Below are 55,477 nucleotides of genomic sequence, written 5' to 3'. Positions count from 1 at the left end.
TCGCCCTCACGCTGGACGGCAGCGTTGGGGATCAGTGGAGCGGCCGGGAGCGCCGGCAAGTCAACCGTGACTTCGGCCAATTCACCCACCGGTGGCAAAGGTTCTGGTTTGTTATCGAATGTCACCTTGGCAAGCGTTTCCTCGGTTACCGCGTCGGCCTTGGGTTCCACCCGCAACACGCGACCTTTCAAGGTCTGGCCACCACGCGAACGCAGGACGATACGAGCCGGCAGCCCCCCAGCCAGCCCCGATGCGCTGATCTGGTCGAAGCGCGCATTGATCCACAAACTCTTGGGGTCGATTACTTCCACCACGGCCTCGCCCGCGACGATGGTCGTGCCGGGATCGGCATCGCGCACAGCGACTACACCGTCGACCGGCGCGATCAGGCGCAGATTACTCCGCTGCGCGACGAGTCCTTCGAGGTCGGAGCGTGCCCGGGCAATATCTTCCCGAGCGGCGGATAGGGCGGCATCGGCGATCTGCAGTTCCTGCTGCTTGGTGGTGACGATTTCCTCGCTGATAAAGCGCACCGCTAACAATTGCTCGTAGCGGCGCGCTTGGGTTTGCGCGTAGGCTTGCCGGGCTTCTGCCTCGCGCAAAGCCGCTTCCGCACGCTTGAATGCCGACTCCTGTGAGCGCACCCGAGCATCGAGGTCGACCGGCTCCATCTCGCCGAGCACCTGTCCGGCCTTGACCTGGTCGCCTACATGCACCTCCAGGCGTTTGACGCGCCCGGCAAACGTCGGCCCGATCTTGTAGGTGTAGCGAGCCTCCACCGTGCCGATGCCGAACAGCGCCGGTGTGATAGCCCGTGATTCCACGCTTGACACCGTCACAGCGACCGGGGCGAGCGGCCCTGATCGCAGACCGACATAAATAAAAAGCACCAGCAAAGGAATGATGACGGCAAGCAGCGCCAGGGTGCGGCCTTGCAAGGGTAATTTTTTCATTGCGCATTCCTTATGCCACGTCGATAAATTGCAAAGACGCGCGGCGCATCGCGGTGCATACGGCCCACATCACCCGCCAACAGCGATTGCATGACCAAGCCCTGGATCGTGCCAATGAACAGCGTTGCCGCCGCCTCGTTGTCAAGCGAGGGAGACAACTCGCCGCTGGTCTTGCCTTTCTCGATGAGACGATGCAAACGTTCGCCGTAGCGCTGAATCAAGGTTTGCACCATGCGCTTGGCCGGTGTCGATTCGGCACGTTGAAGCTCACCAAACATCATTCTTGGCACACCTGGGTGCTCAGCAACGAATTCGATATGACTCATGAACATCGCCTCCATAGCTGCCAAGGGCGACTCGATTCCTTGTGCGGATCGATCGATTCTGGCTAATAGACGCTCTGCTACCCACTCCATGACCGCCTGCCAAATGGCTTCCTTGTTCGGGAAGTGCCGAAACAGCGCACCTTGGGTCAAGTTCATGTGTTTAGCGATAGCCGCAGTGGTTATCTCGCTTGGGTTTTGTGAACCGGCAAGCGCCACGACGGACTCGACAGTTACGGCACGACGCTCATCGGCCGGCAGATGCTTTGGATGGGTGTCCACGAGCACTCCTCGTAAGATAGTAATTGATTACTATCTTACCGCAAGAAGCAACTCACACAAGAACTAAGTCAAAACCTGACGTGCTCGTCAATATCTAGCATCTGCAATGGGCTTAACCCACACGCATCCACACCTCCCAGACGCGTACCACTGGCACAAACATTAGGCGTACATAGGGATTGGCAAGTTAGCAGGTAGTTGCAACCTGCTAGTACCTAACGAGGTGGCTATTAGGGGCGAGGCAGAATCATCAGCGCGGTGGGTCACAATCGCTGGAATTGGGTGTCAGCATCACTGGAATACACAACCAGCGTGGCCCCGCAGAGGAGGTGCCGCGATACCTTCGGGTTGGAAGATGCCGCTCGCCAATGACTGCTACTGGCCGAAGGCGGACTTCCGCGGACGGCAGCTCCCGGCCAGAAGCAGCCTTTAAACCTTTCCCGTTAGGCCAGTATGCTGCTCCACGCCACTGCGATGACAATCAACGCAACTAACTGTGCAGCGCTTCCCATGTCCTTGGCCTGCTTAGAAAGTGGATGCACCTCCAGAGATACCCGATCTACTGTCGCCTCAATTGCAGAGTTAATCAGCTCCACAATTAGTGCGAGCAGGAGCACGCAAACCAGTATCGCTCGCTCGACGCTGCTGACATCCAAAGCTATTGCCACAGGGATGAGCAGCGCATTGAGCAGCAATAGCTGGCGAAACGCCGCCTCGCCTCGAAAGGCCGCAATCAGGCCTGCAATCGAATAACCCAGAGCCCGCACGACACGGGTCAACCCTTTCTGTCCCTTGAGCGAGCGTGCATCTAGTTCGGCAGCTTCCAAATCATTCATTTGGCAGATCCCGCTTCATGGCAAGATTTAGCCAAAAGCCGGCCGTGCTCCTGTAGCAAGTGAATGCAATCAGGCTCCGGGATTGGCCCGCGATGGCGCCATAACTGGCTCAGGTCATGGCGCGCAGCATCCTTGCTTCGGAGACGTCGCCGACTCTTCTCCAGATCAAGGATTGCTGTTTCAACAACGGGAGGCTCGGTATTGCGTGGCGCGATTTTGACGAAGATATGCTTCGGGTAGCAGCAGCCGTGCTGCCAGCCTGCTCTGTGCAGGGATGCGAGCATTGAGGCGACTTGGTTCATAACCAATCCCCGCAATGACTGATCCGGTGTATGAGTGCCGTACCATTGCTCTAGGCTAATAAAGCCAGACAAGGCCTCCGTGACCAACAGGGCCTGCCATTGCCCTGCATGCATGCGAGCGGCCCCGTATACCAGTTTCGGCACACGAACACCCAGATGCGCAAAAGCCCTGTATGCCTTTATCTCGCGTAATACAGTGGGCTGCCCCAAGGGGTGCAATAGTGTTCGATAGGTATGTCCAGCCTGGCGTTTGCAATAGAGCTGTGGACGCGTGGGATCACGAGATTGCAACAGCAGCACACCGCTTTCACCCCCACGCCTCTTGTTTGTGGGCTCTACCCACACACCTTGGCTATGCCACCAGCGATCGAACTCGGTGCTCTGCGGGGCTGGTTGCGAATGGCTGATCAGAATGCCCATCGACTAATCCTCCAGCTTGCGCAGAACGTATGTACGCCACATGGCATAGCCCGGGAGGAAATCACGATGGCCAATGACTCTGAATCCTGCCGCTTTGAACTCTGCTTCGATCTCCTCGCGCCTGACCACAAAACGATTTTGGTTCTTTCCTTCCAGCCCCCTTGCAGCCCGGCGACGTTCAAGGCGCTGACGCCGCCAGGACTTGTAGTTTCCGTCTACCCAAAGGGAAATGATCACACTGTCGCGCGTGACCCGGTGAAACTCTCGCAGGATGGCCAAACGGTGTTCGGCTGCTTCGATGTGATGGAGGAGCCGAATGCAGAAGATGCAATCGACTGCGTTGGCTCCAAGGTCAATGTCGAATGCAGAGGTTTGGAACGTCTTGATGCGCGCCACTATTTCGGAGGGCTGCCCAGCACGGGCAGTGGCCAACATATCTGCCGAGTTATCTGCGGCCAGAATGACTCGATTCTTATTCTGCGCCAGCATTGGCCAGAAGCGCCCTGCACCACAGGGCAGGTCCAACAACAGATTGGGTTCACCCGCGAGTCGCAATGCCTGTCGAGCCACCTGCAGGTCACGCCAATGTGATAAACGTCGAGCCAGCCCATCCTGATGCTTGTTCAGATACTCAACGGAGTGCTGGTGATCATATTTGCGGGAAAATTCGAGCTCGATGGGGGTGTTTTTTGACATGGCCTGGCATCCTCCTGGGGAATGCCCGCCACCATAGAAGCGGGGCCATGATGGCCCCGTCAAAAGAATGTGAAAAAAGCGTCAAACGCGATTCTGCAACACAACCCTAAAGCAACTCCCACCAAGGGGCAGTTCCTTAACGCTGATAGTCCAACCTTGGTGTGAGCAGATTCGCTTAACCAAAGAGAGCCCCAACCCCAATCCCTCGCCTCGCGAGTGCTCACCGCGGACGAATGGTCGAAAAATTTGTTCGCGCTGATCCTCGGGAATGCCCGCCCCGCTGTCCTCTACGCGGAATGCGCCAGTTTCGACGACCAACCGGACATACCCAGTGTCCGTGTAATGCCAAGCATTACGTAGCAGATTTGCCAGCACAGTGCGGAGCAGGGTCGGATTGTAGGCTCCCGAATCCAGCCCTTCACTTTGACACTCAAAGACCAAGCCCTTTTCGTGCATCAGAGGTTCCCAGTGCCTGACTTGCTCGTCCGCAATTTGCTGAAGGCTGCAACTGGCCGCAAATACAGTGTCGTTGCTTCTGGCCAGCTGCAGAAAGGTCTGAACCAGATCTCGCATGTCTTCACTGGCTCGATTGACTCGAGCGAGCTGCTCACGCTGACGGGGTTCGAGAGGGGCTTGTTCAAGTAGCTCGCAAGAGGTGGCGATGACCATCAAGGGCGTACGCAGTTCGTGGCTTACGTCACTGGTGAAAAGCCTCTCCCGCTCAAGCGATTGGCGCAATTGGCCTAGGGTGCTGTCGAATGCTGCGGCCAGCTGCCCAACCTCATCGTCGGCATACTCTGGGGCCAGCGGTGGAGCCAGTGGATGCAGTTGTTCGCGATGGCGCACTTGCTGAGCCAGTCTGCTCACAGGGGTCATTACCCTCTTCGCCATCACCAACCCCAAGCCCCAGGCACCCACTACCGAAAGTAGAAAGCCGGCCAGCACCACACTGAATAGGGCCTTCTCGCGGGCCTCGAACTCATGTTGCTCCTGCACAAGCAGGTAGCGTTCGCCGTTGATGATTTGCGTATAGGCATAGAAAGCCTGGTCACCATCGACGATCTCAGAGAATCCAGTTTCTAGGTTGGCGTATTCATTTGGAATCGCGTACCCAGCGATGCTGGATGCATAGAAGCGCGTGCTGGAGTCCAGACGAGGCGAATGACCATTACCCAGGTCGTTCTGCAGGACTTCCTGAAGCTCGCGGTACATCCCTTCAGAAACCAGATGCTCTTCTATCAAATGCACAATAGCGACTATACCCAGAGCAAATACGCCGCTTACCAATGTTGTCATCAGTACGAAGGCCGCAACTATACGGCGCAGCAGTGGCTGCTTAGTGCGCATTGGTATCCTCCGCCAATCGATAACCCACTCCATGTTGGGTATGTAGCAGAGCTATAGGAAATGGCTTATCGATCACCTGACGCAACTGATGGATGTGGCTGCGCAAGCTATCGCTGTCTGGACAATTATCTCCCCAGAGTGCCTCTTCTAGTGACTCCCGGCGCACTACTGCAGGACTTCTCTGCATCAGTACCTCAAGCAGCTTCATGCCAAGCGGATTGAGCTTCAGTGGCTTTCCCGCCCGAGTTATGCTCAGGGTGTCGAGGTCATAGACCAGGTCAGCGACTTGCAGCAGGCGTTTACGTTTGCCATGCGCACGACGGAGGATGGCTTCTATACGAGCCACTAGCTCGGAAAGTGCAAAAGGTTTGATCAGATAATCGTCGGCCCCGGCGCGCAAACCATGCAGACGATCATCCAGAGCATCCCGTGCAGTCAGCATGAGGATGGGGGTGTCGCTTCGCGCCTCTTCTCGCAAGCGCCGGCAAAGCTGAAGCCCATCAATGCCAGGCAGCATGATATCCAGCACGATAAGGTCGAAGGGTTGGCTAGTGGCCAGATGCAATCCACTCAACCCATCTTGAGCGCAATCCACGGTGTACCCCTTGAGCTCAAGGTAATCCAGCACATTGGCCAGAATGTCCCGATTGTCTTCGATGACCAGAATGCGCATAGGCGATATCTCTACACATGAATTGACGCTTTTTTCACATACCGTTGACGTGCTTCTCACGCTCACACCAGCAGACTGCGGCCCGTTTACTCCAGCAGGATCATACGATGCCACAGCTTCGATACGCCCAACCGAGATATCTGAGTCTGCTCTTGGGGAGCTGGCTTTTGGTGTTCTTCATTACACGTAGCGTACTGCTATTGTCCCATTTGGCTGATGCAGATGTAGGCGCCTTGGATTTGCTGCGCCTATACGCCATCGGCTTGGTCTATGACCTGAGCTTCCTGCTTTATGCGGCATTGCCTCTGGCTCTTTATCTGCTGCTGTGCCCGAATCGCCTCTGGCGAAGCTTGGCCCACAGAGCCGCTCTCTATGCACTCACCAGCATCAGCCTGTTTGCCATGTTGTTCACTGCAGTGGCCGAATGGCTGTTCTGGGACGAGTTTGGTGTACGTTTCAACTTCATCGCGGTGGACTATCTGGTCTACTCCGAGGAAGTGATCAACAATATTCTTGAGTCCTACCCAATCTATCCGCTACTCGCACTGCTGGCCGTTCTGGCTATCGGCGTCACCGTCGCGCTCATGCGACCACTGGCTTCAGCGCTGAATGCGGAGCCACAGCCCAAGCCTAAAGCCCTATTATTCTTTGGCTCCCTTGCTCTGGCAGCTTGCACAGTCAGCCTGGTCATTGGCCAAGATTTTCCGCTTGGCATGGGGGGCAATGTTTACCAGCGAGAGCTCGCTAGTAACGGTCCCTTTCAGTTCTTCGCTGCCTTCCGCAATAACGAACTGGACTACCAGCAGTTCTACACAACCTTGCCCGAGCACGCCGTGGGCAGCCTGCTGCGCGATGAAGTGCGTGAAGCCAATGCCCGCTTTATTGGCAGCGACCCGCAGGACATTCGCCGGCTGATCGACAACCCAGGTCAGCCGAAGCCCCTGAACGTGGTGTTGGTGACCATCGAAAGCCTGAGTGCCAAATACCTCGGCAGCTTTGGTGATACGCGAGGTCTGACCCCGAACCTGGATGAGTTGCGCCAGCGCAGCCTGAGTTTCAGTAACTTCTACGCCACCGGTACACGCACCGACCGTGGCCTGGAGGCAATTACCTTATCCATACCGCCCACGCCGGGACGCTCCATCGTCAAACGCATCGGTCGTGAGTCTGGCTATGGCAGCCTGGGCCAGCAGTTCAATGCCCTCGGTTATGACAGCGTATTCATCTACGGCGGGCGCGGTTACTTCGACAACATGAATGCCTTCTTCGGTGGTAATGGCTACCGCATCGTCGATCAGAGCAGCGTGGCCGAAAGCGATATGGCGTTTAAGAACGCTTGGGGCATGTCCGATGAAGACATCTACCAGCAAACCCTCAAGGTCGCCGACGCTGACCATGCCCAAGGCAAACCCTTCTTCCTGCAACTGATGACCACCTCCAACCACCGGCCGTATACATACCCCGAAGGGCGTATCGACATCCCGTCTGGTGATGGCCGCGAAGGCGCTGTGAAGTACACCGACTACGCGATTGGCCAGTTCCTCCAGCAGGCCCAAGAGAAGCCCTGGTTCAACCAAACCGTATTCGTCTTCGTGGCGGATCACACAGCGGGCAGCGCCGGCCATGAAGACCTGCCCGTGGCCAACTATCACATCCCGTTGTTTATCTACGCCCCGGCACTGTTTGAGCCGCGTGAGTTCAGCGAGGTAGCTAGCCAGATCGACCTGGCACCGACCTTGTTGGGCCTGCTGAATGTCGACTACAGCTCAACCTTCTTTGGCCGCAACGTGCTGCGCGAAGACCGAGCACCTGGTCGCGCACTGATTGGTAATTACCAGCACCTGGGCCTGTTCGATGGCACCGACCTGGCCATTCTCAGCCCGCGTCGCGGCATGCGCCGGCACGACGACGCACTCGGGCGAAGCCATGAGTCTTCAAGCTCCATCAGCGACAGCTTACTGCGCCGTGATATCGCCTATTACCAGGGGGCCAGTCATGCCTTCCAGAAACGGCTGATTGCCTGGCATCCCACGTCCTTGCCGGACGAGGGGCTCAGCAAACGCTAATCCTGGCACTGCATAGACATTGTCCTTACTGGAGTTCAGTCATGGCTGAAACACCTACACCCAGCATCACCCGCTACTTTGATTTCCGTCTTGGCCTGGGGATTCCCATGGCGCTGATGGCGTTGCTCCTATTACTTGACCCCAGTGGCGTGGACTTCGCCCTGGAGCACCTGTTCTATGAGCCCGGGTTGGGGTTTGTAGGGCGGCATAATTTCTGGCTGGAAGACATCCTGCATGACCGCGCCAAACAAGCGGTGATTATTATTGGCGTACTGGCCATCGCAGGCTTTCTGCTAAGCCTGCTGCTAGTGAAATGGCGTGCTTGGCGTCGCCCGCTGGGCTATTTGGTGCTCTCGTTAGCCGTATCGACCAGCATCGTTACACCGTTGAAAAAGCTCACCGCCATGCAATGTCCATGGAGCCTGAGCGAATTCGGTGGAACAGAGGCCTTCAGCCCGCTGGTCGGTGAGCGTGCAGCAACAGACAACCCTGGCCGCTGCTGGCCGGGCGGCCATGCGTCGGCCGGCTTTTCATTGATTGCGTTGTTTTTTGCGCTACGTGATCGACGCCCGCGAACCGCCCGCATCGCGCTGGCGGTAGCCTTGGGGTTGGGCACGCTGTTTTCCATCGGGCGGATGATGCAGGGCGCGCATTTTCTCTCGCACAACCTATGGACGCTGTTGTTCGATTGGCTGATCTGCACGCTCTGCTACCGTTGGCTGCTGTATCGGCCCGCACCCTCAAGTGCTGCCGAACCGGTGCCGCAGGCAGTGCATCGCTTGCGCGAAGATGCAGCATGAACGGTTCTACAAGCATGCCGTTCGACTACTCAGCCAAGCCAGGTAAAAGCTTGTCTGCCTGGCCAGCGCTGATTGCCATGGGCCTCGTCGCAATCTTGTTAGGTGGCTGCCAAAGTACCCGCGAGCAGATGATGGCTGAGGGTTATCCAGCCCCCTTTATTGACGGTTTCGAGGCGGGTTGCAGCAGCGGCAGACAAGCTGCGGGAGCGCTCGAAAGCTTTCGCAAGGATGTGCCGCGCTATCTGCAACACCCCCAATACGCACAAGGTTGGGACGACGGGTTCCGCCAATGCAAAGAGGGCCTGGAAAGTGCCATTGAACTAGAACTGCGAGACAACGATAAGCGTGACCGCGACTGGCGGGATCATGTTGATCAAGCGATGGCTAAAGCGATGCGTGGAAGCTGAAACAGAGTACGACATTGTATTGGAGTCACTCACAGCTTTGGGTCGAAATTGGCCCGTTACGAACGACCGCTTTTGGCCGGTTGCTGCCTGTCGCGACCGGCAGCTTGGGGTCGACTTAGGCCGGTCGTCACTACGGCGTGTATTGGTCAAACCGCATGCAATCGAGTGGTCAATGCGAATGCAATTCGGTGGTCAAGTCAGTGCAATTTCGCACCTACCCTGCTGCCTGCAACAAGAACGCGCCGCGAGCCACTCAGGCTGCTTTCCAGTAGAGCCAGTTGGCAAGGCGGGTATGGCGCGACCTTCCCAGTCTTGTCGGCTGGCCGACAACGAGCGCAGCGAGGCGTCAGCAAGTAGCCCATCCAGCATTTGAAAAATGCGAGTAGCCCCAGCAAGGGAGTCGGTGGGCATACCTGCGTACCCGCCAGCGGCGGGCCGTCCACAGCCTTGGGCTGTGGGCGGGCAGGTTGTCCACGGGCGGACGCGCAGCGACCGGAGGGAGCGAAGGCTGTTTCCTCTTGCCCCTTCATCGCTGTTACGTTATCATAACGTAACACGTTACGATGTTGCGATGCAAAGGAGGCAGCCATGCAGCAGGTCGTCACTCAACAGGCGGTGGATGCCGCTGCTGATGCCATCATCGCCGCAGGCAGCAAGCCCACCTTCCGGCTGATCCAGCAGCGCGTCGGCGGGTCATTCACCACGCTCAAGCCGATGCTGGCCGACTGGGAGGCTCGACGCGAGAAAGGCGAAGAAGCTGCGGTAGAAGTGCCGGACGCCCTGCTGGCACGCGGGGCAGACCTCGTGCGCAGCATCTACGCCGAGGTTGCCCAGCAGGCGCGGGTGGAATCCGAGGCGGTGCGCAAGGACGCCGAGGCCCGCGTCAGCGCAATGAAGACCGAACTGGCCGAGGCGACCGAGGAAATCGCCCGGCTGGAGGCGCAGGACGCCGCCCGTGCCGAGGAGCTTGCCGCGTTGCGTGAGACGAACCGGGCACTGGAATTGAAGGCTGGCCGTCTGGAAGAGCGTGCGGAGCACGCAACGCGCATGGAGGTCGAACTGCGGGAAGCTCGTGCTGCACTCGCCAAAGCCGAGCAGCAGGTGATCGACTTGCAAGGCCAGCTTGCCACGGCTGGCGATGTTCAGCGGCAGCTTGCCAGCCTCGAAGAGCGACTGGCTGCGGCAGGCGTTGCGCCGAAGGGAGTCAAAAAGGGCCGGGGTGACTGATGCCGACCGCCGCCGAATATCAGAAACTGGCCGACGAGCTGCGGCAGCTTGGTGCGGTGTTCACTCAGGCTATCAATCTGGGCGACAAGGAGCTTGCCATGTGGGCAGCCGGGGCGCTGTCGAGTGCAGCAGCCCAGCCAGCCTGGTGGGCGCGTGAGGCTGCCGACAACGAAGCGGCGGCTGTTGCTGCCGCCGCTATCATGAAAGCCCAGCAGGGGTAGGCTTACTGCCCCTCCATGACTTCCTGCTCGATCCGCATCTGGAGCATCGAGATGTACGCCAGCAGCGTGATTTTTTCGACGAGATCAAATCGGTCGCAACAGATGACCAGTTCCTCGCGGCGGTACTCCCGTTGTCGTCGGCAACTGGATGGAATCAGCACGATCCTAGGCTCCGGCCTGCGCTTTCTGGGCGCGAACGGCAGCATTTCCAGAATCACGCCAGGGCAAGATCGCATCGCCTGGACAAACCTCTGACGCTCTTCTCGCTCTGTGCAGAGGCGCTGCATTACGTCAGGGTGCAGAAACACAAACATGTTGCTTCCCTCCACTGTTGGAGCTGCGCAACACGCCGCCGCGCTGCGCCCGATCATGTGCTGCCGCAGTCTGCTCGCGCTGTCGTGCGAGCTTCTGCGCCGTGTAAGTGGCCAGCAGGGCTTCCACCCGTTCCTTCTTGCGGTAAACCGCTTCGGCCATGTAATTGCCGACACCAACGGCATGGACGTAATCCGACCAGAGTGCCCGGCTGGATACCTTGGTGATGTTGTTGTTCCACTCTGCGTCGCCGAACCGGCGTCCTGCCTCGGTCAGCAGCATTTCTTGTGTGCTCATGGTGTCGTAACCGCCGATAGGTGCAGTCGGCAAAGCGCCGTAGCCATCCGTGTCAGATAGCCACTCGGCAGGCGACTTGCCCTCGGCAGCGGCCAGCGCCGCGTCTGCATTCGCCGCCGCGACCTGTGCTGGCTCGAACTTGACGTTCGGAGCCACGCCACCCGGAGGGACGTTGCCGAACAGGATCGCGTGCTGCTCCTTGGTGTCCTTGCCCAAAATCGGGTTCCGCCTGACACGATCCGCACAGGCGTCCAGAGTGAAGACCAGTTCCGTCCCATCGCCTCCCCCTCGTTCGCCGTGTTGGTTACGCCCATGACGGCGACGTAGCTGACGATCAGGCTGGCGACAACCAGCAGGCCGCTGTTGAATACCGAGAAGATTGAAGCCAGCACGGAAACTGAGGCATCAACGGTGTCCGGGTCTGCGCCGGTTGTCAGCTTCTCGATGACCGGGCCGAAGATCCACTCAAGGATTCCGACGCTGACATCAGTGCAAGCGCCTGCGGCGGAATCGCAGGGCGAAAAGGGCATGGATGGATCGGCGGCAGCCATAGTCATGCACCTCTTTCTTGTTTACGAAGCTCGCGAGCATCGAACTCGACCAAAAAGGTATGAAAAGTTGGCCACAGATGACGCTTATCGAACCAACCTTCGCCTTCGCCGCCCGTGGCGGGCCATTGACCTGTGCGCTTGCGCAATGTCTGCCGAATCAGCCACCGAGGGGCGAACAGTTTTCCCCCGTGCTCGAACAATTGGCTAATGGGAGCCGTGAGCGTGTGCACTCTGGTCTCTGACTCATCCCCCCATTGGCCTGCGCCTTTGAACGTCGCGGCAACGCGAATTTTCCGACTTTTGTCAGTCGGCCCCTTCCCCGCAGGACGAACACAGATCAGACCATCATCTGACGCTGCGATGCCATTGCACAGCATTCCAACAAATGAGTCCAAATCTTCGCGGCAACGCATAACGTAGCGACCCAAAGGCTTTGAACAACCTGCCTGAGTCCGGAACGCAAATACTTGGCCGCATGGCAGTACAAGCTGGTCATCCAGTTTGTTGCCAACCCGGATTTCAATATCTACAGCGACCCTTGGCCATGTGTCTGCAATCTCAACGTGAATACTGCGTGGCCTCTGAGTGATGGCTGTCATTGTTACGCTCCTTCCTGATAGCGGGTTTCCTGCATGGGCAGGGCTGCCGGGCCGAACTCCACGTCATCGTCTTCATCGTCGTCGCCAGTGGATTTGCGGCCCTTGCGGGCGGCGGCACGGGCGGCCAGTACCTCATCACCACGCGCCTTGTATTCAAGGAAGACTGAGCTAGGCCATGTCCCATCGCGTTCACGCTGATCGGCAATGACGAGCATTGCGCCAAGCACGAAGCCCGCATCTGCCTCCAGCAACCCGGCGATCTGGGCGAGACCACCGACCGCGAACTTGCGCTGATTCAGGTAGGTGCGCCGCGCGGCCTTCTGGGCCTTCCGCTGAGCCTCTTTCAGTTCTTCAAGCCGCTGCTGCTGTTTCGCCACTGCCGCTGCCAATGCGGCGATTTCGCGTTCGCGCTTCTCTGTCAGCTCGCTTGCCGGACGCCTTCCCCTGCCGCGCTTCTGTTCCTCTGCTTGCTGCACTTTTGCTCTGCTCCATTTGGCATGTCTCAAAGCGAAATGTCTGCTTGAAATGAAGCATAGTCAAGGGGTGATAAGCATGGTGGCAAAGCAACTTATCCATACTTTTTTCGTTCTCATACTACCTCTATGCAGCAGCAAAATCTTTTCAATCAACGGCTTAAAGATGCGCTAACACTTTGATTTAATATGGACTGTAGTCCATATCTTGATTCCAAAAAGTTTTCGCCACTCGTGGCGTGCGAGCAACTGCGGACGCGCCGCCAATCAGTTTTCAATCCGCAGGACATGCTGCCATTAAATGCCATTTATCGAGGACAAAAAGGAGCTTCGGCGTTATCATCTGTCTTGTGTCTCGTGTGTCCCGTGTGGGGCCAAGATGGTGGTGGTTTTCATCTGTTGCGGGAACCGCAACAGCGCAGTTACGCATCGCTGCGCGACGCCTGCGCAAGGGGGTGTGCCCCTTGACCCCCTTCAAGCTGCTTTCAATGGGGGAGGCGATGCCAACAGGTTTTCAATGGAGGTGGCGGCATGTATCGGCTGGAGCTGAACTACATATCCCGCGACGGCGGCAAGAAGGGCAAACAGCGGGATACCGCCAAACAAGGCCACGGCTTTTCGTCCACAGCCGCCGCTGCCTACCGCAGTGGCGGCATTGTCACGGACTACCGCACGGGTGAAGTGCACGACTACTCGCGCAAGCGCCGGATCGGCCACACGGAAATCGTTGTGCCACCCGGTGCGCCGTCCTGGGCGAGTCACCGAGAGGCACTATGGAATGCAGTCGAAGCCGCCGAGGCTCGGAAGGATGCGAGATTGGCACACGAGTTCATCGTGGCACTGCCGCATGGACTCACGAAGGAGCAGGAAATCGACATGGTGCGCGACCTTGCTCAAAGCGTGGCTGACCGGCACGGCTTGCCGGTTGACTGGGCAATCCACGGCGACGATCCGAAGACTTGGGATGGCTCCTTGAAGGCTCTTGTCGGCAGCCACGCGCATCTCCTCATGCCGCCACGCGCACTGACGCCAGACGGTTTTTCCAAGGTCAAAGGCAGAGACTTCACTGACCGGAAATTGGGGCCGAAGACGCTCCGTTACTGGCGCGAGCAATGGGCGCTGATCGGCAACAAGCATCTGGAACGGGCGGGATTGGAGGAGCGGTGGGATCACCGCACGCTGTCAGTGCAGCGCGAAGATGCACTGGAGCGAGGCGATCTAGCCACCGCCGAGGAATTAGACCGCCTGCCCGGCGTACACCTTGGCGCTGCGGCTACCGCGTTGGAGCGCCAGGGGATCGACACCTACTGGGGCAACCTGAACCGGATCATCCTTGCCCAGAATGCGGAGCGCAGGCTGGGGCACGAGAGCAAGCGCATTGAGGAGTCGATGGCGGTGCTGGAACGCCGTCTGGCGGAACTGCGGGCTGCGCAGGAGGCTGACGCCACTCAGCCGGAGCGCAGCGATGATGATCCCCGCTGGGCAACGTTTGAAAGCACCTTCATGGATGCCGCCCAGTTTGAGCACGGCCTTAGTTTGACTGGGCTAGCGGCTCCGTTGGCCGGACTCAAAGCCCGCTTCGCCGCGTACATGGATACCGCTGCGGAGCAAGGCATGACGCCGGAAATGTTCGCTCAAGCCTGCGCAAAAGGCATGGCCGAACAAGAGCGCCGGGCTATGCAGGAAGAAGCGGCGAGAGATACCGATCCCAAACTACCACAAGAGAACTCCCCCGATGCCGCCCCAACCCCATGATGCCATCGGCAAGGGTGGCAACAGTATGGAAAGACGGTGGCGGCATGGTGGCAATGATGACGGTAACAAGGTGGTGACATGGTGGAACGATGGTGGCGGGAAGTTGGTAAGACAGTGGCAACACTGTGGCGGCTGTGTGTGCGTATGGTGGTAATAGCGTGGCACTTCACCACAATGCAGCCACATTCACGCTACCATCCTTTGCCCCGCCGGGAGGGTTGCGCATGAGAATCTGGGCGTTCGACGAGAACCGGGCCAGTTTTGTAGAGGCTTCGCCGGAGCAGATGACCGCTGATCCGGCTGGGTGCTACATCATCCGGCGCGGTGATGATGTGTTCGTCACCGAGTACGGCCAGGAACGGCCCATGCCCGAGCGGCTGACCGTAGCCGGGGTGCCGTTCGACCGCGAGCAGTTCGAGGGCACCCATCCCTTGCCTCTGCGAGCAGAGATGGCGCGAGACGGGCAGTGGGCGCGGGAGCAGTTGCGGTTGCGTGATCAGGGCGAAGTAAGCCTGCCGCTGGAGCTGCCGATCTGGGTTACGAAAACACCGCTGTCCATCGAGGACATGAACGAGATAGCGGCGGCAGGCTGGGCGGGGAAGCTGGGCGACTCCGAGGGCAAGGCGTGATCCTGTCGCCCGTCTGCGGGCATTTGTTTGTGTTTCATCGTAGCCCTGCCGACTGTTCAGAAAACGGTGGTTTCTCAGGCATCCAAGCAGCGGCCATAAAGCCCGTGTGGAATCGTTCTTTATGTGTAAAAATATCCGTCTGTTTATCTACGCTTGGTAAAGGTATGGGAAAGCGTCTTGGTTATGCCCGCGTTTCAACGGATGACCAGCGGCTCGACCTACAACGGGATGCTTTGACCCGTGCCGGGTGTGCCGACATCTACGAAGAGAAGGTCAGCGGGAAGTCTGCTGATCGGCCTGCTCTGGATTACTGTCTTCGCGCCCTGAGTGCGGGAGACACGTTGGTGGTCTGGCGTCTGGATCGGTTAGGCCGTTCGCTCCCCGATCTGGTTCGCATCGTGGGGGAGTTGGAGCAGCGCGGTGTTGGCTTCGAGAGCGTCACGGAACGGATCGAAACTGGCAGTGCGACCGGGAAGCTGACTTTCCACTTGTTCTCGGCCTTGGCCGAGTTCGAGCGGAATCTGATTCGGGAGCGGACTCAAGCAGGCTTGGCTGCTGCTCGTGCTCGTGGTCGCAAGGGCGGGCGAAAGCCCGCGCTGGACGCCAAGCAAGTCCGTGAGATCAAGGCGCTTTTGCGTGATCCTGATATTCAGGTCGCCGACGTGGCGAAACGCTATGGCGTTTCACGCGCCACCATTTACAAGCACGTTGGTGCGGTGCGCCCAGAGCGCGGCGCATCGCCGATGATTTAGTGAGGTCGTCATTCATGGCATTTGCGCCAAGTGTTGCTCATAAGCCTGTTGCCGCTGCTGTATGCCCTGTCATGGCCGCGACCGAGGCGTTGGCAACAGAAGGGGGGCACGAGGCTCGAGGGGCTATTTTCACGCGCTCTGAGGTGGTCGATTTCATCCTCGACCTGGCTGGCTACACCGAGGATAAACCGCTGCACGAAAAGCGGCTTTTGGAACCGTCGTTCGGTGGTGGGGACTTCTTGCTACCGATCGTTCAGCGGCTGCTGAGTGCATGGCGAGCAGCAAGGCCCATTGGTACTGCGGTCGATGATTTGGGCGATGCCATCCGGGCAGTGGAGTTGCACCACGACACCTTCCGCAGCACCTACGCTGCCGTTGTCGCGCTGCTCAAGCGTGAGGGGCTGTCCGCGAATGCTGCGACGGCCTTGGCTGGCCGCTGGCTGTCGCAGGGTGACTTCCTGCTGGCCCCGCTGGAGGGTCAGTTCGATTTCGTGGTGGGCAATCCTCCCTACGTTCGACCTGAGCTGATTCCGGCCCCGTTGTTGGCCGAGTACCGCAGCCGCTATCAGACGATGTATGACCGGGCGGACATCTACATTCCCTTCATCGAGCGGTCGCTGACGGCATTGTCTGCTGGCGGCAATCTGGGCTTTATCTGCGCGGATCGCTGGATGAAGAACCGCTACGGTGGGCCACTGCGTAGCCTTGTTGCCGAACGGTTCCACCTGAAAGTCTATGTCGATATGGTGGATACACCGGCCTTCCATTCCGATGTGATCGCCTATCCGGCCATCACCATCATCAGCCGTGAGGGGGGCGGGGCGACGCGCATCGCACACCGCCCGTCCATAGACCGGGCCACGCTGACCACGCTGGCTGGTCTGCTGTCGGCACCGACACTTCCGAAGGATGCTGGCCCGGTGCGGGAACTCGCCCGTGTGACCAATGGTGCGGAGCCGTGGCTGCTGGAGTCTTCTGACCAGATGGCGCTTATTCGCCGTCTGGAGGGCGCGTTCCCACTGCTCGAGGAGGCTGGGTGCAAGGTTGGCATTGGTGTTGCGACCGGCGCTGACAAGGCATTCATCGGCGACTTCGAGTCGCTGAACGTCGAGCCTGATCGGAAGCTGCCGCTGGTGACAACCAAAGACATCATGACCGGCGAAGTGCAGTGGCGTGGTCAGGGGGTCATCAACCCCTTCGCTGAGTCTGGAGGGCTGGTCGATCTTGGCGAGTATCCGCGTCTGCGCCGCTACCTTGAGGCTCGCCGGGATGTGATTGCCGGTCGGCATTGCGCGAAGAAGGCTCCTGCCAACTGGTATCGCACGATTGACCGTATTACCCCGGCGCTGGCTGCGAGGCCCAAGCTGTTGATCCCTGACATCAAGGGTGAGTCGCACATTGTTTTCGAGGGCGGCGAGCTGTATCCAAGCCACAACCTCTACTACGTGACCTCAGACGACTGGGATTTGCGGGCCTTGCAGGCTGTGCTGCTGTCCGCTGTCTCTCGCCTGTTTGTGGCGACCTATTCAACGAAAATGCGGGGAGGATTCTTGCGCTTCCAAGCGCAATACCTGCGCCGCATTCGTATCCCACGCTGGGCCGATGTGCCTGAACCGCTACGCCGTGAGCTGGCTGAGGCAGCCATCAAGCGGGACGTGCAAGCCTGCAACCGGGCTGTGTTCAGGCTCTACGGGCTGAGCCACGAAGAACGATCTGCCCTTGGAGGCAATGGAGAATAAATGGCACTTGATCTTGTCGATTACGAACAGAAGGCCCGCGACGCCGTAAAGGCGTTTTGGGGCAACCGCGAAGCTGCACGGCAAAAGCAGATTGAGTCAGGCAAGGCCGACCAAGGTGAACGTGCTGGCGTCACTGGCGGCAAGAACATGGACGGGTTCTTGGCCTTGGTGCTCGACATCATCAAGGCTAACGGGCTGGCACATGCCGAGATTCACCAGAATCGAGCGATGCTGACCCTGCCAGGCTACTTCCGCCCGACGAAGCTGTGGGATTTGTTGGTGATCTACAAGGGGGAGCTGATTGCTGCCATCGAGCTGAAAAGCCAGGTAGGTCCCTCGTTCGGTAACAACTTTAACAATCGAACAGAGGAAGCTATCGGGACGGCCCATGATCTTTGGACGGCCTTTCGTGAAGAGGCGTTCGGCAAGCAGCCACGCCCTTTCGTCGGCTGGCTGATGATGGTCGAAGATGCGCCGGAGTCCCGCCGTCCCGTTCGGGACTCGTCGCCGCATTTCCCGGTCTTCGAGGAGTTCAAGGGGGCATCGTATCTCACGCGGTATGACTTGCTGTGTCAGCGATTGGTGCAGGAGCAGCTCTATACGACTGCTGCCGTCATCGCGGCAGAACGCAGTGCGGTGGATACCGGCAACTTCACGGAGCTGTCGTCGATGACCAGCCTCAAGACATTCGTGTCGGCTTTGGCTGGGCACATCGCCGCCGAGGCGGCACGACTGGGCTGATTGCCCGTTCTCGATCATTCGGGCTTGGAGGCCGGACGATGGTGACAACCACAACTGAGGCGCTTTCAGAGGTCTTGCGCGGGTATGGACGCGCTGATGAAACGGCATTGGCATCACTGCTGGAGGTCAGCGACTGGGAGCGCATAGCTCGTCAGGAGCTGGAGCGCCGGGCTACCCGAATTGTGCAGTCGCTCGATGACGGCACCCTTGAGGCCATAGCATCCGGTTCGCTCGATGTCCGGGCCGTCTGCCGCCAAGTGGCCGACGAGATCAAGCAGACCGCTTAGACGATGGCGCTGCCTTCTTTCGACAACGGGTGGCGCGAGGGCCAGAGCGTAAAGCCGCGCATCCTCGTGCTGGAGATCAAAGACAAGGATCGCCCGGATGACAAGGCATTGGGCTGGGTGCTTGTCGAGCGGGAGGAAACCTATCGGCGCGATCCTCGGGATGGGACGATCTACGAGGCGTCCATTCGGCTTTCCTACCAGCGCATCACAGCCAAGTTTTCGCACCGGGATGGTGGCAAAGGGCGATTTGATGGCAGCTACTCGCGCAACTTCAACTCTGTCTCGTTGACTTCCACCTCGATGTCGAAAGGGGCGGTATTCCTTGATTTGCCGGGGCTGGATGGCCAGCGAATCGGCACCTACTTGATGAATGAGATCGTCCAGTGGGTGCAGCAGTGGCCCGAGACGACCGTCAATAGCATCGAGCTGCTGGCCGGACAGGCGCATGGTGACAACAAGTCACGGCGCAACTGGTTTTATGAGCAGTTCGGTCTGGTCTTCGACTACACCGACCCCGAGCATCGCGAAGGCCGATCCCGACCCATGCTGGCCGGAGCGTTAGTCAAAGTCGAGACGTGGAAGCAGAACATCACCGAGCACCGGATGCTCGACTATCTGGCCGCAGTTCTTTACGCCGAGGAACGTGCCACATCGGAGTTGCAGGCCCGTGATCGAGCCTGTGCCCAACTCATTGCCGAGCAGAGACGGGCAGAAGCCCGGCCTGTGCGCTGGGCGTTGCAGCGGTTGTATATCCACTATGCCAGCACCGTGCTTGCCGGGCTTGTCCTGACGGCCCTTGTCGGTATGGCGTGGATCAAGATGGCGTAGGGGAGCTATGTCCGATCTGAGCGGAAGTGAGCGTCGCAAGCTGGAAAAGCTGCTTGGTATGGGTGGCGGCTATGTCCTGAACTTCTCTGACCGCACCTTCGGTGACTTCTTCGATGAGTACCGGGTCGAGATTGATGCCGAACGGTACAAGGCGCGGGGTACGTCCAAGGCCAATCGGATGCGTACCTTCTGGGATGTGGATGGCAATCATGTCGTGGGGCGGGTCATTGGCGGGCTGATCGAGTATGCGACCGATGAGCAGTGCTTTGGCGACAGCAATCCGCTGCTGATCGACGACTGCCGAAAGATTGCACAGCGTCTTCTCAGTGACCAGCCGGTGGCCGAGCTGGATGCGCTGACCGCCATCGCAGATGAGCGGGATTTCGAGGTGGTGGCAGAGCACGTCCGCGAAGCCATCGAGAAGAACCAGCCCGAGGGCGGGCTGGATCGACTGCATACCTTCGTCAACAAGTTCATCCGTGTAACGTGCGAGCCGCACGGCATCACGATCACTCGTGAAAAGCCGCTGCACAGTGTCTTTGGCGAGTATGTGAAGGCACTCCGGGAAGGGGGGCACCTTGAGTCGGCCATGACCGAGCGCATCTTGAAGTCCAGTATCTCGGTGTTGGAAGCCTTCAACGACGTGCGCAATAACAAGAGCCTTGCTCACGACAACCCGATCCTGAACTACGAGGAAAGCCTGCTGATCTTCAACCACGTCGCGGCGTCGATCCGCTTTATCAAGGCGCTGGAGATGAAGATCAAGGCTCAGGCCAAAGCAGCAGAGCGGCAGGCCGAGCGGTTTCCCTGGGATGAAGAAATCCCATTCTAGCGACCGTCACCCGCCATCTTGCTTGGCTTGGGAATGAAATCCGGCAGCGCCGCCATCCGCTCATACATCTCTTCCTGCTCGGCAGCCAGCATCGGATCATCGTAGGGGCTAGCAACAAGATCATCCGGCGTCGGCGTTTCGCTTTTCGACGGACGCCCTCGTGCTCGGCTTGGCCTTGGGTGCCCTGCCTTCTCCAGCGCCTTTGCCAGCACGTCCAGCGCATCCCAAATCCGCTCAGGCCGGACTGGCTCCACTCCAGCAGCCAGTGCTTTTGCCGCCCACCCCATGTGCTCGGCAGCGTGCAGCAAGTGACTTTTCTGCTTGTACTCAGCGAGCTGCTGGTCTCTCTCGGCCATCCATTCCCTGAACTCTTCACGCTCGGCGTCAGTCAGGATGGCGTCAATGTCAGGTGGCAGTGACGTTGCCCAGCGATCCACAGTCCCTAGCACAATCTGCTTGGAACGCTTTTTCTCACGGTCATAGGCGTAGCGTAGCAGGGAGATTGATTTTCCCTGTCGTGTGTTTCCGCTTTTATCGCGGTAAGTTTGCACACGTATATGCATCGAAATTGCGCTTCTCTATATGCGGATTTTTTAGATGATAGTCCTGGCGAAAGACTTGGGGGAAGCCTTTTCGCTACTTCACCAGCTTGATGCCGTTGAACTCAGGCATTTCACGCAAGAAAAGTCGGAAGTCCTCAGCATCCCCCGCCGTAACTGGTATTTTTCCTTCTGAAAACACCACCTTCTCTTCGTCAGGATCGGTCAGCATCTGAAAGCCCAGCTTGACGATGGCGGCGGCTGTGCCCCAATGCAGCTTCTTCGCATCGGCTTCCAGCATGGCGAACATCACGCAGCGCATGGCTGTCGTCACATTGCGCTCATCCACATCCCAGTCATTGCGCGTATTAAACGGGATTCCGAACATGGAAAGCGTGTTGGCAATGCTTTTCGCCGTCCGCCGTTTCCGCAGCCGCACGATGTCCGCTTGTTCGCCCTTGATGACGCGGGCCAGCGCATCGGCGTCATTGGACAGCTCTTCCAGGGCGAGCAGGCGGGTTGAAAGCGGGATGGTCTGGCTGTAGTTGAAGTCCAGGCTGGCGGCGTCCTTCGCATCAAGACGACCCAGCGCAGCCCGCAGCCGACGCGCATCGGACGCGGCCTTTTCAAGCGCCCGGATACGCGATGTATCGGGCGGGGTATCGGTGATGCTCCAGCCATTTGCCAGCCACTGGAAAAACAGCTTTTTGTGGTCATGTGGCAGTTTCTTAACTGACTCACAGCGCAGGATGTCCTTCACCAGTGCGAAGCGGAACTGACGCCGCTCATTAGCCTTTGTCATTGGCAGCCTCCCGCTTCCATATTTCGAGCTTGTCCGCCCACGCCTGCATCATGCCCCGCCGCTCTTCGAGGTAGGTGGCATGGTTATAGGTGCGGCGTACCGAGTTGGGTTCCGCATGGGCAAGCTGCGCTTCGATGGCGTCGGCGCGATAGCCTATTTCATTCAGCCGGGTGCTGCCCGTGGTTCTGGTGCCGTGCGGGCTGTAGGTGCCGCTCCAGCCCAGCACCTTGAGCGCCTGCCGGATCGAATGCACCGACATCGGCCTGTTGCGGTCATCCCTGCCGGGAAATAGGTGCGTCCGCTCGCCGCTGATGGCGTGCAGGCGGCGCAGCATATCCACGGCTTGCGTCGGCAGCGGCACCAAATGCTCGCGGCGGGCTTTCATGCGCCGGGCTGGGATCGTCCAAAGCGCGGCATCGAGATCGAATTCAGCCCATTCCGCTTCTGCCGCTTCGCTGGGACGCGCCAGTGTCCACCACATCAACTGGATGCAGAAGTTCACCTGATAGCCGCAGCGGTGGTTGTCGAAGTCGTTGAGCAGCTTGCCAATCTGTGCGGTAGTCAGCGCCGTCTTGTGTTGCGTCTTGTTGGCGGGCAACGCCTTGCGGACGGGCCAGACGGGATCGTTGTCTGCCCGCAAGGTGGCAACTGCCAGCTCGAAGACACCGGACATGGTGCGCTTGGCTTCCGCAGCGACAGTCGGCGCACCGCGTTTCACGGTCTTGGTAAGGATGTCGAGAACGTGCGCAGGGGTGATGTCGCGCACTGGTAGCTTGCCAATGCTGGGGAAGACCACCCGCTCCAGCATGTCCAGACGGCGCTTCTTGGTGATGTCCTCCCAGTCCCGCAGGGCCAGCCATTCCTTGGCAACAGCCTCGAAGGTGTTGGCGGAATCCTGTTCGCGCTTCAGGCGCTCAAGCTGCCGATTCTGAACTGGATTGATGCCCTGCTTGACCAGCTTTCGCGCTTCCTCGCACTTGTCCCGCGCTTCGGCAAGGCTGACGGCGGGGTAGTCGCCCAGCGCGAACCACGACCCCTTGCCGCCCAGCTTGAAGCGGTAGCGCCAAGCCTTCACCCCATTGGGCTTCACTTCAAGGTAAAGGCCGCGAAGGTCATTCAGGCGGTAGAGCTGCTCCTTCGGTTTGGCAGCACGGCAGTGAGCATCTGTAAGCATGGTGTCACGGGGTCGGCAAGAAGGGGTGATGGATGGATCATATACACCTTATTTTGCTAGGTCTAATTTTCGTATACACCTACGTAGTCACTTTCCGCGGGCAAGGCCGGGCAATCTCATGCAACCCATTGAAACGAAAAACCCCGGATTTTCCGGGGTTATGTCGCTGCTTCAGGGCTTCAAAGTAATCTTGTGAAATCCTGAGAAATGGCTTGTTTGGGTCAGACGTTGAAGCGGAAGTGCATGACGTCGCCATCCTTGACGATGTAGTCCTTGCCTTCCAGGCGCCACTTGCCGGCTTCCTTGGCACCAGCTTCACCCTTGTACAGGATGAAGTCGTCATAGGCGATGACTTCGGCGCGGATGAAGCCTTTCTCGAAATCGGTATGGATGACCGCGGCCGCTTGCGGTGCGGTAGCGCCGACACGCACGGTCCAGGCGCGCACTTCCTTCACACCTGCGGTGAAGTAGGTTTGCAGGTTGAGCAGCTGATAGCCGGCGCGGATCACCCGGTTCAGGCCGGGTTCGCTCATGCCCATGGTTTCCAGGAACATCTGCATTTCTTCCGCATCGTCCAGTTCGGCGATCTCGGCCTCGATCTTGTTGCACACCGGCACGACGATGGCGCCTTCTTCCTCGGCGATGGCTCGCACCACGTCAAGGTGCGGGTTGTTCTCGAAACCGTCCTCGGCGACGTTGGCGATGTACATCACCGGTTTGGTGGTGAGCAGGTGGAAGGTCTTGGCCAGGCGCTTTTCTTCGTCACCGAGGTTTTTCAGCAGGCTGCGTGCCGGCTTGCCCTCGGTGAAGTGAGGAATGAGTTTTTCCAGCAGATTTTTCTGTGCCACGGCGTCCTTGTCGCCGCCCTTGGCGGTACGTGCGACCTTCTGCAGCTGCTTCTCGCAGCTGTCGAGGTCGGCCATGATCAGCTCCAGGTCGATGATCTCGATATCGCGCTTGGGGTCGACGCTGTTGGCGACATGGATCACGTTGTCGTCTTCGAAGCAGCGCACCACATGGGCGATGGCATCGGTTTCGCGGATATTGGCCAGGAACTTGTTGCCCAGGCCTTCACCTTTCGATGCGCCCGCCACCAGACCGGCGATGTCGACGAATTCCATGGTGGTGGGGATCACGCGCTCGGGCTTGACGATCTCCGCCAGGGCGTCCAGGCGCGGGTCGGGCATCGGTACGATGCCGCTGTTCGGCTCGATAGTGCAGAAGGGGAAGTTCTCCGCGGCGATGCCGGATTTGGTCAGGGCGTTGAACAGGGTGGACTTGCCGACGTTGGGCAGGCCGACGATGCCGCAGTTGAATCCCATGGTGTATCCCTCGCGGAGCTGAATTGGGTGAAAGGTGATCAGGCCTTGCGGCTGTGCAACTGTTGCATGGCGCGGGTCCAGTTGCCGTCGAGCATATCGCCGAGGCTGTCCAGGGCGAAGTCGATGCTCTTGTCGAGCAGTTCCTGCTCGCTGCGTGGCGCGCGACCCAGTACGTAGCCGGAAACCTGGCTGGCATGGCCGGGATGACCAATGCCCAGGCGCAGACGGTAGAAACCGTTCTGGTTGGCGTTCTGCGCAATGATGTCGCGCAGCCCGTTGTGCCCGCCATGGCCGCCGCCCTGTTTGAGCTTGGCGACGCCGGGGGGCATGTCGAGTTCATCGTGGGCGACCAAGATGGCTTCGATGGGAATGCGGAAGAAGTTCGCCAGCGCCGCCACCGCCTGACCGCTGCGGTTCATATAGGTGGTGGGAATCAATAAGCGAACGTCGCGGCCCTGGTGACTGAATTTGCCGACCAGGCCGAAGTACTTCTTGTCGAGAGACAGGCTGACGCGTTGCTGCTCGGCCAGGCGCTCAACGAAAAGAGCCCCTGCGTTATGCCGGGTCTGGTCGTATTCGGGGCCTGGATTACCCAGGCCGACGATCAGTTGGATGGCAGTCACGACAGGGGCCCTTTGTCAGGAAGCGGGGCGCGTATTACTCGGCGCCTTCTTCCTTCACGCGGGAGGCGTGGATGTTGCTGACTGCCAGGTTGTTGCCGTGGGCCAGGGCCACCAGCTCAACGCCTTTCGGCAGCTTCAGGTCGGACAGGTGCAGGGTCTGGCCTACTTCAACGGCAGCCATGTCGACTTCGATGAACTCCGGCAGGTCCTGCGGCTGGCAGGCTACTTCGACTTCCACGATGGTGTGGGAGATTTCGCCGCCTTGCTGCTTGACACCAACCGAGCTGGCTTCGTTGATGAAGTGCAGCGGTACGTGGGCGGTCAGTTTCTGGCCGGCAACGACGCGAACGAAGTCAGCATGTACCACATAGCCTTTGGCCGGGTGACGTTGCAGGGCTTTGATCAGTACGCTTTCCTGGGTGCCGGCAACGTTCAGGCTCAGCACGTGGCTGAAGGCTGCTTCGTTTTCCAGCAGCTTGGCCAGTTCTTTGGCCAGCAGGCTGATCGATTGCGGGGCCTTGTCGCCGCCGTAGACGACAGCAGGCACCATGGCGACGTTACGACGCAGGCGGCGGCTCGCACCTTTCCCCAGGTCGGAACGCACTTCGGCATTCAGGGCAAATTCAACAGTCATGGCATTCTCCAAAATATCCCTTCTCGGTACACGGCTTGCGACCAGCGTGTTCCGGGGCGGGCAAAAAGCCTCGCCAGGTGGCGGGGCAGGGTACGTCAGGCGATGTCCGCTTAGCGGAACATCGCACTGATCGATTCTTCATTGCTGATGCGGCGCACCGCTTCAGCGACTACCGGGGCAATGTCCAGCTGGCGAATGCGCGAGCAGGCCTGGGCCGCGGCAGACAGCGGGATGGTGTTGGTCACCACCAGCTCGTCGAGTACGGAGTTCTCAATATTCTCAATGGCGCGGCCGGACAGCACCGGGTGAGTGGCGTAGGCGTAGACCTTGGCGGCACCGCGCTCCTTGAGCGCCTTGGCGGCATGGCACAGGGTGCCGGCGGTATCGACCATGTCGTCGACCAGAATGCAGGTGCGGCCTTCGACATCACCGATGATGTGCATCACTTCGGAGTGGTTGGCCTTCTCGCGACGTTTGTCGATGATCGCCAGGTCGACACCCAGGCTCTTGGCCACGGCGCGCGCACGCACCACACCGCCGATGTCCGGGGAAACGATCATCAGGTTGTCGAAGCGCTGGTCTTCAATATCGTCGACCAGTACCGGCGAGCCGTATATGTTGTCGACGGGAATATCGAAGAAGCCTTGGATCTGGTCGGCGTGCAAGTCAACGGTGAGCACGCGGTCGATGCCGACCACGGTCAGCATGTCGGCCACTACCTTGGCGCTGATGGCTACGCGTGCCGAACGCGGACGGCGATCCTGGCGGGCATAACCGAAATAGGGAACCACGGCCGTGATGCGGCTGGCGGAGGAGCGGCGGAAGGCGTCGGCCATCACCACCAGTTCCATCAGGTTGTCGTTGGTCGGCGCGCAGGTAGGCTGAATGATGAAGACATCCTTGCCGCGCACGTTTTCCAGGATTTCTGCACTCACCTCGCCATCGGAGAATTTGCCAACGGCTGCTTCACCAAGGGGGATGTGCAATTGACGAACGACGCGGCGCGCCAGATCGGGGTTGGAGTTCCCCGTGAAAACCATCATCTTGGACACGCGCAGTACCTGCCAGCTGAGGGTGGGCCTTACAAACCAAAAGCCGTTCCAAGACGCTGCCTTGGCAGATCTCGAAACAGCTTTTGCGGAATATGGCAGGGGCGGCTGGATTCGAACCAACGCATGGCAGGATCAAAACCTGCTGCCTTACCGCTTGGCGACGCCCCTGTATGGTGTTGCTCTGTGCTGACGGGTGGTTGATGGCAGGGGCGGCTGGATTCGAACCAACGCATGGCAGGATCAAAACCTGCTGCCTTACCGCTTGGCGACGCCCCTGTGTCGTACAACCCGTTTTGCATCACTTCTTGGCCAGTACCTGGAGCTTGCGGTGCAACATGGAGATGTTGCGCCCCTGAGCTACAAAGCTCGGCAGAGTGGCTGGAAGTTGGCGGCGGACTTTATCAGCTTCGTCGCGGCTTGGGAAGCTCCCAAACACACAAGATCCAGTGCCGGTGAGTTTTGCTGGGACAAATTTGTTCAGCAAGATCAGCGCGTTACGCACTTCGACGTAGCGCTTCTCGACCACCGGCTGGCAGTCGTTATGACCGCCCCCTGCAAGAAGGCTGCGAACTTTAATGGCCGGCGTATTGCGTGTCAACTCGGGGTCGTTGAAAACTTCTGCTGTGCTGACAAAGACTTGCGGCACGGCAACGAGGAACCACGGCTCGCTCAGTTGGACCGGCTGCAGACGTTCGCCGACGCCTTCGGCAAAGGCCGCATGGCCGCGCACGAAGACGGGCACATCAGCGCCCAGGCGCAGCCCCAGTTCGGCCAGGGTGTCCTCATCCAGTCGGGTCTGCCAGAGATGGTCGAGTCCCAGTAGGGTGGTGGCGGCATCCGAGCTGCCGCCGCCGATACCGCCGCCCATGGGCAGTTGCTTGTCCAGCCAGATATCGGCGCCCAGCCGGCAACCGCTGTGTGCCTGGAGCAGGCGTGCGGCGCGGACGATCAGGTTGCTCTCGTGATCCACCCCATCGATCGGTGTATGCAGCTGTATTTTGCCGTCCTGGCGCGGGATGAAACTCAGTTGGTCGGCATAGTCGAGAAACTGAAACAGGGTCTGCAGTTCGTGGTAGCCGTCGGCACGACGCCCGGTGATGTGCAGAAACAAATTGAGCTTGGCCGGTGCCGGCAGTTGCAGGGCATCGCCAGGAGGGGTGTGCGGCATGGTCAGTGTCCGAGCTGGCGGGCTTGCCAGTCCTTGATCACCAGGATGATCTGCAGCTCGCCACGCTGCGCCTTGAGGCGTTGCGGCAGGCTGAAGCCGTGCTGGTCGCGGTAGTCGAGAAATTGCAGTTGCCAGCCATCCTGCTGCAGGGCGGCCAGGCGGCTGTCGCTGTCCAGGGTCAGCTGGCTACGGCTGCCGGGGGCGGGCAGGCCGCGAATCCACCAGTGCAACTGGCTGACCGGCAGTTGCCAGCCGAGTTGCTCGCCGAGCAGGGCCTGGGCCGACTCGCCCTGATAGCGGCCCTGGTTGGCGATCTCCAGATTGACTGCGCCATCGCGTCCGGTCAGGCGCGCGGCGCCGCGGCCGAGCGGCCCGGACAGGCGTATGTCGAAATAGTCCTGGCGTTGCAGCCAGAACAGCGTGCCGCTACCGGAGTCCTGCGGGGCGCGGATGCCCAGCTTGCCGCTGATCTGCCAGCCATCGATCTGGCTGGTCTGGGTCTTGTGTACTTGCCAGGCCTGGGCGTTGCCCTGGCCCTGGAGCACCTCGCGCGGGGTGAACGTCGAGCAGCCGGAGGCGAGCAGCAGAGTGACTGCCAGCAGGGTATTCAGGCGCATGTCAGGGGTGTTCCTCGCCGGTCAGGCGCAGCAGGGTTTCGCGCAGGATAGGGCTGTCCGGCTGCGCGTCGAGGGCCTGGCGCCAGACCTGGCGTGCTTCGCGTTGCTTGCCGCGCAGCCAGAGTACTTCGCCGAGGTGGGCGGCCACCTCGTGGTCGGGGAAGGCGGCGAAGGCCTGGCGCAGGTACTGTTCGGCTTGCTGCAGGTTGCCCAGGCGGTAATGCACCCAGCCCAGGCTGTCGAGGATGGCCGGGTCCTGCGGGTTGATCTGGTGGGCCAGTTCGATCAGTTGCAAGGCTTCGTCGTAGCGTTCGGTGCGATCGGCCAGCGTGTAGCCCAGCGCGTTGAGGGCCATGGCGTTGTCGGGCTCCTGGCTGAGGATGAAGCGCAGGTCGGCTTCCAGCTGCACCAGATCATCACGCTGCTCGGCGAGCATGGCGCGGGTGTACAGCAGGTTGAGGTCGTCCGGGTACTGGCGCAGCGCCTGTTCGATCAATTGCCAGGCAGCCTCGCCACGCTGTGCTTCGGCGAGTGTCTCGGCTTCCAGCAGGTACAGTGCCACGGCCTGTTCGGCTTGTTGCTGGCGGGCCTGCTGCAACAGGCTGGACAGCTCGGCGAAGCGTTGGCTGTCAGCGAGTAGCTGGGCGATGCGTGCCTGGGCGGGCAGGTAGTCACTGCCCTGGCCGACCTGGGTGTAGGCCTGCAGGGCTTCCTCGGGCTCGTTCTGCTGTTCGTAGAGGCGGCCGAGGTGGAAGTGCGCGGCGTCGACGTGCACCTGGCGCAACAGCAGCTCGCCAAGGTGCTGGTGGGCGCGTTCCCAGTCACGGTTCTCCAGGCTGATCAGCGCCAGCGACAGGCGCAGGTCATCATCCTCGGGGAAGCGCTGCAACAGTTCGGCAAATGCCTCGCCAGCCGCCTGCAGGTCTTCCTGTTGCAGCAGCAGGCGTGCTTCGGCCAGGCGCAGGCGCTTGTCGGTCGGGTGCTGGCCAATGCCCTGGCGTAGGCGCTTGAGGGCCTGCTCGTGGCGACCGAGGTCCTGCAGCAGACGTGCCTGCAGGAGAATGGCGCTGGCCTGGCTGGCCTGGGGCAGGCGCTGCAGTTGTTGCAGGGCCTCCTCGTTGCGGCCGTCCTGGTAGAGCAGTAATGCCTGGCCGAACAGCAGTTGCTGATTGTCCGGATAGCGCTCCAGCAGGCGCTGGAAACCATCCAGCAGGCCGGCACGGGTGCGCTCGTCGGTATCCGCGGCAGCCAGGGCCAGGAAGTCGAAATGCGTGTCGCCCTTTTGCTGGAGTACCCGCTCCATGACCTGCATGGCCTGCTCGTGCTGGCCGGCGCGAGCCAGCTGGATAGCTGCATTGCGCTGGGCATCCAGGCTGTCCGGGGCACTTTTCGCCCACAGTTGTGCGCTTTCCAGGCTTGCTGGGCCGTCATCAAGGTATTCGGCGATGCGGAAGGCGCGTTCGGCAACTCCGGCATCGCCGGTGGCGCGGGCCTGCGTCAGGTAGTTGTCGAGGGCTAGGTCGAAACGGTTGCGCTGGCCGGCCAGTTCGGCGGCGAGCAGGCTGAACAGCGTGTCCTGACTGAATGACGCGTACTGCTTGGGCGGCAAGCTGGGTGTCTGTTGCGCCGTGGTGGTCTGCTCGGCTGGCGGTTCGCCCAGGGGCAGCTGCTGGCAACCGCTGAGCAGGCCCAGGCCTAGTAGGAGAGGGTACTTAAGCAAGGCTGGCGACATGGTCATGACAGGTAGTGACTGGGGTTTGCGGCATGATGACATAAGGCCGTGGGCAAGCCCACTGGCGTTCCTCTTGACCTGAGACATGTCGGTGGTTGTTCTCGTTCGGGTGAAATAGGACAATCTGTCCCCTTTCCTGACTGTTCAGCGATCCTGCATGGCCTTTCTAGCCCTTGGCATCAATCACAAAACCGCTTCGGTAGCCGTGCGCGAGCGCGTGGCCTTTACCCCGGAGAAGCTGGTGGAGGCGTTGCGCGAGCTGTGCCGGCTGACGCCCAGTCGCGAGGCGGCGATCCTCTCGACCTGCAACCGCAGTGAGCTGTACCTGGAACAGGATGCCTTGGCTGTCGACGAGGTATTGGCCTGGCTGGCTGATTTCCATCAGCTGAATGTCGCCGAATTGCGTGATTGCGCCTATGTACATGCCGATGAAGCCGCCGTGCGGCACATGATGCGGGTTGCTTGCGGGCTGGATTCACTGGTGCTGGGTGAGCCGCAGATTCTCGGCCAGATGAAATCGGCGTATGCCGTGGCCCGCGAGGCCGGCACGGTCGGGCCGCTGCTCGGGCGCCTGTTCCAGGCGACCTTCAGCACCGCCAAAACTGTGCGTACCGATACGGCGATTGGCGAAAACCCGGTGTCGGTGGCCTTTGCCGCGGTCAGCCTGGCCAAGCAGATCTTTGCCGACCTGCACCGTAGCCAGGCGTTGCTGATTGGCGCCGGTGAAACCATTACCCTGGTGGCCCGGCACCTTTACGAGCAGGGGGTCAAGCGTATCGTGGTGGCCAACCGCACCCTGGAACGTGCCAGCCAGCTGGCCGAGCAGTTTGGCGCGCATGCGGTACTGCTCTCGGAGATTCCCAACGAGCTGGTCAACAGCGATATCGTCATCAGTTCTACCGCCAGCCAGTTGCCGATTCTTGGCAAGGGCGCCGTGGAGCGTGCCCTCAAGCAGCGGCGCTACAAGCCGATCTTCATGGTCGATATTGCCGTGCCGCGGGATATCGAGCCCGAAGTGGGCAATCTCGATGATGTCTACCTCTATACCGTCGATGACTTGCATGAAGTCATCGAGGAAAACCTCAAGAGCCGCCAGGGTGCTGCGCGCGCGGCCGAGGAGCTGGTGGCCAATGGTGCCGATGAGTTCATGCTGCGCCTGCGTGAACTGGCTGCCGTGGACGTGCTCAAGGCCTACCGGCAGCAGTGCGAAAGCCTGCGCGACGAAGAGCTGGCCAAGGCGCAGCGCGCGCTGGCCAATGGCAGCCCGGCCGAAGAAGTACTGCAACAACTGGCCCGAGGCCTGACCAACAAGTTGCTGCATGCGCCCAGCGTGCAGTTGAAGAAACTGACCGCCGCCGGTCGCCTGGATGCCCTGGCCCTGGCGCAGGAGCTGTTTGCTCTGGATGAGCGGAGCGAGCACTGATCATGAAACCGTCGTTATTGAACAAGCTGGCGACCCTGCAGGATCGCTTCGAGGAGCTCACCGCACTGCTCGGCGATGCCGAAGTGATTGCCAACCAGCCGCAGTTCCGCGCCTATTCGCGCGAGTACGCCGAAGTCGAGCCGGTGGTGCAGGCCTATCGGCGGTTGTGCAAGGTGCAGGATGACCTGGCGGGCGCCCAGGCGCTGCTCAAGGACAGCGACCCGGACTTGCGGGCCATGGCCGAGGAAGAGGTCGAGCAGGCCAAGGCCTCGCTGGAGGAACTGGAAGATCGTCTGCAGCGCATGTTGCTGCCCAGGGATCCCAACGACGGGCGCAACGTCTATCTGGAAATCCGTGCCGGTACTGGCGGTGACGAGGCGGCGATTTTTTCCGGTGACCTGTTCCGTATGTATTCTCGCTATGCCGAACGGCAGGGTTGGCGGGTGGAGATCCTCTCGGCCAGCGAGGGTGAACACGGTGGCTTCAAGGAAGTCATCAGCCGGGTGGAGGGCGATAATGTCTACGCCAAGCTGAAGTTCGAATCCGGCGCACACCGTGTGCAGCGCGTACCGGAAACCGAGTCCCAGGGGCGTATCCACACGTCAGCCTGTACCGTGGCGGTATTGCCCGAACCGGATGAACAGGCGGCCATCGAGATCAACCCGGCGGATCTGCGTGTGGATACCTACCGCAGCTCGGGTGCCGGTGGCCAGCACGTCAATACCACTGACTCGGCGATCCGTATTACGCATATTCCCACCGGTACGGTGGTCGAATGCCAGGAAGAACGTTCGCAGCACAAGAACCGCGCCAAGGCCATGGCCTGGCTGGCAGCCAAACTCAAGGACCAGCAGGAAGCCGCCGCGCACAAGGAGATTTCCGATACGCGCAAGTTGCTGGTGGGCTCGGGCGACCGCTCAGAGCGTATCCGTACCTACAACTTCCCCCAGGGGCGGGTGACCGATCACCGCATCAATCTCACGCTCTACAGCCTGTCCGAAGTGATGGCCGGGAGTGTCGAGGCGGTCATCGAGCCCTTGCTGGCCGAGTACCAGGCCGACCAGTTGGCAGCACTGGGCGACTAACCACAGCAGTCCGTCACAAGCCACAAGTCGCCCGTTGCGTGCGGGCCTGCTTGTCGCTTGAGGCTTGCAGCCTGAGGCTAAACATTATGGCTAGCATCGAATCCCTGCTTGATAGTGCCGATCTGCCCGAATCGCCCAGCCCTAGGCTGGACGCCGAGTTGCTGCTGGCCGCTGCGCTGGGCAAACCGCGCAGCTACCTGCGCACCTGGCCCGAGCGTGAGCCGGAGGCCGCACAGCAGGCCTGCTTCCAGGCCTATCTGCAGCGCCGCCGCGCCGGTGAGCCGGTGGCCTATATCCTTGGCCAGCAGGGTTTCTGGAGCCTGCACCTGGAAGTGGCCGCGCACACGCTGATTCCCCGGCCGGATACCGAGCTGCTGGTGGAGAGCGCCTTGCAGCTGTGTGCGGAGACTCCGCTGGCGGTTCTTGACCTGGGCACTGGTAGCGGCGCGATTGCCCTGGCCCTGGCCAGTGAACGGCCGGCCTGGCAGGTGTGCGGGGTGGATCGGCTGGACGAGGTGGTGGCTCTGGCCGAGCGCAACCGCCAGCGCCTGGGCCTGGACAACGTGCGCTTTCTGCGCAGTCACTGGTTCTCCGCACTGGCTGGGCAGCGCTACGCGCTGATTCTCAGCAATCCGCCCTATATCCGTGCCGACGATCCGCACCTGACGCAAGGTGATGTGCGTTTCGAACCGAGTAGCGCGCTGGTCGCCGGGGCCGATGGCCTGGATGATTTGCGTCTGATCATCGCCCAGGCCCCGGCTTATCTCGAGGACGGTGGCTGGCTGCTGCTGGAACATGGCTTCGACCAGGCCGAGGCGGTGCGTGCGCTGCTCGTCGCGGCCGGTTTCCACGAGGTGCATAGCCGCCGTGACCTGGCCGGCCACGAGCGCATCAGCCTGGGGTGTAGCAATCATGGGTGAAGCAATGCTGACGGACGATGAGCTGCTGCGCTACAGCCGGCAGATCCTGCTGGCGCAGGTGGATATCGAGGGGCAGCTGCGCCTGAAGCGCAGCCGTGCACTGATCGTCGGGCTGGGCGGCCTGGGTTCGCCAGTGGCGCTGTACCTGGCGGCAGCTGGGGTGGGCGAGTTGCACCTGGCGGATTTCGATACGGTGGATATCACCAACCTGCAGCGGCAGATCGTGCATGACACGGCCAGCGTCGGTCAGCGCAAGGTCGACTCGGCAGCCAGCCGCCTGCTGGCGATCAATCCGCAGCTGCACGTGCAGCGTTACCCGCAGGGCCTGGATGCCGACTCGCTGGCTGCCGCCGTGGCAGCGGTGGATCTGGTGCTGGACTGCTCCGACAATTTCTCCACCCGCCAGGCGGTGAATGCCGCCTGCGTGGCAGCGGGCAAGCCGTTGGTATCCGGTGCGGCGATCCGCCTGGAGGGCCAGTTGGCCGTGTTCGACCCGCGCCAGGCGCAGAGCCCCTGCTATCACTGCCTGTATGGCCATGGCAGTGAAGCCGAGCTGACCTGTAGCGAGGCCGGGGTGTTGGGGCCGCTGGTCGGGCTGGTCGGTAGCCTGCAGGCACTGGAGGCGCTCAAGCTGCTGGCTGGTTTTGGCGAGCCGCTGGTTGGCCGCCTGCTCCTGGTGGATGCCCTCGGTTCGCGTTTTCGCGAGTTGCGCGTCCGGCGCGACCCGGCCTGCGCGGTGTGTGGGAACACGCATGCCCAGTGAAGCACCGATCGGCGTCTTTGACTCCGGGGTTGGCGGCCTGTCGGTGCTGGGCGAAATCCGCCGCCTGTTGCCCGCCGAATCGCTGCTCTATGTGGCCGACAGCGGCCATGTACCCTACGGCGAGAAAAGCCCGCATTACATCGTGCAGCGCAGCCGGGCCATCGCCGAGTTTCTCGTGCAGCAGGGTGCCAAGGCGCTGGTGCTGGCCTGCAATACCGCCACGGTGGCAGCGGTTGGCGAGTTGCGTACGGTCTATCCGCATCTGCCCATCGTCGGTATGGAACCGGCGGTGAAGCCGGCCGCGGCAGCCACGCGCAGTGGCGTGGTAGGCGTGCTGGCGACCACGGGTACGCTGAAAAGCGCCCGTTTTGCCGCCTTGCTCGATCGCTTTGCCAGTGATGTGCAGGTGATCACCCAGCCGTGTCCGGGGTTGGTCGAACAGATCGAAGCGGGGGCTCTGGACAGTCCGCGAACCCGTGAGCTGTTGCAGGGCTGGGTGGCACCCTTGCTCGCGCAAGGCTGTGACACGCTGATCCTGGGCTGTACCCATTACCCGTTCATCCGTCCCCTGTTGCGCCAACTGTTGCCAGCCGATGTCACTTTGATCGATACCGGCGCGGCGGTGGCCCGTCAGCTACAGCGCCTGTTGCAGGCGGATGATTTGCTGGCCGGCGGCCCGCCGCAGGCAACGCATTTCTGGAGCAGTGCTGCGCCGCAGCAGCTGGAGCAGGTGCTGCCCCTGCTGTGGGGGCAGGCCGCGCCGGTACAGGTTCTGCCCGTTTAGCCCCTAGGCAAATAGCCGATGTTTCCTATAATCGCTGGTGTTCTGCCAATACCAACTAGAAAGGGATATTTCCATGAAACCGCTGATTTCCCTGGCGCTGGCCAGCGCCCTGAGTCTTTCCCTGAGCAGCCTGGCCCAGGCCGCCGATGTAACCGCCGCGATCGGCCAGAGTGGCGATTCGGAGATGGTCTACCGCCTGGGCCTGCAGAGCAACTTCGAGAGCCGCTGGTGGGCCAGTGATACCGGCCACCTGAGCGGCTACTGGGACCTGGGCTACACCTACTGGCAGGGTGGCAGCACGGCGAGCAATCACAGCGTCTCGCTGGCCCCGGTCTTCGTTTATGAGTTCGCTGGCAACACCCTGCGCCCCTATATCGAGGCCGGTATCGGTGTGGCGTTGTTCTCCAGCACCGAGCTGGACAAGAACCGCCTCGGCTCGTCCTTCCAGTTTGAAGATCGCCTGGGCTTCGGTGTGCGCTTCTCCGGCCAGGAAATCGGCCTGCGCGCGCTGCATTATTCGAATGCCGGCATCAAGCAGCCCAACGATGGTGTAGAGGCCTATACCCTGCATTACCGCACCAGCTTCTGAGGGGCATAAAAAAGCCCATGCCTGTCGGGTGGCAGGCATGGGCAATGGGGAAGCGTGGCCGGTTCAGGCCGGTGTGCTGTGCAGTTCGCCGAGGGCTTCAGGCTGATTCTTGAAGGCGCGGGCGAAAACCTCGCGATGGCGGGCCATGAATACCCCGAGTTCTTCCGCCTGCTCTTCGGCAAGGCCGGGTACGGCCTGCTGCAGTGTGCTGGCCAGCGCTTCGGCCAGCTCCAGCATGCGATCGTGACGATCAGCTTCGGCCTTATCCATGAACAGGCGCTCCGGGTCGCGGCTGCTGCGGTACACCACTTCGACGGCCATTCATCACCTCATCTGCCTGTGTCGGTTGCGATACTGTATTTATATACAGTAAACGCTGATTTGACCAGCCTTTCTAGTGCAGAGGCGCGAAAAGCTCTGCCAATGCCTGTTCATCAAGCTGCCAGCCGCTGGCCTGGTTTTGGTCGAGCAGACTGTGAGCGAGTTGTGCCTTGCGTTGTTGCAGTTGCTGAATCTTTTCCTCGACGCTGCCGCGGCTGATCAGCCGATAGACGAACACCGGTTTGTCCTGGCCGATGCGGTAGGCACGATCGCTGGCCTGGGCCTCGGCCGCCGGATTCCACCAGGGGTCGAAGTGAATCACTGTATCTGCTGCGGTCAGGTTGAGACCGGTGCCGCCGGCCTTGAGGCTGATCAGGAACACCGGGAAAGCCCCGGCCTGGAACTGCGCAACCGGCGTGCGGCGATCCGTGGTGCCGCCGGTCAGCAGGCCATAGCGAATGCCGCGTGCCTGTAGCGCCTGCTCGATCAGCGCCAGCATGCCGGTGAATTGCGAGAACACCAGCACCCGGCGACCTTCGGCGAGCAGTTCGTCGAGCATGTCGAGCAGGGCTGTCAGTTTGGCGGAAGGTTCGCCACTGCTGGTCGGGCCATCCAGCAAGCGCAGATCACAACAGCACTGACGCAGGCGCAACAAGGCTTCGAGAATGACGATCTGGCTGCGTGCCAGGCCCTGGCGCTGGATTTCTGCCCGGACCTTGTGATCGAGGGCCAGGCGCAGGGTTTCATAACGGTCGCGCTGAGCGGGGCTGAGGCTGACCCAGTGGGTGATTTCGGTCTTGGCGGGCAGCTCGCGGGCCACGTCCTCCTTGCGCCGACGCAACAGGAAGGGGCGGATGCGCTGGCGCAGTTGAGTCAGGCGCGGGCTGTCCGGCTGGCTTTCGATGGGCTGGCGGTAATGCCGGGTGAACTGCCGGCTGTCGCCGAGCCAGCCTGGCATCAGCAGGTTGAACAGCGCCCACAGCTCGCCCAGGTGATTTTCCAGGGGCGTGCCGGTCAGGCACAGGCGTTGCCGGCAGGTCAGCTGGCTGAGTGCCTGGTAGGCCTTGTTGCGCGGGTTCTTGAGGTACTGTGCCTCGTCACAGATCACCACGCTGAAGGCTTGCCTGGCCAGCGCCGGGCAGTCACGGGGTAGCAGGGCATAGGTGGTGAGGATGACCTGATAATCGGCCAGCGTGGCGAAGTGGCGTTGTCGCTGGCTGCCCTGCAGCGCCAGTACGCGCAGGCTGGGGGTGAAGCGTGCCGCTTCGTCCTGCCAGTTGGCTAGCAGGCTGGTGGGCATGACCAGCAGCGCCGGCTGTTGCAGGCGTCCGGCCTGTTGCTCGCCGAGCAGATAGGCCAGCGTCTGCAGGGTTTTGCCCAGGCCCATGTCGTCGGCGAGTATGCCACCCAAACCCAGTTCACCGAGGGTTTGCAACCAGGCCAGGCCTTCCCGCTGGTAAGGGCGCAACTGTGCCTGCAAGCCCTCTGGCTCACGGGCCTGCGGGCTGTGCTGCAGACGCTGGGCCAGTTCGCGCAGCTGTTCGCCGCCTTGCCAATGCAGCCCGGCTGCCTGACTCAGTGGGAGTAAACGCGGCGCATCGGCCCGCGCCAGGCGCAGGCAGCTCGGCCAGTCGTCAGGGCTGTCCTGATAGAGCTCGCCCAGGCTGGCCAGCAGGGGGCGCAGGCGAGCGAACGGGATGGCGATGCGTCGGCTCTGGCCGGGCAGCTGGGCAAGAAAGACCTCATCGTCGTCACGCAAGGCCATGGCCTGCGGGTTGAGCAACCAGGGCGAGCGGCGTATCGCCTGCAGGAGAATGGGCAGCAGGCTGTGCGGCTGACCATCGATCTCGATACCCAGCTCCAGTTCGAACCAGTCCTGTGCGGGGCTCTCGTTGACCTGGGCATACCAACGGTCGACTGCGGCCAGGTTGAACTGGAAGTCGTTACGCGGTTCGATCTGCCAGCCCTGCTCGGCGAGAACGGGTAGTTGCTGGCTGACAAAGTCAATCCACGCGGCATCACTGGGGAGTTCGAAGGCTTCCCCGGCACTTTCCGGCAGCGCATCGCTTCGCCGCAGCGCCAGCTGCAGACCCGCGTCGAGTAGTTGCTGGCGGCAGCGGGCCTCGGCGGCGGCCTGCCGCTGGATAACCCACAACCCTTGATCATCACGCAGGCGCACGCTGTCTGGCTGCTTGCCATGCACCCGCTTGCCGGCATAACTGAAGGCCAGGGCGGCGCGATGCTGGGTCTGCTCGAGCATGCGCCCCTTGCGGGCGTCGAAGTGCACGCGGGACAGGCTGCCGAGGGACAGGATCGGTTGCGGGGCGATATCGGCGCGTGATTGTGCGCTGGGCGGGCTGCTGCGTATGGCACTAAGGTCCGCACCGCTGTGTTGCAGTTGTTCGAGGGTCAGCAGCGCCGCGGCGACGTGCCTGCAGTTGTGCGCTACCGGGCATGTGCAGCGGCCGTTGACTCGCCACTGGCGTCCATAAGGGCTCAGGGTGATGCGTTGCTGGTAGCGTTGTCCGGCACTGTCCAGGCAGCTGGCCTGCAGGCGGTTGTCATGCAGGCGCTCAAGCTGGCTGTGCCCTGCCGCGGCATCGTCTTGGCCACGTCGAAAGTCGCCGGCCGCAAATTCGTTGCGCCAGTCGTTGCTGCGCAGTTGCTGGATATCGGCAGGCATCAGTAGGAGCTGTCCGGCAGGCAATCAGAGAGCGGCATGATGAGGGTCGCGGGCCAATTCAGCCGGACATTTTTGCACAGTGCCGGCGCCGGCAACAGGCGGCTCAGCGATGCCCCGCGCGTAGCAGAATGCCCATGCAGGCCGGATAGATCAGGTAGTGCAGCAGGAACAGCAGTTGGCCCATGTGCCCGGGAGCATCCTGCAACCACATGAGCAGGTACAGGCCCAGATACAGCGCGCCCAGGCCGAGGGCGTAGCCCAGGCTGAGACGGATGATTTCAGCGCAATTCGGTGCGCGTTGCTGGCGCCACTGAAAGAGCAGGCGCAGGCCGCCGGCGGTCAGCAGGGCCACCAGCAGGGTGGCCGTGAAGCCACCCACGCGGAGCAGACCGCGCACGCCGAGGTTGAGCAGGATCACTGCGGCCAGGGCGCCCAGCACATAGTGCAGCAGCGCTGCATGACGGGTTGGCATGGCTCAGCCCAGCCGCTTGTCGAGGGCAAAGCGGCGTTGCAGCACGCGCATCAACAGCCGTTTGGGCAGCAGCGCAGCGAGCAGCGGCAGGGCGCGGCTACCGTTGCCGATACGCACGCGCAGCGGGCGGTTTTTCCGCTGTATGGCGGCCAACAACTGCCGGGCAAAGGCCTCGGCCGGGGTGGCGTTCTGCTGGGAGGCATTGGCACGGGCCTGCACGGCCTCGCGCAGCGGCCACCAGGGCGAATCTTCGCGCAGTACCTCGCTGGCCTGCTGGCTGGCGGTATTGCCGAAGCGTGAGGCAATCGCCCCGGGCTGGACTTCCATGACATCGATGGCGAACGGCGCCAATTCCATGCGCAGGGCATCGGACAGCGCGGTCACGGCCGCCTTGGAGGCGCAGTAGGCGCCGGCAAAGGGCGTGACCAGCACGCCGGAGACACTGCCGATGTTCACCACCAGGCCCTGGCTGGCACGCAGCAGCGTAAAGCAGGCGCGCGTCAGTTCCACCAGGCTGAACACGTTGGTTTCGAACTGCTGGCGCATACCCGCTGCGCCAGCATCGAGTAGCGGGCCCATGGCACCGTAGCCGGCGTTGTTGACCAGCACATCAAGGCGCCCGGCCTCCTGGTGCAGTTCGGCCAGCGCGCGGGCAATGGCCTGGGCATCGTTGACATCCAGTGCCAGCGCTCGCAAACCGGCGGCTTGCAGGCTGGCCAGGTCGGCCGGTTTGCGGGCGCAGGCCCATACCTGATAGCCCGCATCGCGCATGGTTTCGGCCAGGGCACGGCCAATGCCGCTGGAGCAGCCGGTGATCAGGGCAACAGGTGTCGTCATGGCAGGGATTCCGGATTGTTATTGGTTATGGAATACACCGTGCAGGTTTGTCGCGCGGTACTCCAGGCTGGCGGCCCGGTACCCCCTGCGCAATGCCGGCAGGGGCAGGCAGTCCTGCCAGGTCTGCCCGGCTGGCAGCGGCTGGGGCAGGCTGTAGCGCGGGTTGTCGTAGTGCACTTGTACCAGATTGATCGACTCGCCGGGCAGCCAGGCTTCGATCTGCCAGTCCAGCCTGTCCAGGCGTTGTGCCTGGGGGTTGTGCAGGCTGATATACAGGGGGCGTTCGGCGGGGCATTGCTGGCGATCATGGCGCAGGGTGATCGTCAGGCTCTCCAGGCGTGCATTGTGGCGCGCATCCTGCCACAGCAGCAGTCCCGCCAGCGTGGCCAGTGCGGCCAGCGCCGCCAGCGACAGGGGCAGGGCGCGCGTCGGGTAGCGCAGCAGCAGGATCAGCCAGGTGATGGCCAGTACCACGCCGAACAGCATGTTCAGTCCTCGGCCTGGTCGCGCAGGAACACCAGCTTGTCGGCGCTGGAGTGACTGGCGCTGTAGTAGTAGCCCTGCAGGTCGAAGGCCTGCAGTTGTTCAGGGTGTTGCAGACGCTGCTGGATGATGTAGCGGGCCATCAGGCCGCGGGCTTTCTTGGCATAGAAACTGATGATCTTGTACTGGCCGTTTTTCAGATCACGGAACTCGGTATCGATGACCCGGGCCTGCAGCGCCTGACGTTTGATGGCCGAGAAATATTCGTTGGAGGCGAGGTTGATGAGGATGTCGTCGCCCTGCGCCTGTAGCGCCTGGTTGAGCCACTGGCTGATGCGCTCGCCCCAGAAGGCGTAGAGGTCCTTGCCGCGCGGGTTGGCCAGGCGCGTGCCCATTTCCAGGCGGTAGGGCTGCATCAGGTCCAGCGGACGCAACAGCCCGTACAGGCCGGAGAGAATGCGCAGGTGTTGCTGGGCGAAGGCAAAATCCTCGCTGCTGAAGTCTTCGGCCTGCATGCCGGTGTATACGTCGCCCTTGAAGGCCAGCAGTGCCTGCTTGGCATTCTGCGGGGTGAAGTCGCGGTGCCAGCTGGCATAGCGGGCGACATTGAGTCCGGCCAGCTTGTCGGAGAGGTGCATCAGTTCACTGACCTGCGCAGGGGTGAGCTCGCGTAGCACATTGATCAGCTCGGCGGCCTGCTCCAGGTGCTCGGGCAGACTGTAGCGCTCGGTTACCGGCGCGCTGTCGTAGTCGAGGGTCTTGGCGGGGGAAAGCACCAGCAGCATAACGAGTCTCCTTGCAGTTGCCGGGATTGTAGCGTGCCCGGTCGCAGGTGTGCTGCCATGCCGTGTACCTTGCCGGGGAGGCTTGACCTTGCCATAGGGGCAAGGCCAATGATCACGGCCATCGAATGACTGGGAGCAATGCACATGTCGACCTGCAACCATGCACGCTGGCGTCCTTCGCACCATTACCGCGCACCGGCGCAGGCGGCCGAGCGCCGGGCCTGGCTGGTGGTGGCACTGACCGGCGGCACCATGCTGGCGGAGATCAGTGCCGGCTACTGGTTCAATTCCATGGCCCTGCTGGCCGATGGCTGGCACATGGCTTCGCATATGTTGGCCATCGGCCTGGCGGCCCTGGCCTACTGGCTGGCCCGCCGGCATGCCGATGATCCACGCTATGCCTTCGGTACCTGGAAGGTCGAGGTGCTGGCCGGGTTTGCCAGTGCCGTGCTGCTGGTCGTGGTAATCGGCCTGATGGCGGTGGAGTCGGCCATGCGCCTGTGGTCGCCGGCGGAAATTGCTTATCAGCAGGCCTTGTGGGTGGCGTTGATCGGTCTGCTGGTCAACCTGGTGTCGGCCTGGCTACTGCGCGAGCAACATAGCCACGGCAGCCCGCTCGGCCATGCTCATCACGACCACGACCACGACCACGACCACGGCGTGCCGGCCGGGCGTGATCTCAACCGGCATGCGGCCTTCATCCATGTGCTGGCCGATGCCCTGACCTCGGTGGCGGCTATCCTGGCCCTGCTTGCCGGCCAATGGCTGGGCTGGCACTGGCTGGACCCGTTGATGGGCCTGCTGGGTGCACTGATCATCGGTGTCTGGGCCAAGGGGCTGCTGCTGGAGACCGCTGGGGTGTTGCTCGACCGGGAGATGGATAACCCGCTGGTGGCGCAGGTGCGCCAGCGCCTGGCAGACTTGGATGACACCGAGCTGACCGATCTGCACCTGTGGCGGGTAGGGCAGGCTCAGTATGCCTGCATCATCAGCCTGGTCACTCACGGCCCGCGCAATGCCGACGACTACAAGGCCAGCCTGGCCGAGTATGCCGAGCTGGTGCATGTCACCGTGGAGGTCAATCGCTGCGCTCATGCGCCGTGAATGTGTCACAGGACTGTCGCGTCGTTGTCATGGGCATGCGGCTTGCTTGGCAGGGCAGGTGATGTTTCAACAGCCTGCTCGGGCAGTACCGCACCAGTGGCGGGCTGCTTTACTCAGGAGCATGCGTACCCTCTGGTCGAATCGTCTCGGCCGCCTTTGAGGGATGCATGGCTTGCAGGGCGCCGGCAGCTGCTGGCGCCGGGTTGATCCGCCAGAGGAAACGCCTATGTCCGCAGCTCGTACCGGCAAGACCCCGACCACCCTGTATGTTCTGGATACCAATGTGTTGCTGCACGACCCCAACGCGTTGCTCAACTTCCAGGAGCACCAGGTAGCCATCCCCATGACGGTGCTCGAAGAGCTGGACCAGCTCAAGGCGGGCAAGCATTCGGTGGCGGCCGAGTGTCGCCAGGCGATTCGCCTGATCGACCAGGTACTGGGGGCTGCTACGCCGCAGGAGGTGGAGCAGGGCGTGCCGATTCGCCGAGGCAAGAACGCACCGCGCGGCAGTCTGTCGATCCTCATGAGCCGGCATGTCGAGCCGCTCAGTGGGCTGCCCGAGCACCTTAACGACAACAAGATCATCAACCAGCTGGTAGGCCTGCAGAGTCGTCGCGGCGGTTCGCCGGTGGTGCTGGTTACCAAGGACATCAACATGCGCCTCAAGGCGCGCGCCTGTGGGATTGCCGCCGAGGACTACCAGACCGACCAGTTGGTGGATGATGTGGCATTGCTGTCGCGTGGCTACCACAGCGTGCCGGGTTCTTTCTGGGATGGCGTGGACAAGGTGGAGACCCGCCATGGCCATGGGCGCACCTGGCATGAGGTGTTGTTGCTACAGGCGCAGCCGGCGCTGTTCGTCAACGAGTTCATCGTCGATGAGCAGGGCTTCGTCGGGTGGATCAAGGCGATTGATGGTCGTCGCCTGAGCGTGCTCGACTTGCATCAGGACAAGTTGCTCGAGCAGCAAGCCTGGGGCCTGCGACCGCGCGACATGTACCAGGCGCTGGCCTTGCACGCCTTGCTCGACCCGGATATCCACCTGGTCAACCTGACTGGGGCGGCGGGCTCCGGCAAGACCATCCTGGCCCTGGCCGCGGCCATCGAGCAGACGCTGGTGAGCAAGCGGTACCGCCGCATCATCGCCACGCGCAGCGTGCAGGGGCTGGACGAGGATATCGGCTTTTTGCCTGGCACCGAGGCCGAGAAGATGGAGCCTTGGCTGGGGGCGATAACCGACAACCTGGAAGCACTGCACCTGGAGGACGAGAGTACCCACGGCAGTGTCGACTACATCCTGCAGAAGGTGCCGTTGCAGTTCAAATCGCTCAACTACATTCGTGGGCGCAGCTTCCAGCAGAGTCTGCTGCTGATCGATGAGTGCCAGAACCTCACCCCGCATCAGATGAAGACCATCATCACGCGTGCCGGTAATGGCTCCAAGGTGGTCTGCCTGGGTAACCTGGCGCAGATCGATACGCCGTATCTGTCGGCGACCAGTTCCGGACTGACTTACCTGACCGAACGCTTCAAGGGCTTCGCGCATGGCGTGCACATCAGCTTGCAGGGCGTGCCGCGCTCCATCCTGGCGGAGTATGCCGAAAGTCATATGTAGGGGCGTGCCAGCCAGTCAGGGCAGGGGCCCTGGCTGGGGGCTGGCCGTTGACGGCTGGCTGCTGCGCGGCGCCTTGCCGGTCAGGGCATGTACAATTGGCCGAGATTCCTCCGAGATAGTGTGCCGATATGCTGACCCACCTCGATTCCCAAGGCCGTGCCAACATGGTCGATGTGACCGACAAGGCGGTGACCAGCCGCGAAGCGCTGGCCGAAGCCCGTGTGCGCATGCGTCCGCAGACCCTGCAGATGATCGTCGCTGGCGGACACCCCAAGGGTGATGTCTTCGCTGTGGCGCGGATTGCCGGCATCCAGGCGGCCAAACGCACGCATGAATTGATTCCTCTCTGCCACCCACTGCTGTTGACGGGGATCAGCGTCGAGCTGCAGGCGCTTGGTGAGGATGTGGTGCAGATCCGTGCGCGTTGCAAGCTGGCCGGGCAGACCGGAGTGGAAATGGAAGCGTTGACCGCCGCCAGCGTGGCCGCGCTGACGATCTATGACATGTGCAAGGCAGTGGATCGTGACATGACCATTGAAGCGGTACGCCTGCTGGAAAAGCAGGGCGGCAAGAGTGGGCACTTCATCGCCGGAGAAGCCCGATGATCCGTATCCAGTATTTCGCCCGTTACCGGGAAACCCTCGGCCTGGACGGCGAGCAGCTCGCCTGGTCCGGCGAGCTGAGCAGTCTGCGCCAGTTGCGTGAGGTACTTCTGGCGCGTGGTGGCGCCTGGCAGGTGCTGGCCGAGCAGAATCTGATGTGTGCGCGCAATCAGGAACTGTGCAGCCTCGACGAGCCGCTGCTGGACGGTGATGAAGTGGCCTTCTTCCCCACCGTGACGGGGGGCTGAGATGGCCATTCGTGTACAGACGGCGGCCTTCGATCCGGGGGCGGAACTCAATGCCCTGCATGCCGCGCAGCGGGGCATCGGTGCGGTGACCGGCTTTGTCGGCTATGTGCGTGACTACAACGACGGCCAGCCGGTCAGTGACATGTTCCTCGAACATTACCCGGGCATGACCGAGAAAGCCCTGGCCGCGATCGTTGCCGAGGCTGAGCAGCGCTGGCCGCTGTTGCGTGTCGAGGTGCTGCACCGGGTGGGCCACCTGCAGGCCGGCGAGCCGATTGTCTTCGTCGGCACGGCCAGTGCGCATCGCCAGGCAGCCTTTGTGGCCTGCGAGTTCATCATGGACTACCTGAAGACCCGTGCGCCGTTCTGGAAAAAGGAAAGCAGCGGCCAGGCCGCGCGCTGGGTCGACGGGCGCGACAGCGATCAGCAGGCCGCCAGCCGTTGGGAAAACTTGCCGCGCTGAGCGGCACAATCCCCGAGGGCTGCCTAGACTGAGCAGGAGCATCTGACTGCTGCGAGGTCTTCCATGGATTTCTTTGCCGACCACACGCCGGGCGTGAGCCCGCCTGCTCCCGTGCCGGCTATCGCGCCCTGGTGCGTATTGTTGGTGGATGACGAACCGCAGGTTCATGAGGTGACGCGCCTCGCCCTGCGCGGTTTCGAGTTTCAGCAACGTGGGCTGGAGCTGCTGTCGGCCTATTCGGCGGCAGAAGCGCGGGCGGTCTTTGCGCAACGTGACGATATTGCTCTGGCCCTGATCGACGTGGTCATGGAGACCGAGCATGCTGGGCTGGATCTGGTGCGTTACCTGCGCGAAACCTGCGATAACCGGTTGACGCGCCTGGTCTTGCGTACCGGGCAGGCGGGCCAGGCCCCGGAAGACCGGGTGATCCGCGACTACGACATTGACGACTACAAGGAAAAGACCGAGCTCACCACGCAGAAGCTGCGCACTCTGTTCTATTCCATGCTGCGCTCCTACCGTGACCTGGGCGTGATCGAGGCGCAACGCAGTGGCCTGAGTCGTGTCCTGCAAGCCTCTGCCAAGGTGCAGAATGCCGCGACCCTCAAGCTGTTTTCTTCCACGGTGCTCGAGCAGTTGACCTCGCTGCTGCATCTGGATCGTTCGGCTCTGTATTGCCTGGTACTGCCTGGCGAGGGCCACAGTGACCGCGAAACACGTACTCTGGCGGCGACCGGCGAATTTGCCGAATACCAGGCCGGTAGCTCCCTGGAACAGTTGCCGGCGCAGGTGGCTGCGCGTTTCCGCCAGGTCCTGGCGCAGCGCCAGGCCCAGCACTTCGACGATGCCTACGTGATGTACATGGCTGACGAACGGGGTGGCGCCAACCTGCTGTATGTCACCCATGTCGAGCCGCTCAGCGAGCTGGACCGGCAGTTGCTGGAAATCTATATCCACAACGTGGCGCTGACCTTCGAGAACATCAATCTGATGGAGGATCTGCAGGAAACCTCCAAGGAGCTGGTATATACCCTGGCCGATGCCGTGGAAGCACGCAGCAAGGAAACCGGCGCGCACGTGCAGCGGGTTTCCCTGGTCAGCGAGCGGCTGGCCCAGCTGTACGGGTTGGCTGACCGTGAGGTGCAGCTGATCAAGCATGCTGCGCCACTGCATGATGTGGGCAAGGTGGCGATTCCTGACCACATCCTGCACAAGCCGGGCAAGCTCGATGAGCAGGAGTGGGCGCTGATGCAGCGCCACGTGGAGTTTGGTGTGGCGATTCTGCAACGCTCGCGCCGCGAGCTGATGAAGGTCGGCGCACTGATCGCCGGTAACCATCATGAGCGCTGGGATGGCCAGGGCTATCCGCAGGGGCTGGCGGGGGAGGCGATCCCGATTGCCGGGCGCATCGTCGCGCTGGCGGATGTCTTCGATGCCTTGGGTTCGCGGCGCAGCTACAAGGAGCCCTGGCCGGCCGAGCAGATTCGCCAATTGCTCAGTGAGCAGCGTGGGCAGCAGTTCGAGCCGCGCCTGGTCGACCTGCTGCTGGAGCACTTCGACGAGTTCCTGGCCATCCGCGAGCAACACCCCGATGATGCGCAGGGCTGAGCGCTCCGCGCCGGGGCAGACGCTGAGTTCGGTCAGCCATAGTCTGTCGCGCCGCTTGCTGCGCAGTACCCTGGTACTGGCCTTGGGACTGGGCCTGCTGATCAGTGTGTTGTTGGTGGTTCAGGACTACCGGCAGGTGGCCGCGCAACCGGATCGGGACATGCAGGCGTTGGCCGGGCTAACCTTGGAGCCGGCCAGTGCGATCGTTTTTGCCCTGGACAGCAAGCTGGCCGAGGAGCTGCTCAAGGGGAGTCTCAAGCAGCCGGCCATCCAGTTCAGCCGGATCAGCCTCAACCGTGGCGAACGCTTTGCAGAACGTCAACGCGACCTGCAAAGCGGTGCGCTACGGCCGCTCAGCGACAGCCTGTTCGGTCGTACCCGTGAATACCGTTGGCCGCTGTATGCCGAACAACTGGCCGAGCGAGAGGAGCTCGGCGAATTGCTGTTCGTCGTGGATACCTTTCATTACGGTAAGGTCTTCCTGGAGCGTGCCCTGCTGACGTTGCTCGGTACCCTGTTCTATGCGCTGCTGTTGTCGCTGACCTTGCTCTGGGTGTTCAGCGTGCAGGTCAGCCGGCCCTTGTTCAGTGTGATTGGTTCGATTGCCCAAGTCGATATGGATTGCCCCGAGCAGGCGCGCCTGCACGAGCCGCAGGGGCATGCCGACAGCGAGATTGGCCTGCTGGTGCGCCTGACCAACCAGCACCTGCAGGCTATCGCTCTGACGCTGGAACAGTTGCGTGCTGCGGAAAGCAGCCTCAAGCAGTATTCGGATGCCCTGGAAAGCAAGGTGGCCGAGCGTACCCTGGCGCTTTCGCAGAGTGTCGAGCAGTTGCAGCAGGCACAGAGCCAGTTGATCGAGTCGGAAAAGCTCGCCGCTCTGGGTGGCCTGGTTGCCGGGGTAGCCCATGAGGTCAATACGCCACTGGGCATCGCTGTTACCGCGACGTCGGTGCTGAGCGAAACCCTGGACAGTCTACGTCAGCAATTCACTGCGCAGACCCTGACCAGCCAGCAGTTCAGTGATCTGCTGGCGCAGGCCAGCGACAGCACACAGATGCTGGTCAACAACCTGCAACGGGCGGCGCGCCTGGTCCGTGACTTCAAACAGACGGCGGTTGATCAGGTGTCGGAGGCGCGTAGTCAGTTCCAGGTCGAACAGGTGCTGCGTGCGCTGATTGCCAGCCTGCATCCGGAGACCCGCAAGGTACCGGTAGAGCCGCTGCTTGAGTGCCCGTCGGGACTGCAGATGAACAGCCTGCCAGGTGTGCTGACCCAGGTGCTGGCTAATCTGATTCTCAACAGTGTGCGGCATGCGTTTGCGGATCAGGCCGCCCCGCTGATCGAGATTCGGCTACAAGAGCAGGGCGAGCACGTGTTGTTGGACTACCGTGACAATGGTTGTGGTGTGCCGGAGTCTTTGCGCGAGCGCATTTTCGAGCCGTTCTTTACCACCAAACGTGGCAGCGGCGGTTCCGGGTTGGGCCTGAACATTGTTTACAACCTGGTGACCCGTAAGCTGGGCGGCAAACTGGAGTTCAGTTCGCAGCCCGGGCAGGGCGTCCATTTTCGTCTCAGCCTGCCCCGCGAGTTGCCAGCGTTTGGCGCTTAAGCGCCTTGGAGAAAGGGCTAGTCGCCTTCGCCTGGATCAACGGCAATGCGTCCGGCCTTGTTCAACAGCAGCTGGATGAACTCTGCCTGTAGTTCGGGGTCGTTACGCGTCAACTCGATCAGGCTCTGTTCCAGCTCGCTGGCTTCTTCTTCAAGTCCCAGGCTGGATAGGCGCTGGACACGCTCCACCCAGCGCTCGACGCTGTCGCTTTCCAGATCGTCGTAGACCAGCGCATGCGCTTCCTTGAGCTTGCCGCGCAGACTGCGACTGAGTAGTAGGCGGGCTTCGGCGCGCACCTGGCCATCGCTGGCTGCCAATTGCAGGTGGTTGACCGCATCGAGATCCTGCTCGGCGAGGGGATTGTCCAGCAGGTTCAGATGCAGCACGCCATGCCGATCGGTGAGCAGCTCGTAATGCTGCTCAGCGGCCTTCAGGGAAACCGGGCGCTCAGCCCAGGGCAGGCTGCTGTGCTCCAGGCGCTTGTCCTTGAGGGTTTCCTCGATGCTCGCCAGGTTTTGTTCGGCGCGGCCGTTGGACTCGACGTTCATCAGCGGGTTGATACCGGCCACGCCGTAGCGAATCCAGTCACGCGTGGCGCTTTTCGGCAGGCTGCCCAATAGTGCAACGTTCAACACGTTGGCAGTCACCCCGCCAACGATGGCCAGCGCGCCGAGGGGCACTTCATAGAGTTCACGCCAGGGCTGGTAGGGCGTGTAACGATCATAACGGCGTACCACTTCGAACTCGCTGAGTTCATAGGTGTACTGCTCGGTGAAGCGAATGCGCCGCTGCGGCAGTTGCAGCAGCGGCGTCTGGCCCAGGTCGATCTGGATACTGTGATCGAGGGTGCTGCGCTCGATACGTTCCTCATGCTCGCTGCGTTGTGGCAACTGGTTGGCACAACCAGTGACCAGCAAGGCACTGGCAAGCAGCGGGATGGCAGAAACCAGCCTGGCGCGCATTGCTGTTTACCCGCGAATCTGCTGAGTGAGGAAGGCCAGTACCTGATCCACCGGCACGTTCAGGCTGTCACTGGCCCGGCGGTTCTTGTATTCCAACTGCCCTTCGCCGAGGCCGCGATCGCTGATCACGACGCGGTGCGGAATGCCCAGCAGCTCCATGTCGGCGAACTTCACCCCAGGGCTGGTCTTCTTGTCGCGGTCGTCGAGCAGAACCTCGAAGCCGGCGGCAGTCAGTTCGGCATACAGCTTGTCGGTAGCCGCTTTGACCGCCTCGGTTTCATACTTCAGCGGAACCAGGGCGATCTGGAAGGGCGCCAGGGCGTCCGGCCAGAGGATGCCGCGCTCGTCGTGGTTCTGTTCGATGGCCGCCGCCACCACGCGCGATACGCCAATGCCGTAGCAGCCCATGATCAGGGTGACCGGCTTGCCGATTTCGTTGAGTACGTTGAGCTTCATGGCCTCGCTGTACTTGGTACCCAGCTGGAAGATGTGCCCCACTTCGATGCCGCGTTTGATGACCAGGGTGCCCTGGCCGTCGGGGCTGGGGTCGCCGGCCACGACGTTGCGCAGGTCGGCCACTTCCGGCAGCGGCAGGTCACGCTCCCAGTTAAGGCCGAAGTAGTGCTGGCCGTCCTGGTTGGCGCCCGCTGCGAAGTCGCTCAGCAGCGCGACGCTGCGGTCGATGATGCAGGGAATCGGCAGATTCAGTGGGCCCAGCGAGCCGGGGCCGGCGCCAATGGCTGCGCGAATCTCGGCTTCCGAAGCAAACAGCAGCGGGCTGGCGACGCGGGCATGGTTGGCCGCCTTGATTTCGTTCAGTTCGTGATCGCCACGCACGATCAGGGCGATCAGCTGACCTTCTTCGGCGGCATGCACCACCAGGGTCTTGACGGTCTTGTCGATGGCCAGGCCAAACTGGGTAACCAGCTCGTCAATGGTCTTGGCGTCGGGGGTGTCGACCAGGCGGAGTGTCTCGCTGGCCGCCGCGCGGGTTTGCTCGCGTGGGATGGCCTCGGCCTTTTCGATATTGGCGGCGTAGTCAGAGCTGTCGCTGAAGGCGATGTCGTCTTCGCCCGACTCGGCCAGTACATGGAACTCGTGGGAGCCGGTACCACCGATGGAGCCGGTGTCTGCCTGTACTGGACGGAAATTCAGGCCCAGGCGGGTGAATACGTTGCAATACGCCTGGTGCATGCGATCGTAGGTTTCCTGCAGAGACTCCTGAGAGAGGTGGAAGGAGTAGGCGTCCTTCATCAGGAACTCGCGACCACGCATCAGGCCGAAGCGCGGACGAATTTCGTCACGGAACTTGGTCTGGATCTGATAGAAGTTGATCGGCAGCTGCTTGTAGCTGTTCAGCTCATTGCGTGCCAGGTCGGTGATCACTTCCTCGTGGGTCGGGCCGACGCAGAAATCGCGCTGATGGCGATCCTTGATACGCAGCAGTTCCGGGCCGTATTGCTCCCAGCGCCCTGATTCCTGCCACAGTTCAGCAGGCTGGATAGCCGGCATCAGTACTTCCAGGGCTCCCGCCGCATTCATTTCCTCGCGTACCACGGCCTCGGCCTTGCGCAGCACGCGCAGGCCCATGGGTAGCCAGGTGTACAGGCCGGAAGCGAGCTTGCGAATCATCCCGGCGCGCAGCAACAGCTGGTGGCTGATCACCACGGCGTCGGACGGGGTTTCTTTGAGGGTCGAGAGTAGGTATTGGCTGGTACGCATGATTGGCCGTTTTGTCGGTTGCAGGGGCGACTATTAGGCCGGCATTGTAAGGCCCTGCGGGCGTTGGCGTACAGGCGCCTTGCCGGCCTGTGGGGTTTATAGAGGAGCTGGGTATGAGTGTGTTGAGCGCAGAGCAGGTGCAGGCGCTGATTCGCCAGGGCGTACCGATGGCCGAGGATATCGCGCTGTGCATCGATAGGCTGGACGCCGAACATGCGCTGGCCCGTGTTCCGTTTCAGGCACGCTTGGTACGGCCGGGCGGTACCTTGTCGGGGCCGACCATCATGGCGCTGGCCGATGCGGCTATGTACGCCGTGGTGCTGGGGCGTCTGGGGCGTGTGGAAATGGCGGTAACCGCCAATCTCAACATCAACTTCCTCAGTCGGCCGCAGCCGGTTGATTTGCTGGCCGAAGCGCGGATCCTGCGCCTGACACGTCGTCAGGCGGTCTGCGAGGTTGCCCTGTATTCCCAGGGATGCGAGCAGGACATGGTGGCGCATGTCACCGGTACCTATGCCTTGCCGTTATAGCTCAGGTTGAAAACAACAAACCCGGCCTAGGCCGGGTTTGTTGTCATGCGGGCAAGCCTGTGATTACAGGATGCTCAGCGGGTACTCGACGATCAGGCGCAGGTCGTTCATGTCCGGATAGTAATCGGTATTGAGCGCACCATTGGCACGATAGTTGGAGTAGCGCACGCGGAAGGAGAGGTCCTTGGCTGCGCCATCCTGGATGACGTATTTGCTTTCCAGGTTCAGCTCTTGTTCCTTGCCTTCGCGCTCGCTGCTGGTCTGGATATTGTCACCGCGAACATAGCGTGCCATGAAGCTCAGGCCCGGAACGCCGAAGGTAGCCATATCCAGGTCGTAGCGAGCCTGCCAGGAGTTTTCGTCTTCGCGGTCAAAGTCGGAGATTTGTACCGAGTTGGCCAGCCATACGGTGCCGCCGCCATCGACGAAGCCATAGCTGTAGGAGCTGTCGCCCGAAGAGCGCTGGTGAGCCAGGGTAAAGGTGTGCGCGCCCAGGTTATAGGCAGCTGCCAGGCTCCAGATCTTGTTGTCGATCTCGCCGGCCAGTTTCTTGCCCTGATCGGTGGTGCGATAAGCGTTGAAGTCGAAATTCAACGACTGATCATCTGCCAGCGGCAGGTTGTAGTTCAGGTTCAGATAGGACTTCTTGTGATAGTCCTCGAAGTCCGCAGCGTGCACAGCACCACTGAAGTTGTCGCTGAACTGATAGCTGGCACCAAAGATGTTGCCGGAGGTCAGGGCGAGGTCATCACGCGATGTCTGGACCTGGCTGCTCAAACCGGTGAAGCGACCAGCGCTCAGTTCCAGGTTTTCGATTTCATTGCTGACCAGATAGGTGCCGGTAGCAACTTCCGGGAGGATACGGCTGTCATCGGTGGAAAATACCGGGCTGGCAACGAATTGGTTGCCGTGCTTGAGCACGGTATCGGACACGCGGAACTTGATAGCGCCGCCGACTTCAGTCTGGTTGTCTTTCGGATTCCCGCTGCTGTCGTCAGTAGCGAACTGGCCAGTGCCGGTGCGGCCTTTGCCGCTATCCAGAATGACGCTGGTCAGCGAGTGTGCATCAACACCGACGCCAACAGTGCCTTGAGTGAAGCCGGACTCGAACAGTACGCGAACGCCCAGGCCGGTTTCTTCACGGTAGCCTTTGCGGCCGCCATCGGAGGTGGTGTTGCCTTGTGCGCCATTGCGGAAGTCACGGTTCATGTACAGCGCGCGGCTGAATACATCCAGCTTGCTGTCTTCGATAAAGCCTTTGGACTCCGACTGGGCGCTGGCGAAAGCCACCTGGGAAGTGCCGGCGGCTACTGCCAGGGCGAGGGCGCTCCACTTCATCATTTGCATGGGAATTGCTCCTTTGGTTTGAAGATTTTCTCACCCGCAGGTTAGGCCTGACTGGGCGGTCTTTCTTTTTGTGTCGGCGCGTAACTTATAGCACGCTGCCTAAAATGACGACACTTGGCCCGGGAAAGGAACCTTTGCTTCACGGTAGTGTCGCGCAAGTGCATCATTTTTGTCGCAATTTCATAGCTGCCGCAAGGGTCAGGATTTTTCCGGATGTGCCACGGCAGCCTGTGCACTTGGTTGTAAGCAAATAGCGTGCACAAAATGCCTGATGCATGTTTTTCAGGCCGTGCAGGCTGTATTTGAGGGGTTGATCTATGCCTTTCGGGGTAGCTTTGCGTCGATTTGGTGCGACTTTTCTTGTGCTGGCGGCTTTTGGTGCGTGTTGCGTGGCTTGGTTTTGCCGGGCGCTCTCGCTAGTCTGGCCGCCTTTGATGCCTGTGACGTGTGTTGGCCGAGTGGCTGGAGGGATGCTCATGTTTGTTCTGGATTCACGTTTGCAACAGGACTGTCTGGTGCTGGGGGATTTTCCACTGTGTCGTCTGCTGCTGATGAATGATGCCCGCTACCCCTGGTTCATTCTGGTACCGCGGCGTGAGGAAGTTAGCGAGATTTTTCAGCTGGATGCCGCTGACCAGGCACTGCTATGGCGTGAAACTACTATGTTGGCGGAAGTGCTCAAGGATAGTTTTGCCGCCGATAAGATGAATGTGGCAGCGCTAGGTAACGTCGTAGGGCAGTTGCACATGCATGTGATCGTGCGCAAGCGTCAGGACCCCGCCTGGCCTGCGCCGGTATGGGGGCATTCGCCGGCACAGGCCTATACGGCCGAGCAGGTGGCGGCTGTGCTGGAGCGCCTGCGCCTGGTATTGACTGACGACTTCCGGTTTGGCGATGGGGTGTCGGTATGAGTCTGGAGCAGCGGGTCACCGAGCTTGAGGTTCGCCTGGCTTTCCAGGATGACATGTTGGCCAGTCTCAGTGCCGAACTGGCCACCCAGCAAAGGATTATCGAGCGTCTGCAGCAGCAGGTGGTCCAGTTGGCTAGACGCCAGGAAGACATGCAGGTTCATGTGGGGGAGCCGATTATCGATGTGCCGCCGCCGCACTACTGATGTTTCGCTGATAAAAAATGCCCCGCTGATGCGGGTAATGCTGTTCACTTAAGCGGAGCAGCCTTTCGATCCACTGGATAACGGGTCTTTGAGATCTTCACCGTCCTTGGTCTTGATGGCCTTGGACGGTGATCCAGAAACAGCCCACCGATTCCTGCTCTCAGCTCCGACAATCGTGTTCCTGTTGCTGAAATCGGGTTGGCCGCCGCCATCACGATCAATTGCACGGCGATGTATTGAGCTACTGGTTTGAAGCGGATGTCGCCCGGAGAGCGGCCGAAGGCGACGGCTGCCTGACCGGCTTCGCGGCGGATGATGTTGTAGGCCAACAACAAGCCCCAGACCTCCTGGTAGACCAGCTCCGTTACCTTGCTGCGCAGGGTCATCGCATTCTGCTGCAGAGAGCTTTTGATATCCCGGAAGCCCAGCTCGATCTCCCAGCGCTCCTGATACAGCTTGGCGATGGTCTTGGCGCTGTAAGTATCCGCAGGCAGCGAGGTGAGCACTGTCTTGATCTTGTCCTTCACGGCGTAGCTGACTTCACGTACCTCCCAGTGCGTCGGCAGGTCGGGGTTGCGCTTTCGTGCCTGTGCCGACACCTTCATGCGCAGCAAACGATCGCCCTTGCCGTAACGAGCGACTTCCTCGCCAACCAGCCCTTGGCGGGCCGGAATCAGCCAGTGCCGGCTTTCCCCTGCGGCGCCCAGGCGCAACAGCAAGTCGGCACTCCAGAAGCCCTTATCGAACAGCGTCACCGACTGATTGGGAATCTGCTGCATAAACTCATCGGCCAAGCGCATCTCACTGCGCCGGTAGGGACTCACCTGCGCATCCAGAATCAGGTGCGAGCGCACGTTCATCAGGGCTACCAGTCGCAGCATGGGAAACGGCGTCTGGCGCTCGGTGGAGGTATTGCCGGAGCCGAAATGCTCTCGGAGTTCAGGCGTGTCTGGGGTGCGCAGGAGTGCGCCATCCACGGCCAATACTTGCAGGCCCTGCCAGGTATCGCCCTCATAGCGCTCGCAACCCCACTGGTTACCCGTCTGACGAAACAGCCACTCAACCGGATCGGCACCCAATCGTTTACGCGCCTCGGTGACACCGCTTCGGGCCAGCAGGTCGTGAGAGGCCAGCCCCTGGGCACAGATATTCAGGCGTCGTGCGACCTCATGCACCGGCTCGTCACGGAACAAGGCCATGCCAAGCACCAGCCAGAGCACCTGATCGCTGGGCAGACGCCGCCGCCTTATGGTGGCCTGGGCGGACAAGTCCAGAGCGGATGCCACCCACTCGATCGGGATGTTTTGGGTGAAGGTGCTCAGATCCGAGAAGTTGAACAGTTCACCTAAGTCGAGCAGTTGCTGTTGCAGAGACATAAAAAATCCGATGCCAGG

At 61.2% G+C, this 55,477-nt stretch carries 60 protein-coding genes and 2 tRNA genes (1 of these 62 cut by a window edge); 29 read left to right on the top strand and 33 right to left on the bottom strand.

The annotated features are described in order from the left end of the window. The 7 genes from CW360_RS05725 to CW360_RS05695 all read right to left on the bottom strand — a co-directional run. Positions 1-953, bottom strand: partial view of an efflux RND transporter periplasmic adaptor subunit gene (locus CW360_RS05725; protein WP_101193046.1) — the 5' portion only. 199 nt of this gene lie to the left of the window's left edge; only the first 953 of its 1,152 coding nucleotides appear in the window; the start codon lies at positions 951-953; its stop codon lies beyond the left edge, outside the window. Then, positions 950-1,558 (bottom strand): TetR/AcrR family transcriptional regulator, encoded by a 609-nt coding sequence (locus CW360_RS05720; RefSeq protein ID WP_101193045.1) that lies wholly within the window; start codon positions 1,556-1,558, stop codon positions 950-952. The genes CW360_RS05725 and CW360_RS05720 overlap by 4 nt, the downstream gene beginning before the upstream one ends. Before the next feature lie 443 nt (positions 1,559-2,001). Next, on the bottom strand, positions 2,002-2,394 hold the full coding sequence (locus CW360_RS05715; RefSeq protein WP_017940324.1) for a diacylglycerol kinase: 393 nt from the start codon (positions 2,392-2,394) through the stop codon (positions 2,002-2,004). Further along, positions 2,391-3,116, bottom strand: a complete 726-nt coding sequence (locus CW360_RS05710) for a lipopolysaccharide kinase InaA family protein (RefSeq protein ID WP_101193044.1) — start codon at positions 3,114-3,116, stop codon at positions 2,391-2,393. Before CW360_RS05710 ends, CW360_RS05715 begins: the two co-directional genes overlap by 4 nt. Before the next feature lie 3 nt (positions 3,117-3,119). After that, a complete protein-coding gene (locus CW360_RS05705; protein ID WP_026146729.1) occupies positions 3,120-3,812 on the bottom strand; it encodes a class I SAM-dependent methyltransferase in 693 nt (230 codons plus the stop codon). Positions 3,813-3,893: 81 nt separating this feature from the next. Further along, positions 3,894-5,159: a sensor histidine kinase gene (locus CW360_RS05700; RefSeq protein WP_101193043.1), complete on the bottom strand. Its 1,266-nt coding sequence runs from the start codon at positions 5,157-5,159 to the stop codon at positions 3,894-3,896. Continuing rightward, complete coding sequence (locus tag CW360_RS05695) at positions 5,149-5,832, bottom strand: response regulator transcription factor (RefSeq protein WP_101193042.1); 684 nt, start codon at positions 5,830-5,832, stop codon at positions 5,149-5,151. Before CW360_RS05695 ends, CW360_RS05700 begins: the two co-directional genes overlap by 11 nt. A 107-nt stretch (positions 5,833-5,939) precedes the next feature. Here CW360_RS05695 and CW360_RS05690 point away from each other — a divergent pair, with 107 nt between their 5' ends. From CW360_RS05690 to CW360_RS05670, 5 genes are all read left to right on the top strand, one after another. Beyond that, positions 5,940-7,898, top strand: a complete 1,959-nt coding sequence (locus tag CW360_RS05690; protein ID WP_101193041.1) for an LTA synthase family protein — start codon at positions 5,940-5,942, stop codon at positions 7,896-7,898. Between the two features lie 41 nt (positions 7,899-7,939). After that, entirely contained in the window at positions 7,940-8,698 is a 759-nt protein-coding gene (locus CW360_RS05685) for a phosphatase PAP2 family protein (RefSeq protein ID WP_212633283.1), read from the top strand. A gap of 77 nt (positions 8,699-8,775) precedes the next feature. Continuing rightward, a complete protein-coding gene (locus CW360_RS05680; protein WP_101193081.1) occupies positions 8,776-9,105 on the top strand; it encodes a hypothetical protein in 330 nt (109 codons plus the stop codon). A gap of 588 nt (positions 9,106-9,693) precedes the next feature. Further along, entirely contained in the window at positions 9,694-10,332 is a 639-nt protein-coding gene (locus CW360_RS05675; protein WP_033944999.1) for a DNA-binding protein, read from the top strand. Then, positions 10,332-10,553 carry a hypothetical protein gene (locus CW360_RS05670; protein WP_101193040.1) on the top strand — a complete coding sequence of 74 codons (222 nt, stop codon included), beginning with the start codon at positions 10,332-10,334 and terminating at the stop codon, positions 10,551-10,553. The genes CW360_RS05675 and CW360_RS05670 overlap by 1 nt, the downstream gene beginning before the upstream one ends. 2 nt (positions 10,554-10,555) lie before the next feature. Here CW360_RS05670 and CW360_RS05665 read toward each other — a convergent pair whose 3' ends face one another. From CW360_RS05665 to traD, 4 genes are all read right to left on the bottom strand, one after another. Next, a complete protein-coding gene (locus CW360_RS05665; protein ID WP_101193039.1) occupies positions 10,556-10,867 on the bottom strand; it encodes a hypothetical protein in 312 nt (103 codons plus the stop codon). After that, positions 10,845-11,378, bottom strand: coding sequence for a hypothetical protein (locus CW360_RS05660; protein ID WP_245874679.1), 534 nt, complete (start codon positions 11,376-11,378; stop codon positions 10,845-10,847). The genes CW360_RS05665 and CW360_RS05660 overlap by 23 nt, the downstream gene beginning before the upstream one ends. A gap of 337 nt (positions 11,379-11,715) precedes the next feature. Beyond that, positions 11,716-12,312 (bottom strand): hypothetical protein, encoded by a 597-nt coding sequence (locus CW360_RS05650; RefSeq protein ID WP_101193038.1) that lies wholly within the window; start codon positions 12,310-12,312, stop codon positions 11,716-11,718. 2 nt (positions 12,313-12,314) lie between these two features. Further along, positions 12,315-12,788, bottom strand: coding sequence for a conjugal transfer protein TraD (gene traD, locus CW360_RS05645; protein ID WP_157825253.1), 474 nt, complete (start codon positions 12,786-12,788; stop codon positions 12,315-12,317). Between the two features lie 528 nt (positions 12,789-13,316). Between traD and mobQ the strand changes: the two genes are divergently transcribed. From mobQ to CW360_RS05605, 8 genes are all read left to right on the top strand, one after another. Then, a complete protein-coding gene (mobQ, locus tag CW360_RS05640; protein ID WP_025297700.1) occupies positions 13,317-14,540 on the top strand; it encodes a MobQ family relaxase in 1,224 nt (407 codons plus the stop codon). Positions 14,541-14,764: 224 nt separating this feature from the next. Continuing rightward, positions 14,765-15,169, top strand: a complete 405-nt coding sequence (locus CW360_RS05635) for a hypothetical protein (RefSeq protein ID WP_025297701.1) — start codon at positions 14,765-14,767, stop codon at positions 15,167-15,169. 164 nt (positions 15,170-15,333) lie between these two features. Beyond that, positions 15,334-15,921: a recombinase family protein gene (locus tag CW360_RS05630; protein ID WP_011222055.1), complete on the top strand. Its 588-nt coding sequence runs from the start codon at positions 15,334-15,336 to the stop codon at positions 15,919-15,921. A 71-nt stretch (positions 15,922-15,992) separates the two neighbouring features. Further along, positions 15,993-17,660, top strand: a complete 1,668-nt coding sequence (locus CW360_RS05625) for an Eco57I restriction-modification methylase domain-containing protein (RefSeq protein ID WP_101193036.1) — start codon at positions 15,993-15,995, stop codon at positions 17,658-17,660. Then, positions 17,661-18,401 carry a type-2 restriction endonuclease gene (locus CW360_RS05620; RefSeq protein WP_101193035.1) on the top strand — a complete coding sequence of 247 codons (741 nt, stop codon included), beginning with the start codon at positions 17,661-17,663 and terminating at the stop codon, positions 18,399-18,401. It begins immediately after the preceding gene. Positions 18,402-18,439: 38 nt separating this feature from the next. Further along, positions 18,440-18,688 (top strand): hypothetical protein, encoded by a 249-nt coding sequence (locus CW360_RS05615; RefSeq protein WP_015060230.1) that lies wholly within the window; start codon positions 18,440-18,442, stop codon positions 18,686-18,688. 3 nt (positions 18,689-18,691) lie between these two features. Continuing rightward, positions 18,692-19,516, top strand: coding sequence for a hypothetical protein (locus CW360_RS05610; protein ID WP_101193034.1), 825 nt, complete (start codon positions 18,692-18,694; stop codon positions 19,514-19,516). A gap of 7 nt (positions 19,517-19,523) precedes the next feature. Beyond that, positions 19,524-20,348, top strand: a complete 825-nt coding sequence (locus CW360_RS05605; RefSeq protein ID WP_101193033.1) for an abortive infection family protein — start codon at positions 19,524-19,526, stop codon at positions 20,346-20,348. Here CW360_RS05605 and CW360_RS05600 read toward each other — a convergent pair. The 12 genes from CW360_RS05600 to CW360_RS05545 form a co-directional block, all read right to left on the bottom strand. Beyond that, positions 20,345-20,911, bottom strand: coding sequence for a hypothetical protein (locus CW360_RS05600; RefSeq protein ID WP_101193032.1), 567 nt, complete (start codon positions 20,909-20,911; stop codon positions 20,345-20,347). The two genes, CW360_RS05605 and CW360_RS05600, sit on opposite strands and share 4 nt — an antisense overlap. Positions 20,912-20,984: 73 nt before the next feature. Continuing rightward, positions 20,985-21,689 carry a hypothetical protein gene (locus CW360_RS05595; RefSeq protein ID WP_101193031.1) on the bottom strand — a complete coding sequence of 235 codons (705 nt, stop codon included), beginning with the start codon at positions 21,687-21,689 and terminating at the stop codon, positions 20,985-20,987. After that, on the bottom strand, positions 21,676-22,863 hold the full coding sequence (locus tag CW360_RS05590) for a tyrosine-type recombinase/integrase (RefSeq protein ID WP_101193030.1): 1,188 nt from the start codon (positions 22,861-22,863) through the stop codon (positions 21,676-21,678). Before CW360_RS05590 ends, CW360_RS05595 begins: the two co-directional genes overlap by 14 nt. A gap of 221 nt (positions 22,864-23,084) precedes the next feature. Beyond that, positions 23,085-24,185, bottom strand: coding sequence for a redox-regulated ATPase YchF (gene ychF / locus CW360_RS05585; RefSeq protein WP_101193029.1), 1,101 nt, complete (start codon positions 24,183-24,185; stop codon positions 23,085-23,087). A 38-nt stretch (positions 24,186-24,223) separates the two neighbouring features. Next, positions 24,224-24,808: an aminoacyl-tRNA hydrolase gene (gene pth / locus CW360_RS05580; protein WP_093987121.1), complete on the bottom strand. Its 585-nt coding sequence runs from the start codon at positions 24,806-24,808 to the stop codon at positions 24,224-24,226. Positions 24,809-24,842: 34 nt separating this feature from the next. After that, complete coding sequence (locus CW360_RS05575; protein WP_093987122.1) at positions 24,843-25,442, bottom strand: 50S ribosomal protein L25/general stress protein Ctc; 600 nt, start codon at positions 25,440-25,442, stop codon at positions 24,843-24,845. Positions 25,443-25,552: 110 nt separating this feature from the next. Next, a complete protein-coding gene (locus tag CW360_RS05570) occupies positions 25,553-26,494 on the bottom strand; it encodes a ribose-phosphate pyrophosphokinase (protein WP_093987123.1) in 942 nt (313 codons plus the stop codon). Between the two features lie 93 nt (positions 26,495-26,587). Beyond that, positions 26,588-26,662, bottom strand: a tRNA-Gln gene (locus tag CW360_RS05565). Positions 26,663-26,695: 33 nt separating this feature from the next. After that, positions 26,696-26,770: transfer RNA gene (locus tag CW360_RS05560), tRNA-Gln, on the bottom strand. A gap of 22 nt (positions 26,771-26,792) precedes the next feature. Beyond that, complete coding sequence (gene ispE / locus CW360_RS05555) at positions 26,793-27,662, bottom strand: 4-(cytidine 5'-diphospho)-2-C-methyl-D-erythritol kinase (RefSeq protein WP_101193028.1); 870 nt, start codon at positions 27,660-27,662, stop codon at positions 26,793-26,795. A 2-nt stretch (positions 27,663-27,664) separates the two neighbouring features. Continuing rightward, entirely contained in the window at positions 27,665-28,279 is a 615-nt protein-coding gene (gene lolB / locus CW360_RS05550; RefSeq protein WP_093987125.1) for a lipoprotein insertase outer membrane protein LolB, read from the bottom strand. Position 28,280: 1 nt separating this feature from the next. Next, positions 28,281-30,017, bottom strand: coding sequence for a tetratricopeptide repeat protein (locus CW360_RS05545; protein WP_101193027.1), 1,737 nt, complete (start codon positions 30,015-30,017; stop codon positions 28,281-28,283). A 151-nt stretch (positions 30,018-30,168) separates the two neighbouring features. Between CW360_RS05545 and hemA the strand changes: the two genes are divergently transcribed. From hemA to CW360_RS05515, 6 genes are all read left to right on the top strand, one after another. Further along, a complete protein-coding gene (gene hemA / locus CW360_RS05540) occupies positions 30,169-31,434 on the top strand; it encodes a glutamyl-tRNA reductase (RefSeq protein ID WP_093987127.1) in 1,266 nt (421 codons plus the stop codon). 2 nt (positions 31,435-31,436) lie between these two features. After that, entirely contained in the window at positions 31,437-32,519 is a 1,083-nt protein-coding gene (prfA, locus tag CW360_RS05535) for a peptide chain release factor 1 (RefSeq protein ID WP_101193026.1), read from the top strand. Positions 32,520-32,605: 86 nt separating this feature from the next. Beyond that, positions 32,606-33,439 (top strand): peptide chain release factor N(5)-glutamine methyltransferase, encoded by an 834-nt coding sequence (gene prmC, locus CW360_RS05530; RefSeq protein ID WP_101193025.1) that lies wholly within the window; start codon positions 32,606-32,608, stop codon positions 33,437-33,439. Positions 33,440-33,443: 4 nt separating this feature from the next. Beyond that, positions 33,444-34,202: a molybdopterin-synthase adenylyltransferase MoeB gene (locus tag CW360_RS05525; RefSeq protein ID WP_101193080.1), complete on the top strand. Its 759-nt coding sequence runs from the start codon at positions 33,444-33,446 to the stop codon at positions 34,200-34,202. Then, positions 34,192-34,986 (top strand): glutamate racemase, encoded by a 795-nt coding sequence (murI, locus tag CW360_RS05520; protein WP_101193024.1) that lies wholly within the window; start codon positions 34,192-34,194, stop codon positions 34,984-34,986. Before CW360_RS05525 ends, murI begins: the two co-directional genes overlap by 11 nt. A gap of 73 nt (positions 34,987-35,059) precedes the next feature. Further along, positions 35,060-35,575: an acyloxyacyl hydrolase gene (locus tag CW360_RS05515; protein ID WP_101193023.1), complete on the top strand. Its 516-nt coding sequence runs from the start codon at positions 35,060-35,062 to the stop codon at positions 35,573-35,575. 63 nt (positions 35,576-35,638) lie between these two features. Here CW360_RS05515 and CW360_RS05510 read toward each other — a convergent pair whose 3' ends face one another. From CW360_RS05510 to yaaA, 6 genes are all read right to left on the bottom strand, one after another. After that, on the bottom strand, positions 35,639-35,896 hold the full coding sequence (locus CW360_RS05510; protein ID WP_101193022.1) for a YebG family protein: 258 nt from the start codon (positions 35,894-35,896) through the stop codon (positions 35,639-35,641). A gap of 73 nt (positions 35,897-35,969) precedes the next feature. Then, positions 35,970-38,579, bottom strand: coding sequence for a DEAD/DEAH box helicase (locus CW360_RS05505; protein WP_101193021.1), 2,610 nt, complete (start codon positions 38,577-38,579; stop codon positions 35,970-35,972). A gap of 103 nt (positions 38,580-38,682) precedes the next feature. Beyond that, positions 38,683-39,051: a hypothetical protein gene (locus CW360_RS05500; RefSeq protein ID WP_101193020.1), complete on the bottom strand. Its 369-nt coding sequence runs from the start codon at positions 39,049-39,051 to the stop codon at positions 38,683-38,685. A gap of 3 nt (positions 39,052-39,054) precedes the next feature. After that, entirely contained in the window at positions 39,055-39,888 is an 834-nt protein-coding gene (locus tag CW360_RS05495) for an SDR family oxidoreductase (RefSeq protein ID WP_101193019.1), read from the bottom strand. Between the two features lie 18 nt (positions 39,889-39,906). Continuing rightward, a complete protein-coding gene (locus CW360_RS05490; protein WP_093987283.1) occupies positions 39,907-40,374 on the bottom strand; it encodes a multidrug transporter in 468 nt (155 codons plus the stop codon). Positions 40,375-40,376: 2 nt separating this feature from the next. Then, entirely contained in the window at positions 40,377-41,156 is a 780-nt protein-coding gene (gene yaaA, locus CW360_RS05485; protein ID WP_101193018.1) for a peroxide stress protein YaaA, read from the bottom strand. Between the two features lie 144 nt (positions 41,157-41,300). Here yaaA and dmeF point away from each other — a divergent pair, with 144 nt between their 5' ends. The 7 genes from dmeF to CW360_RS05450 all read left to right on the top strand — a co-directional run bounded on the left by dmeF (position 41,301) and on the right by CW360_RS05450 (position 48,408). Beyond that, complete coding sequence (gene dmeF, locus CW360_RS05480) at positions 41,301-42,260, top strand: CDF family Co(II)/Ni(II) efflux transporter DmeF (protein WP_101193017.1); 960 nt, start codon at positions 41,301-41,303, stop codon at positions 42,258-42,260. A gap of 226 nt (positions 42,261-42,486) precedes the next feature. After that, a complete protein-coding gene (locus tag CW360_RS05475) occupies positions 42,487-43,875 on the top strand; it encodes a PhoH family protein (RefSeq protein ID WP_101193016.1) in 1,389 nt (462 codons plus the stop codon). Between the two features lie 128 nt (positions 43,876-44,003). Continuing rightward, positions 44,004-44,480: a cyclic pyranopterin monophosphate synthase MoaC gene (gene moaC, locus CW360_RS05470; RefSeq protein WP_101193015.1), complete on the top strand. Its 477-nt coding sequence runs from the start codon at positions 44,004-44,006 to the stop codon at positions 44,478-44,480. Next, positions 44,477-44,725, top strand: a complete 249-nt coding sequence (locus CW360_RS05465; protein WP_101193014.1) for a MoaD/ThiS family protein — start codon at positions 44,477-44,479, stop codon at positions 44,723-44,725. Before moaC ends, CW360_RS05465 begins: the two co-directional genes overlap by 4 nt. A 1-nt stretch (position 44,726) precedes the next feature. After that, on the top strand, positions 44,727-45,188 hold the full coding sequence (moaE, locus tag CW360_RS05460) for a molybdopterin synthase catalytic subunit MoaE (protein WP_101193013.1): 462 nt from the start codon (positions 44,727-44,729) through the stop codon (positions 45,186-45,188). 63 nt (positions 45,189-45,251) lie between these two features. Further along, a complete protein-coding gene (locus CW360_RS05455) occupies positions 45,252-46,796 on the top strand; it encodes a DUF3369 domain-containing protein (RefSeq protein WP_101193012.1) in 1,545 nt (514 codons plus the stop codon). Beyond that, entirely contained in the window at positions 46,780-48,408 is a 1,629-nt protein-coding gene (locus CW360_RS05450; RefSeq protein WP_101193011.1) for a sensor histidine kinase, read from the top strand. The genes CW360_RS05455 and CW360_RS05450 overlap by 17 nt, the downstream gene beginning before the upstream one ends. A gap of 17 nt (positions 48,409-48,425) precedes the next feature. Here CW360_RS05450 and CW360_RS05445 read toward each other — a convergent pair whose 3' ends face one another. Both CW360_RS05445 and CW360_RS05440 read right to left on the bottom strand, forming a co-directional pair. After that, on the bottom strand, positions 48,426-49,370 hold the full coding sequence (locus tag CW360_RS05445) for a hypothetical protein (RefSeq protein WP_101193010.1): 945 nt from the start codon (positions 49,368-49,370) through the stop codon (positions 48,426-48,428). A 6-nt stretch (positions 49,371-49,376) separates the two neighbouring features. Further along, complete coding sequence (locus CW360_RS05440; RefSeq protein WP_101193009.1) at positions 49,377-51,092, bottom strand: proline--tRNA ligase; 1,716 nt, start codon at positions 51,090-51,092, stop codon at positions 49,377-49,379. Between the two features lie 122 nt (positions 51,093-51,214). Here CW360_RS05440 and CW360_RS05435 point away from each other — a divergent pair, with 122 nt between their 5' ends. After that, positions 51,215-51,622, top strand: coding sequence for a PaaI family thioesterase (locus CW360_RS05435; protein WP_101193079.1), 408 nt, complete (start codon positions 51,215-51,217; stop codon positions 51,620-51,622). A gap of 63 nt (positions 51,623-51,685) precedes the next feature. Here CW360_RS05435 and CW360_RS05430 read toward each other — a convergent pair whose 3' ends face one another. Then, positions 51,686-52,969 carry an OprD family porin gene (locus CW360_RS05430; protein WP_101193008.1) on the bottom strand — a complete coding sequence of 428 codons (1,284 nt, stop codon included), beginning with the start codon at positions 52,967-52,969 and terminating at the stop codon, positions 51,686-51,688. A 476-nt stretch (positions 52,970-53,445) separates the two neighbouring features. Here CW360_RS05430 and CW360_RS05425 point away from each other — a divergent pair, with 476 nt between their 5' ends. Further along, positions 53,446-53,880 (top strand): HIT family protein, encoded by a 435-nt coding sequence (locus CW360_RS05425; protein ID WP_101193007.1) that lies wholly within the window; start codon positions 53,446-53,448, stop codon positions 53,878-53,880. Then, positions 53,877-54,083, top strand: a complete 207-nt coding sequence (locus CW360_RS05420; protein ID WP_101193006.1) for a SlyX family protein — start codon at positions 53,877-53,879, stop codon at positions 54,081-54,083. The genes CW360_RS05425 and CW360_RS05420 overlap by 4 nt, the downstream gene beginning before the upstream one ends. Before the next feature lie 44 nt (positions 54,084-54,127). Here CW360_RS05420 and CW360_RS05415 read toward each other — a convergent pair whose 3' ends face one another. Next, on the bottom strand, positions 54,128-55,459 hold the full coding sequence (locus tag CW360_RS05415; RefSeq protein WP_170307333.1) for an IS4 family transposase: 1,332 nt from the start codon (positions 55,457-55,459) through the stop codon (positions 54,128-54,130). Positions 55,460-55,477: the final 18 nt, after the last annotated feature.

It is taken from the genome of Pseudomonas fluvialis (genome assembly GCF_002835605.1).
Lineage (GTDB): Bacteria > Pseudomonadota > Gammaproteobacteria > Pseudomonadales > Pseudomonadaceae > Aquipseudomonas > Aquipseudomonas fluvialis.
Note: the sequence above shows the minus strand (reverse complement) of the source record. Positions and strands in the feature narration are given on the sequence as shown.

Coding starts and splice junctions, on each gene's coding strand:
- CW360_RS05715 (WP_017940324.1), bottom strand. CDS start 2,394: ATGAATGATTTGGAAGCTGCCGAACTAGATGCACGCTCGCTCAAGGGA.
- CW360_RS05710 (WP_101193044.1), bottom strand. CDS start 3,116: ATGGGCATTCTGATCAGCCATTCGCAACCAGCCCCGCAGAGCACCGAG.
- CW360_RS05705 (WP_026146729.1), bottom strand. CDS start 3,812: ATGTCAAAAAACACCCCCATCGAGCTCGAATTTTCCCGCAAATATGAT.
- CW360_RS05700 (WP_101193043.1), bottom strand. CDS start 5,159: ATGCGCACTAAGCAGCCACTGCTGCGCCGTATAGTTGCGGCCTTCGTA.
- CW360_RS05695 (WP_101193042.1), bottom strand. CDS start 5,832: ATGCGCATTCTGGTCATCGAAGACAATCGGGACATTCTGGCCAATGTG.
- CW360_RS05690 (WP_101193041.1), top strand. CDS start 5,940: ATGCCACAGCTTCGATACGCCCAACCGAGATATCTGAGTCTGCTCTTG.
- CW360_RS05685 (WP_212633283.1), top strand. CDS start 7,940: ATGGCTGAAACACCTACACCCAGCATCACCCGCTACTTTGATTTCCGT.
- CW360_RS05680 (WP_101193081.1), top strand. CDS start 8,776: ATGGGCCTCGTCGCAATCTTGTTAGGTGGCTGCCAAAGTACCCGCGAG.
- CW360_RS05675 (WP_033944999.1), top strand. CDS start 9,694: ATGCAGCAGGTCGTCACTCAACAGGCGGTGGATGCCGCTGCTGATGCC.
- CW360_RS05670 (WP_101193040.1), top strand. CDS start 10,332: ATGCCGACCGCCGCCGAATATCAGAAACTGGCCGACGAGCTGCGGCAG.
- CW360_RS05665 (WP_101193039.1), bottom strand. CDS start 10,867: ATGTTTGTGTTTCTGCACCCTGACGTAATGCAGCGCCTCTGCACAGAG.
- CW360_RS05650 (WP_101193038.1), bottom strand. CDS start 12,312: ATGACAGCCATCACTCAGAGGCCACGCAGTATTCACGTTGAGATTGCA.
- mobQ (WP_025297700.1), top strand. CDS start 13,317: ATGTATCGGCTGGAGCTGAACTACATATCCCGCGACGGCGGCAAGAAG.
- CW360_RS05635 (WP_025297701.1), top strand. CDS start 14,765: ATGAGAATCTGGGCGTTCGACGAGAACCGGGCCAGTTTTGTAGAGGCT.
- CW360_RS05630 (WP_011222055.1), top strand. CDS start 15,334: ATGGGAAAGCGTCTTGGTTATGCCCGCGTTTCAACGGATGACCAGCGG.
- CW360_RS05625 (WP_101193036.1), top strand. CDS start 15,993: ATGGCCGCGACCGAGGCGTTGGCAACAGAAGGGGGGCACGAGGCTCGA.
- CW360_RS05620 (WP_101193035.1), top strand. CDS start 17,661: ATGGCACTTGATCTTGTCGATTACGAACAGAAGGCCCGCGACGCCGTA.
- CW360_RS05615 (WP_015060230.1), top strand. CDS start 18,440: ATGGTGACAACCACAACTGAGGCGCTTTCAGAGGTCTTGCGCGGGTAT.
- CW360_RS05610 (WP_101193034.1), top strand. CDS start 18,692: ATGGCGCTGCCTTCTTTCGACAACGGGTGGCGCGAGGGCCAGAGCGTA.
- CW360_RS05605 (WP_101193033.1), top strand. CDS start 19,524: ATGTCCGATCTGAGCGGAAGTGAGCGTCGCAAGCTGGAAAAGCTGCTT.
- CW360_RS05600 (WP_101193032.1), bottom strand. CDS start 20,911: ATGCATATACGTGTGCAAACTTACCGCGATAAAAGCGGAAACACACGA.
- CW360_RS05595 (WP_101193031.1), bottom strand. CDS start 21,689: ATGACAAAGGCTAATGAGCGGCGTCAGTTCCGCTTCGCACTGGTGAAG.
- CW360_RS05590 (WP_101193030.1), bottom strand. CDS start 22,863: ATGCTTACAGATGCTCACTGCCGTGCTGCCAAACCGAAGGAGCAGCTC.
- ychF (WP_101193029.1), bottom strand. CDS start 24,185: ATGGGATTCAACTGCGGCATCGTCGGCCTGCCCAACGTCGGCAAGTCC.
- CW360_RS05575 (WP_093987122.1), bottom strand. CDS start 25,442: ATGACTGTTGAATTTGCCCTGAATGCCGAAGTGCGTTCCGACCTGGGG.
- ispE (WP_101193028.1), bottom strand. CDS start 27,662: ATGCCGCACACCCCTCCTGGCGATGCCCTGCAACTGCCGGCACCGGCC.
- lolB (WP_093987125.1), bottom strand. CDS start 28,279: ATGCGCCTGAATACCCTGCTGGCAGTCACTCTGCTGCTCGCCTCCGGC.
- CW360_RS05545 (WP_101193027.1), bottom strand. CDS start 30,017: ATGACCATGTCGCCAGCCTTGCTTAAGTACCCTCTCCTACTAGGCCTG.
- hemA (WP_093987127.1), top strand. CDS start 30,169: ATGGCCTTTCTAGCCCTTGGCATCAATCACAAAACCGCTTCGGTAGCC.
- prfA (WP_101193026.1), top strand. CDS start 31,437: ATGAAACCGTCGTTATTGAACAAGCTGGCGACCCTGCAGGATCGCTTC.
- prmC (WP_101193025.1), top strand. CDS start 32,606: ATGGCTAGCATCGAATCCCTGCTTGATAGTGCCGATCTGCCCGAATCG.
- CW360_RS05525 (WP_101193080.1), top strand. CDS start 33,444: ATGCTGACGGACGATGAGCTGCTGCGCTACAGCCGGCAGATCCTGCTG.
- murI (WP_101193024.1), top strand. CDS start 34,192: ATGCCCAGTGAAGCACCGATCGGCGTCTTTGACTCCGGGGTTGGCGGC.
- CW360_RS05515 (WP_101193023.1), top strand. CDS start 35,060: ATGAAACCGCTGATTTCCCTGGCGCTGGCCAGCGCCCTGAGTCTTTCC.
- CW360_RS05510 (WP_101193022.1), bottom strand. CDS start 35,896: ATGGCCGTCGAAGTGGTGTACCGCAGCAGCCGCGACCCGGAGCGCCTG.
- CW360_RS05505 (WP_101193021.1), bottom strand. CDS start 38,579: ATGCCTGCCGATATCCAGCAACTGCGCAGCAACGACTGGCGCAACGAA.
- CW360_RS05500 (WP_101193020.1), bottom strand. CDS start 39,051: ATGCCAACCCGTCATGCAGCGCTGCTGCACTATGTGCTGGGCGCCCTG.
- CW360_RS05495 (WP_101193019.1), bottom strand. CDS start 39,888: ATGACGACACCTGTTGCCCTGATCACCGGCTGCTCCAGCGGCATTGGC.
- CW360_RS05490 (WP_093987283.1), bottom strand. CDS start 40,374: ATGCTGTTCGGCGTGGTACTGGCCATCACCTGGCTGATCCTGCTGCTG.
- yaaA (WP_101193018.1), bottom strand. CDS start 41,156: ATGCTGCTGGTGCTTTCCCCCGCCAAGACCCTCGACTACGACAGCGCG.
- dmeF (WP_101193017.1), top strand. CDS start 41,301: ATGTCGACCTGCAACCATGCACGCTGGCGTCCTTCGCACCATTACCGC.
- CW360_RS05475 (WP_101193016.1), top strand. CDS start 42,487: ATGTCCGCAGCTCGTACCGGCAAGACCCCGACCACCCTGTATGTTCTG.
- moaC (WP_101193015.1), top strand. CDS start 44,004: ATGCTGACCCACCTCGATTCCCAAGGCCGTGCCAACATGGTCGATGTG.
- CW360_RS05465 (WP_101193014.1), top strand. CDS start 44,477: ATGATCCGTATCCAGTATTTCGCCCGTTACCGGGAAACCCTCGGCCTG.
- moaE (WP_101193013.1), top strand. CDS start 44,727: ATGGCCATTCGTGTACAGACGGCGGCCTTCGATCCGGGGGCGGAACTC.
- CW360_RS05455 (WP_101193012.1), top strand. CDS start 45,252: ATGGATTTCTTTGCCGACCACACGCCGGGCGTGAGCCCGCCTGCTCCC.
- CW360_RS05450 (WP_101193011.1), top strand. CDS start 46,780: ATGATGCGCAGGGCTGAGCGCTCCGCGCCGGGGCAGACGCTGAGTTCG.
- CW360_RS05445 (WP_101193010.1), bottom strand. CDS start 49,370: ATGCGCGCCAGGCTGGTTTCTGCCATCCCGCTGCTTGCCAGTGCCTTG.
- CW360_RS05440 (WP_101193009.1), bottom strand. CDS start 51,092: ATGCGTACCAGCCAATACCTACTCTCGACCCTCAAAGAAACCCCGTCC.
- CW360_RS05430 (WP_101193008.1), bottom strand. CDS start 52,969: ATGCAAATGATGAAGTGGAGCGCCCTCGCCCTGGCAGTAGCCGCCGGC.
- CW360_RS05425 (WP_101193007.1), top strand. CDS start 53,446: ATGTTTGTTCTGGATTCACGTTTGCAACAGGACTGTCTGGTGCTGGGG.
- CW360_RS05420 (WP_101193006.1), top strand. CDS start 53,877: ATGAGTCTGGAGCAGCGGGTCACCGAGCTTGAGGTTCGCCTGGCTTTC.
- CW360_RS05415 (WP_170307333.1), bottom strand. CDS start 55,459: ATGTCTCTGCAACAGCAACTGCTCGACTTAGGTGAACTGTTCAACTTC.